The organism is Paenibacillus sp. NPDC056579 (assembly GCF_042793215.1).
Lineage (GTDB): Bacteria > Bacillota > Bacilli > Paenibacillales > NBRC-103111 > Paenibacillus_S.
Window position 1 is genome coordinate 972,190 of the sequence record NZ_JBHTVD010000002.1, and the last position, 57,671, is coordinate 1,029,860.

Below are 57,671 nucleotides of genomic sequence, written 5' to 3' on the forward strand. Positions count from 1 at the left end.
TTTTTGTCATCCTGTTGGTCATATCCTTCGGAACCATGTTCTATTTGTTGTTTCAAGAGTCCCGTTCCATTATCCGTTCTTATATCGAGTCTTCCGCATTGGAAAAAATGGACGAATACGGCTCCTTCGTGCAGATGGCACTATCGCAAATGTACGATCTGTCGTCGGTCGTGTTCAACAGCGATACGACGAAGAAATGGGATAATGCTCTGTCCGATCCCCTTCTGCCGGAAGGTGAGAAAATGCTGGCGAATCTGAATATGAGCCAGTTTTTGACGCAGACAACGAACAATTACTCGATCGCTTCGTCGGTAACGATCTATCGCAAGGATGGCTCCCGAATCGGGGACGGCAACGAAGTGTCGGTAGACCACGCCTTCCAAGACGAGGAATGGTACCAAAGCTTCGCGGAACGCGGCAACCATTGGGATTCGGCGCACGCCGACCCCATCGAGACCAGGCGTGCTAGACCCTATCAGGTCGTCAGTCTGATGCTGCCTATTGGTACGTTCGAGCCCAGCTTATCCAAAAGTGTCATGAAGGTCAATGTAAGCTCGGATTTTTTTCTTGAGCCGCTGAACCGGATCCATCTGGGAGAGAACGGCACCATCTTTTTGCTGGATCAGGATGACCGGCCGATACTGGCCCAAACGGAGGAATTCGATAGATACCCTGATTTGGCCCGGAATATGACATTAGCTCGATCCGCGGCTGAGCAGAAAGGCGTCATGTATTTGGAGAACGAGCGCGGGACAACCGATATTTTGGTCTATAAGAAGCTGCAGCTCAATAACTGGATTCTCGTCGGACTCGTGCCGGAGCAGGATTTATTCGTCAAGCTGATCAAGCTTCGCGACTTCAGTATGCTGGTCGCCACGCTGCTCTTGATCTTGGCTATTGTGGGGGCAACATGGATCTCCTACGGGATCACGAAACCGCTGTCACGCTTGGCCTCGGCCATGCGTCACGTGCAGAAGGGAGATTTCGCCGCTGCAGAAAGCCGCATACCGAAGGAGCGTAACGTTATAGGCAGCGAGGTCGAGTTCGTTACCTCCACGTTTCGAACGATGGTTCGCCAGCTCCGGCAGCATATTAAAGTGGAATTTGAGCTCAAGCTGCTGCGTCAGCAAGCGGAGTACAAGGCGCTTCTAATGCAGATTAACCCGCATTTTCTATTCAATACGCTGGAGCTGATGAGCAGTCTGGCGATACAGAGGCGCACCGAGGATACGGTGACGGTCATAACGGCTCTCGGCAGGATGCTGCGTTTCTCGCTCCGAATCAGCGACGATCTGGTTCCGCTCGCGGAGGAGCTTAAATATTTACGCCATTACGAGGCGATTCTTCGCATCCGATTCGGCGACCGGCTGCATTTGACCATAGAGGAGCAAGGGGATACCGGGCAGAGAGAGATCGTTAAGTTTATTTTGCAGCCATTGGTGGAAAATGCTGTGAAGTACAGCCTGCAGGGCTCACAAACGGCACAGGTGAAGATCCAGGTGGCTAACGAAACAGGCAGAGTCCGGCTGAGCGTGGCCGATAACGGTCCAGGTATGGCCGAGGAGCAGCTGGAGCGGCTTCAGGCCGAGACGGCGGCTATTCCGATCGATCAGATTTTGCAAAGCAAATCGCAGCAGATCGGGCTGCGCAACGTTTTGGCGAGATGTCAGCTGTACTATGGGTCCAGCTTTACGTTTGCGATTCGGTCGACAGCAGGCGAGGGAACGGTAATCGAGCTTTATTTGCCTACGACAGAGGGAGGGAAACTGGAATGAAGCGTGTATTGATTGTTGATGATGAACCGGAAATCCGCATCGGTCTTCGGCTGAAGGTCGATTGGAGTAGCTTGGACTTGGTCGTGATCGGTGAAGCGTCCAATGGGGAGGAGGCTTTGGAACGGCTGGCAGCGGAGCCTGTCGATATCGTCATAACCGACATGAATATGCCGGGGATGAACGGCGTATCGCTGCTCGATGCTTGTCATGCGGAATACCCGAGTCTCCGGCTGCTCGTCATTACCGGATATGAGGATTTTCAATACGCGAAGGCGGCCATACGCAATCAGGTCAAGGATTATTTGCTGAAGCCGGTCGCCCAGGACGAGCTGACGGAAGCGCTTCGCAAGCTATCGCAGCAAATTGACGATGAACGCCGGATGCACGACCAGCAGGCCAAAGACCAGTGGAGGCTCTCGCAATATTACAAAGAAATGAAGGAGCATTTCCTGATGCATATGGTCAAAGGGGAGCTGGAGCTCGGTATGCATGAACGGGCCAAAGTGTTCGAGCTGGAGTCATGGAACGGACTCACCGTCCGCTTCATCACGGCGGGCTTGAGAGAGCGCAGCTTTACAGGACCGGCGCAGCGTACCCCCGATAAGCTGAGGCTGCCGTTCGAGCTCATGTGCAAGGAGTTCGCAGCACAGCATCCTTCTATGCCTCAAGTATTCCGGGATCTGATGTATCCCGGTTTGATTCACTTTGTCGTACCTGTCACAGACCAGGATTCGGAAATATCGTCGTTCGTATCCGAGCTGGGCGAGTGTGTGGAACGGATGCTTTTCATCGAGCCTGCCTTGGGCGTGGGGCAGCCGGTGTTCGGCTTTCGGCAGTGGAAGGAAGGCTACTTGTCCGCCTTGCTTGCCTGGAATTTATCCGAGCCCGGAGAAAGCAGGTCTCATACGGCGGTTCCGGAGAGTTCTGCCGCCAAGTCCGTGCTCACGGAGGATAAAGCCATGCGCATGCAGCGGTACTTGCAGCGCGGCGAAATGGAGCAGTTCGAGCAGACCGTTCATCAGGAGCTGAACGATGCGTTTTATATATCGCAGGCGCGATTTGTGAAAATGATATTTCAGCTTTATTTGCTGCTGGAGTCCGAGGCGCATACGGCCGGCGTCGCCCAGGAGAGCGGCGGGCAGTTGTGGCTTCGCCCCGATTTGGTGCTTGAGCTGAACAATGTAGAGAAGGCTCACCGGTTTTTGTGCGGGCTGGCCCAGACGATTCGCAAGACCGCCAAGGATGGGGCGGAGCAGACCGAGTCGTCCGTGATTCATGCGGCGCAGCAGTACATCCGGCAAAACTACATGTGCGATCTGAACTTGACCATGCTCGCAGAGAAGTTCAACTATAATGCGTCGTATTTTTCCGAGCTGTTTAAGGCCAAGGTCGGTAAAACGTTTATTCAATATTTAACGGAGGTCCGGATGACCGAGGCGGTGACGCTTCTGGAGCAAACGACACTGGGCCTCTGGGATATCGCGGAGCTGACCGGATTTTCCAACGCGAGCTATTTCAGCTCCAAGTTCAAGCGGATGTATGGGATCGCTCCGTCGGACTTCCGGCAGCGTCCACCCGAAAAATTTATAAGCAAACACCCGAAGAAATAAAATTCATAGCGGAGCTCCTCTTTTGTATGCTTAAGCTACAGGTTGCGCATACAAAGTAAACAACCCAGTCACCTATCATTCTTGAAAGGAGGGGCTCCCATGCAACACTCGCACCAATCGCGAAAATCCTCCCTATGGCGGCAGGACCGCACGGCCTATTTATTTTTGCTGCCATGGCTCATCGGCTTCTTCTGTCTCACGCTCGGCCCGATGCTGGGCTCCTTGTATTTATCCATGACCAAGTTCAACCTGCTGACTCCGCCACGGTGGATCGGAACTGACAATTATGTGGAAATTTTCAAGGGAGACGCCTCGTTCGTTCACTCTTTGGCACTAACGTTCCAATATGTGTTCCTATCCGTGCCGATTCGTCTTGCGTTCGCCCTGCTGGTGGCGCTGGTGCTGAATAAAGGCATCCGGGCACTGGGGATTTACCGCACGGTATATTACATACCTTCCCTTCTTGGAGGAAGCGTAGCCATTGCTATCGTGTGGAGAAAGATATTCGACGGGGACGGGCTGCTGAACCACTTCTTAAGCTTACTCGGCATTCAAGGCCCGGCATGGATTGCCAATCCGAATTACGTGCTGCACACGATTGTGACGCTATCCGTTTGGCAGTTCGGGTCAGCGATGGTCATCTTCCTGGCCGGGTTGAAGCAGGTGCCCGCCGATTTGTATGAAGCGGCTCAAGTCGACGGAGCGGGGAAGGTCAAGCAATTCTTCAAAATTACGCTGCCTCTGCTGTCGCCGGTACTGTTCTTCAATCTCGTCATGAGCATCATCAACTCGTTCCAGGTGTTCACCCCGGGCTTCATGATCGGGGACGGACGCGGGGGACCGCTCGATTCTACCTTATTTTATACGCTGTACTTGTACTTGAAGGGCTTTTCATTCTTCGATATGGGCTACGCTTCGGCACTTGCCTGGATCATGCTGGTCATCATTGCGGCGTTTACCGCGATTGTCTTCGTCACCTCGAAATATTGGGTGTTTTATGGCGACGGCAAGGAAGGGAGGGGCTAACTTATGACGCAGACCGCGATGGTTAGCAAAATCGGCAAGCATACCGTGATCATCCTGCTCGGAATTGTCATGCTGTATCCGGTGCTCTGGCTGCTTGGCAGCTCGTTCAAGCCGAATGAGCTCATTTTTACCGATACGAGCCTTTGGCCGTCCGTTTTTACGCTGGATAATTACGTGAACGGCTGGAAGGGACTGCAGGGAACGACGTTCGCGACTTTTTTCGCCAACTCGCTGCAAATTTCCGTCCTCTCCGTGCTGGGGAACGTCATTACTTGCTCCTTAACCGCCTTCGCCTTCGCCAGACTCGAATTCCGCGGGAAAAAGCTGTGGTTCAGCCTGATGCTCGTTACGATCATGCTGCCCTACCATGTGACGCTCGTACCGCAGTATGTGCTGTATAACAAGTTCGAGTGGATCAATACGTTCTATCCGTTGACCGTGCCCAAGTGGCTCGCTCACGATTCGTTCTTCATCCTGCTGATGGTCCAGTTTATCCGCGGCATTCCGAAGGAGCTGGATGAAAGCGCGACGATCGACGGCTGCGGGCCAAGCCAGATCTACTGGCGAATTGTGCTGCCGCTACTGGTACCTGCACTCATTACGACGTCCATTTTCACGTTCATCTGGACGTGGGATGACTTTTTCAGCCAGATGATTTATTTGAACAACATCAAGCTGTTTACCGTGCAGCTCGGCATCCGGTCGCTATTCGACCCTTCCGGTCAATCGGATTGGGGCGCACTGCTCGCCATGTCCGTTCTGTCGCTTGTCCCGATCATGGCGATCTTTCTCGCTTTCCAGAAGCATTTTGTCGATGGAATCGCTACGACGGGCTTAAAGTAAACCGACTTTTCCAAAAGCATTTTATTAGGGGGATGGCAACGATGAAAAAGAGCCTTTTTGTACTGATGAGCGCATTGATGACTTTAACTACGGCCTGCTCCGGCGGAACGGGAACCGGAAGCGCAGGGAATGCGGCGACGGACACCAAGCCGGCTGCCGGCGGGGACAAATCAGCTCCGGTTGAGCTCAGAATCATGTGGTGGGGCGATCAGAAGCGCGCCGACCTGACCAATGCGGCACTGCGCAAATTCGAAGAGAAGTATCCGAACATTAAGGTCGTGGGCGAGTTTGCGCCCAGCTCCGGCTACTTCGATAAGCTGAACACGCAGCTGGCCTCCGGCACGGCGCCGGATGTCTTTTTCCTCGGCGGCAACATGGTCGATTATGCGAATAAAGGCGTGCTGCTGGATCTCGCTCCGTACGTCGGCAAAGAGCTGAACCTGAACGACATGGACAAGGGCATGATCGAGTACGGTACGGTAAAAGGCAAGCTGCTGCATATTTCTGCAGGGGCGAACGCAAGGGGAATCGTGGTCAATACGGATTTGTTCAACAAGGCGGGCATCCCGGTGCCGAAGGACGGCTGGACTTGGGACGATTATGCCAAGGTGAGCAAGGAGCTGGCCGACAAGCTCGGCAAAGGCTACTACGGTACCTATGATTTTACGGTGGACGGCATGGACATATCGCTCAAGCAGCGAGGGAAAATGCTCTATGATATGGACAATGCGAAGCTAGGCTTCGAGCAGAAGGATGCGGAAGAATGGTTCGCGTATTGGGAAAAAATGCGCAAGGACGGCGGTGTCGTCACGCCGGAGCAGCAGGTATCGAATCCGCCGAACGATACGAGCAAATCGCTGATCGTGACCGGCAAGGTCGCCATGAACCTGATCGCCTCCAACCAATTGGTGGCGCATCAGAACCTGACCAAGGATAAGCTGACGCTCGTACAAGTGCCTCGCGGACCGAAGGGTACCGGTGTCGTATTCGAGTCAAGCCAAGGCCTGTCCGGCTATGCCAAAACGAAGCATCCGAAGGAAGTCGCGACGCTGATGAATTACTGGATCAACGATCCGGATGCCGCCAAGATCTTAGGTAACGACCGCGGCGTGCCGGTAACGGCGCCGATGCGCGAGCTGTTGAAGAAGGACGCGAATCCGATCGACCAGCTCATCTATGATTATACGAGCCGCGTCTCCGAGGCAACGACCAAGGAGCCGGTGAAAGTAAGCTACAATCCTCCGGGCTTTACCGAATATTCGAAGCTGGCGGATACGACCGTGCAGGAGGTTTGGTTCGGCAAAAAGACGGTGCAGAAGGCGGTTGAAGATTTCTACAACGGCACGCTGAAAATTTTCAACAACAATAAATAAAGCATTGCCTGCTGCGTTTTCAAGCTCAGCCTGTCGGACGGCAGACTGGGCTTTTCTGCAGCCAGGCAGGATATGAGGGGAGTTATCGGGAATGAGCCGCGAGCTGTTGGAGCGATTAAGAGGAATCGATACGGAATCGAAGTTGGGGGCATTGGGCAAACCCTCCGATCGGCAGGCTATGGAGGAATGGGAGCGATCCGGTGTGAAATTCGCCGCTTCGTCGGAGTCGTTTGAGGCTGTTTATTACAACGCCCTGCGCAAGCTGATTGATTGTATCGTACCGCCGGATCAGGAGGGGCGAGGCAAGCCGATCCTTCACGAGGGCGGCGTGTACCTGGGCTGCTGGCTGGAGAGCACGGGCACGATCAACGCTGAGCTGCTGTCGAGATTTATTCCTTCGGTATCGGAAGCAAGCTACGAGCTGTTCGCCGATTACCAGCGGGCCGACGGGCTGATGCCTTACAAAATAACGGAGCATGGTCCGGCCTACCGGCAAATTCAGCTCGTGACTCCGCTCGCGAGAAGCGTCTGGAACCATTACCGGTTGAACGGGCGGAACAAAGCCTTTTTACGCAAAATGTACGAAGCGATGGTCCGCTACGATGCATGGCTGATGGCGAACCGCAACACGAGAGGCACGGGGTGCATCGAGGCGTTCAGCACGTTCGACACGGGGCATGACGGCTCGCCGCGCTTCTGGCATGTGGCGGATACGCCGCATCTGAGCGACGCTTCGCAGTGCAATCCCGATTCGCAGATCCTGCCGTTCTTGGCGCCGGATTTGACGGCGAACGTCTACTGCCAGCGCGTCTACTTAGCGCGCATCGCCGCGGAGCTCGGAGAAGAAGGCTCCATGTGGGAGGACAAGGCGGCAGCCAGCCTGCAGAGCCTGATGGAGCACTGCTATGATGCGGAGGACGTGTTCTTCTACGATCAAGACCGAAATGGACAGACGGTGAAGGTCCAGTCCGATGTGCTGCTCCGGGTGATGGCCTGCGAGGTGGGAGACCATGAGCTGTTCGCCGCCGTGCTGCGTAAATATTTGCTCAATACAAGGAAATTTTTCGCCAAGTATCCTTTGACCTCGATTGCGATGGACGATCCGCGGTTCGATCCGTCCTCCAACTATAACAGCTGGGCGGGACCGACGAACTTCCTGACTCTCATCCGGACGCCGCATGCCTTCGAGCATCACGGACGCTATGTGGAGCTTACCTGGATTATGCAGCCTATTTTATCGGCTTTGTCGCGGATGAGCCGGTTCGGTCAAGTGATAAGTCCTTGGACGGGGGAAGAGGGATATACCGAAACCTATTCGCCGGCGATGCTGTGCCTGCTCGACTATGTCGAGCGGCTCTGCGGCATTTTGCCGACGCGCGACGGAGAGCTGTGGTTTACAGGCTTGGTGCCGTACGCCATGGATCATGGCCATGAGGTGGCGGAAGAAACGGCCTACAGCCGGAGGGTCGACGGGACGCTGTACGAGCTCGTGAATACGCGGGCCGGCTCCGAAGTATACCGTGACGGAGAGCAGGAGCCGTATCTCCGGTTTCCGAACGGAGTCCGTGCGGTGACCGATCGCAAGGGGGAGCTGAGGGCGATTGTCGGGATGACCGTGCGCCAAGTCCAGGGGCATGTCCATTATAACGGACAGGAGCTTCCGTTCAGGATAAACGGCAACGAGATCTTGGAGCTGCGCAAGGAGGAACTCGTCCGCATCAGCGATATCGGCGTCATTCCTCCTAGTTATTCGTGAATGCAGCGGGCCCAGGATCCACATACCTGGCGCTTATAGAACCATCTACAGCTGAAGGAGTGTGACGAGCATGCTTAAACAATCAAGCGAGATACAAATCCGGGACCCTTATGTGGTTCCGGTGGAGGCCGAGCAAAAATATTATTTATTCGGCAGCACGGATGCGAATATATGGGGCAAAGGAACCGGATTTGACGTGTATGTCGGCTCCGATTTGGAGCAATGGGAAGGGCCATTTCCTGTGTTTCGTCCGGAGGAAAGCTTCTATGCCGAGGACAATTTCTGGGCGCCGGAAGTATACGCGTATCAAGGGCGCTATTATATGTTTGCTACGTTCAGACGCAAAGCGAACGGCAAGCTCGGGACGGCCGTGCTGACGTCGGACAGCCTGTTGGGGCCTTTCCGGCCGCACAGTGAAGGTCCGGTGACGCCTTATGAGTGGAATTGTCTGGATGGGACGCTGCACATTGACGAGTCGGGAAAGCCTTGGATGGTGTTCTGCCACGAGTGGAAGGATATCTCCGACGGCGAAATTTGCGCAGCGCGGCTGCAGGAAGACCTGAGCGCGCTTCAAGGCGTACCGATTACACTATTCCGTGCCTCGGAAGCGTATTGGGCAACGCCTCTGCCTCTGTCTGAGAAAATAAAGTCGCTGACCAACTATGTGACGGACGGTCCGTTTCTCCATCGTACGGCCGAAGGCGGCCTGATCATGCTGTGGGCGAGCTTTGTGCACGGAAGCTATGCCTTGGGTGTGGCGAAATCGGTAAGCGGCCATGTCGAGGGGCCGTGGATTCAAGAGGTAGAGCCGCTGTTTCAAAGTGACGGCGGACATGGAATGATCTTCCGCACCTTCGACGGAAGGCTCATGCTGACGATTCATACGCCGAACCGAACGCCGGACGAGAGGCCAATTTTTCTTGAGCTTGCGTTCGTTGACGGAAGGCTTGCATTGAAGAAGTCATAAGCTTAAAAGCAGGCGCCATCCTCTGAAGCCGAGGTATGGCGCTTTTTTTATGAGCTCGTTACCGGTTTATTGAAGGAAGGATGCGATCGTTGGCGCCCAACGAAGTGATTGAATCGACTTCGAGCTTAACGTTGGTGTAGTACTTCAACCCTCCGGAGAAGACACATTCGAATGCAGTAGGCATCCCTTTACCATTAGCTGCATCGGTAGTCAGTTCAAGCGGTACCGTTCCCATCACTTGACCCTTCTGATCCGTGAGGGTGATTCGTCCTTTCACTCGATTCGCTCCCTCCGCATCAAGCTCGTACTGCCCATTGATAACGCTGTATTCTCCGTCCTGTCTCACACTTACATTTCCAAGCCGGAATTTCGGCTGCACAGGATCGACGATATCCATGGCTGCAGCAGCATCAAGTTCAGGGTTCTTTTTATCGTTCATCCTAACGATCTGCACTGTTGCGTAAGTATACCCTTGATCCAAGCTGCCGTCCACCAACAGATCAACCGATTTCTCCTCGGTACTGTTTAGCTCAGCATGACCTGTTCTAGAGGCAGCGACTCGCTCGCCCTTTTCATTATACCAATTGAGCTTGAAATCGACAGGCATAGCTTCCTTGACTTCACGCCACTTCGGTCCAAGCTTTACATCTACAGTCATAATCGTCAGCTTAGGATCTTTCTCATCTTTGCGCCTATAACCAAAATCAATTTCCAGAATGTGATGCGCATCCACCGCATTCGCCTCGTACAGCTTAAACCAGACAGGCCCTAACCAGGAATCGGTTCGATGCCAATTGTGCCATACTTCATTGACCTTTACAGTTTGCGCAGATAGACTGGAGCCTGTTTGCAACCCGTAAGGAAATCGCATCAATGGCGTGAGATCCGACAATTCCACTTCCTCTTGAACCTCTCTGACTCCTTCTAAAAAATACATAGGACGAATCCATTTGTCCCCGGACCTCGTTTCGATCAAATAATTATCATCCCATTTTGCTTTGGTGATCACAATTTGAGGCGCCAATTGCCCGCCGGTTGGCTCTGTCATTAGAGGATCGTTATAGAGCGGTTCGATCCGACTAAGATCAAGTTTCGTTACGAACGGCTGCGGATTCCCTAGCAAAGCCAGGTTAGGAGCGATCCATCGATCACCAAGCCATGTGGAGACTAAGTAAATGGGTCTTATGTAGCCTTCGCCATGTCCCCATCGGACCTCGCGCGTCTTCAGAACTTTCAACGTCTGTGGTCCCAGTAGTCCTATCTCTCTCCGCTGATCATCATAAATGGAAGTGTCTGCTAGTAAAGTGATCGTATCCGCACCTGGATGAGAAAGCTCTAAGACATTGGATTCCGCATAAGCGCTATTCACCCACCCTATGTCACTCATACACAGAAACCAACTGATTACTAAAGCTAACGCCTCTCTTTTTCGCATCGTTGCTGCTTGCCGCCTCTCTCAATAATGATTTATTCAGTGCTTGTTTTCCTTTTTTTAACAAACTTTATTTTACCGCAAACTCAGCCGTTAAAGTAGATTTTAATTCCGTGGAACAATTGTAAAAAAGGCTCTCTTTCGCAAATACCTTGGGTATCCGGCATATTGCATTTGCTGTTTAAGATATTGAATCCATTGTCGCCAAATTGAAAATGAAAGGTATGGAAATCTTCAGTGAAATTTAAAACTATGAAGATAGCTATAAGTTATGCTACTGTCGCGGGCAGAAGGAATTATTTTAGAATGTCGGAGCGAAATAAATTGACTCGCCTTGGCTCGTTTCAATGAGTTGATATAGCTTGTCCTGTGCTTTAAGAACAACTTTATTCTCATACTACAACCATGCATACAGCAGCGGAAACTGCTCTGTTTATCTTTACATAAAAAATTACCATAAGTTTGATTGCTTTGTTCAACCTGTAACGTTATGTAGAGAACATCACTTAATTGAAATGATATTGTCTAAATGTATGTTATTCTTACTAAGGAGGGATATCGAATATTCTGTGATTTAGTTTGGGGTGAACAATTGAAAAAAAGAAGTCTAATGGGCCTGATTCGTTTATTGCTAGCAGTTGGTGTACTGCTTATGGTTTATTTCGTTTTTTGCGGTACACCTTGGGGAACAAGTGAATTTAAGAAAGATGTGATAAGATACTTGGAAGAAAAGTATGCTCAGGAAATGGTTGTTAATTCAAATCCCTATTATAGTTTTGAATTAGGGACATATTCACTAAGCGCTAGTCCAATTGATTTTAAAGAAGTTAAATATGCAGTATGGCAAACTACAGGGAATGAAAGGGAGCTAGGAGATAATTACTTTGTTACTTATTGGGCTTATCAAGCCAATAAAGAGTTGAATTCATATCTTAGTTTAGCCTTTCCAGATAATACGGTTTCAGGAAAGGTGGTCATTCAGCATGAGCCTCGTTTGAATCATTCTCCAAACGCAAAAATCATGCCGCCAAGTTATGATGAAGTCAAGGGTCAATTAAGGAATGGCACATATATTTTCATCGACTTTGGTAGAGAGTTAGACGTGGAAAAGATTGATCAGGAGTATACATATATCTACGATATTTTCCACTACATTAAACAATACGGATACACCTTTGATATCATCAAGGTAGATTTCAATAAACAAAATAAACTAAGATTAAACTATACAGACTTTATGAATATTAATGATAAGTATGATCTAAAGGACTATTTTAAGAAGTTGTAGGTATTTGAATGATTTGTGTTTATGTCCAACCACAAACGAGTAACCATCGTCTTGTGGTATTTTTTTTGACAATAGCCGTTTCAATTACGACTAATTTAAATTTGGGGTAAAGAAAGAGCATTTGGGACACACATACTGGGGAAATAACTTAGACTCCATGTGGGGGATCTTTACAGATTTTTTAGAAGCTCCACTATTAATTAAATGGGAGAATTATGAAATAGCAGTTGAAAACATAGGTTCCTATGCTGAAAAGTTATTAGACACATTTTTGGAGCTGGCAAAAGAATCCAGGATTTAAATTAGTTATCAACCAGGATAAATGGTAAACATAATCTTCCAAATTGCGACTAAACATTGTTTGGTGACTTCTACCCTCTACCAAGATGAAAAAGAATATTACCTCCGATCCAATTGACCACCATCATTAACTCTCTTCAAATCCCCAAGAACTAGATTTTGTATGGCTTTAATATCTTTCAGGAGGTAGACCAAAAAGTCTTCGGTATACCAACTGAATCGTGACGGACTTTCATAACCTACAGTCAATGCGGCCATCGTTACCCCTTTGGGACCACTCAACATAAGGCGCCTGGCTTCCTGCAAGCGAAGTTGCTTCTGGTACTGCAATAGCCCTATCATCTTAAGACGAGGCAGCCGGCAACGATTCGGCAGCTTCTTTATTTTGCAAAAAAAATTACCGGAGCTCCCCATTTTAAGGCTAAACTACATGACGATTGTATAAAAAGAGTACGGTTATCTAAATACAAATGATTAGTATAATCGCTAGAATAAAGGTGTGATTAACATATTGAAAGGGAGCGAAGTAGATGCTTGATGCCAAATATTTGTTGACGGATGAACAAATGGTCCATTTCATTACGAAAGGATATCTTGTGCTACAGAACGATCTGCCTGAAGAGCTTCATCAGAATGTCATGAGCAAAATTTATCGGGTGCTTCACGAAGAGGGGAACCCTGGAAACAATATTCTTCCGCGAGTACCGGAGATACAAGAATTTTTCGATACACCTACGGTCAAGGGGGCATTAACGAGTGTATTAGGTCCTGACTATTACATGCATCCGCACAGACATTGTCACTACAATAAGCCCAAGAGTACGACGCCAGGCGGCGGGCAATGGCATAAAGACGGCTACTGGTCATCTATGCGCTCTCATCGGCCTTGGTGGGCGATAATTTTTTATTACACGCAGGATATTACCGAAGAGCTTGGGCCAACAGCCATCATGCCGGGTACTCAGTATTACGAAAAGTTTATTGGAGATAAAGGCGAAACGCTGCTTCCCACGGGCAAGGCTGGAACGATGGTTCTGGTGCATTTCGATTTATGGCATAAAGCTTCGCTCAATGTTTCTGACCTTGACCGTTATATGTTGAAGTTCCAGTTTGTCCGGTTAAAAGCGCCGGAGTATCCGAGTTGGAACCACCTGAACAAAGAAATGGCCATACCCGATGGTCTGCCTGCTCAGCATCTGAACTTATGGCAGGATGTTTGGAATTGGTTACGCGGTGAACACGAAACTAGACAAGACAGCGGGCCAGCAGATGAAGCACGATTATTGCTTCTGCAAAACGAGCTCAGCTCAGAGGATGCGGAAGCTCGCGGCAAGGCGGCTGATGAGCTGGGAATTCTGGGTGAGGCTGCAGGCGCATACGCCTCTGCGCTCGGAAGCTTATTGAATGATCCTGTTGAAACTGCTGCATTGAACGCTGCATATGCACTTGGAAGGATGGGTGACAACGGCATCGAAGAATTGGTGAGTCAATTATCCAATGGAACGAATCTGACGGCGGAGAGGGCGGCTTACGGCCTGCAGGGAGCGGGCGCTGAAGCGATTCCCGGGCTGCTAACGACTCTGAAGCATCCGGATGAGAAACGAAGAGGACTTGCAGCGTTCGTCCTCGGCATGATTGGACCTTCTGCACAAGAAGCGGTACCGGCTCTTATTGCGAGCCTGGAGGACGACAGCGAATGGGTTCGGCGGAATGCAGTCGAAGCTCTGGGGATGATCGGGAATCCTTCCGATCAAGTCGTTCCGGCATTAACGAACGCATTGGTAGATTCATTGCTAACCGAAGCAAGAGAGGGGCAAAATTCGAGCGATGTGTACGTACAGCAGCAAAAATATATCGGCAATAAAATCGGTTACACGGCGGCATTGTCTTTGCTCCGCACAGGCAGAGAGGGAGACGCACAACAAGTTGTCAGTGCATTGGAGCAAGCTCTCAAAAGCAAAGACCGATACGTTCGTGCCTATGCTTCGGAGGCATTGACCCATCTGCGCACGAATGAAGCGATCGACGTCCTTATCAGATATTACCGTTCATCCCGCTGGTGCCCCGATACAAGCAAAGCAAGCACTTTCTAAAATCAAACTAAGCCTCCGAATATGAATTCAGTGAGATTCGGAGGCTTTAGCTGCATTGTCGTTCAAATATAACCAAGGAGAAAGTGAGCGCAAATGAAGATTACAAAAGTGGAAAGCTTTGTATTGCATGTACCTATTACACCGCCGATTACAGACGCAATTAACGTTGCTACACACTGGGGATTAGCCGGTGTACGTATTTTTACTGACGAGGGGTTTGTCGGTTATGGTTACACTGGAACCTGTGCGAACGGAGACGAGATGATCGTTGATACGATTGATAAGTACTATTCGCCTCTTTTAATAGGGAAAGATCCGTTTATGGTGAAAGAGCTCTGGGACGAAATGCGTTTTGGCAAAATGCACTGGATCGGCAGATCGGGCGTGACGCACATGGCGCTGGCAGCGGTAGATATCGCTTTGTGGGATATTATGGCCAAGGCGTCGAACAAACCGCTATGGCAATATCTAGGGGGAGCGAAGTCGAAACCGGTTAAAGCCTACAATACGAACGGCGGGTGGCTCAATTGGACGAAGGAGCGCTTGTTGAAGGACGTGACGGATATCGTTGAGCAAGGCTTCACCGGTGTCAAAATCAAGGTTGGCCATCCTGATCCTCACGAAGATTACGATCGCTGCAAAGCGGTAAGAAAAGCAATTGGAGACAAGGTGATCTTCATGATCGACGTGAATCAGCAGTGGAATATCAATACGGCAATGACGTGGGGCAAAAAGCTGGAAGAATTCGACTTGTTCTGGCTGGAGGAACCATTGAATCCGGACGACATACTTGGACATAAAAAGCTGGCGGAAGCGTTGAATGTTCCCATTGCTCTAGGTGAGCATGTATACAATAAATATGCGTTCAGGGATTACATACACCAAGGCGCAATCGAATATTGCCAGGTTGACGTCACACGTGTAGCGGGGATTACGGAATGGCTGCAGGTAGCAGGCTTAGCCGCTTCCTACGATATACCGATTTGTCCGCATGTCGGCGATATGGGACAAATTCACCAGCATCTTGTAGCGTCAACGCAAAATGCCATCCTGCTGGAATACATTCCGTGGATCCGCCACATTTTTGAAGAACCGGCAACCGTAATTGATGGACATTATGTACTGCCTGAAATGCCAGGAGCTTCGACGACAATATTGCCCAAGTTTTTTGAAGAGTACCGCGTAAGATAGCCCTGTAAGTCTTTAGTGCCATAATTCCCTAAACTCCTTGGGAGTTCTGCCCGTAAGCTGCCGGAACAATTTAGAGAAATAATGAATGGAGGAGAAATGGTGTTTTTCCGCTATCTCGGTAATACTTAGGCTGGTATACTGGAGATCTTCCTTCGTTCGGTTGATTCGGAAATGGTTGATATATTGAACGGGAGACATGCCTGTAGCTTGCTTGAATAATTCAAAAAAATAGCCGCGACTGATTTTCAGCTTCCGGTAATACGATTCGAGCGGCAGCAGGCGTCCCCGTACCAAATCTTGCTCCATCTGCTCCATCAGCTTATGTATGCGCGGATCAGGGATATATTCCTCTTTTAACGCATAGGTGAGGAAATGCTCGATAAATTGCTGAAAATGACTCTGAGCCTTCAAGCTTCGAATATACGTCTTTTCATTCGTGTATTCATTGGAGATATAGAACTTTTCAAACAGTTCTACCCATATCCAAAGCTTCTCTACTTTTATATGTTCCGGTATGGGGAAGGGAAAAGCAGGTCCCACAAGAGATGACTGGAGCTGCTTGTCGTCATAACAGATAGTGTGGGGATATTTGAAGTTCAGCCGCCGATCCATATACATCCAGTCAAAATAACAGCAAATGTGGACCATCGGTTCATTCGCGTCCGCGACCCACTCGTGAAGCTGTCCGGCAGGTATGTACACCAAAGAGCCTGGAATCGTTTCGTATGCGCTTCCTCTCGTTTTCATGACGCCTTTGCCTTCGCCAATCAAATAGAGGGAGGACGAATAGCACGTTCTCGGTTTGCTTGTCTGATTTTTGGAGAATTCATATCGGGTAGCGTAATACACATATGGATGAAATTCGGGAAAGTTCATTTATTGTTATCCTCCGGTTACACCGATTTAAGAAAACTTCATGAGGATTATACAAAGTTATTACAGTATAGTAAATAAATTATGATTAAATCGAGAATTCTTTCGGCTGCTCGAACAGACGGTAAGTTCATTCAGCTCGCGAAGCTCAGGCTTTTGAAGAGCTTGGAAGAGCTAACGTGCCGCACCACGTACCATTCCGTTTCCACGGCATGTTCACTGCCGAGCTTTTTACAGGATGAAATATTGTGAGGATAGTTTGGTTATAAGCGTACTCGCCTCCTAACTTTATGGTAAAATACACCAAAAAAAGGAGGGTTTACTGCATGAATATTGAAATAGAGCTAGCCCGGTATGAAGAAAAAACCGTACTTTCCAATCTCATTCAGCTGTATCGATACGATAGCAGTGAGTTCGACGGTCATGTCCTTAACCAGCATGGATTGTACTTATACAAATACTTCGATCATCAGTGGACAGACGAGTACCGGCGACCTTTTATCATCAAGGCGGATGGAGAGATTGCGGGATTAGCTTTCATAAGCTTGGATGTACCCAAGGAATATACGAAATGGAGCACAGCTGAGAAAACGAACGTAATTAGTGAGTTTTTTATTATGAGAAAGTACCGGTGCAAAGGAGTTGGCAGGTATGCTGCTCACTCCCTCTTCAATCGGTTCGCCGGCACATGGGAAGTAAAGCAAACGGCTGCTAACCGGCCTGCGTATGCGTTTTGGAAACAAGTAATTTCTGATTATAAACAGAACAACGTATATCAAGAGACTTTTTTGCAAAATGAGAAGTGGCATGGCCCTGTATTCGTTTTTGAGTCAGGAACAGGTTGATAGCCATTATAATGTCACTCGCCCGTGCCTTGATGGTACGGGCTTTTCTTCATTCACTTTTTGGTATACTCACCTTTCGTCTTTCAGAGTTCGGAATTGCAATACTTTCTATATTGAAGTTTACATTCACGCTTTAATGCGTTAATATGTTATAAAAAATAATGTATTTAAGGATGTGGTGGCAATCGAAATCATTCGGCTGGCAATACCAAAAGGAAATACGGAAGTTTCCGCCTTGATCCGAAACCTCGGCTGCTCTATACCTGACGATTTTGACGAATCAAGAAAGTACTTCGTACCCGTAGCCGGAACTAATTTAGAACTTATTCTCGCAAAACCAATTGATATTCCCACATTTGTCGAATACGGGATCGCGGATATTGGAATCGTAGGAAAGGAATTTTTGCTGGAAGAAAACCGAAATGTATACGAGCTGCTTGATCTAGGTCTATCATCCGGCTATCTATCAGAGTTCGGGAAGGATGATAGCAAAAGCAATAACCCTAGGGTAGCAACTAGCTTCCCCCGACTTGCGCTGAGATATTACCAAGAAAAAGGCAAACAGGTGGAGATCATAAAACTTAGCGGCAGGACGGAGCTTGCCCTGGTTACGGGGTTGGCAGATCAAATCATTGAAGTGAATACTTCTAACTCGGCTTACCTGCTTGAAAAAGAAAAGATATGCAGTGTATCTTTACGATTAGTAGCCAATCCGGCAAGTTTTCAGGTAAAGAATGAAAGGATACACCACTTTTATCTAACATTAGTTAACTGGCTTTTTCCAGACAGCACGAAGCCAGGCACAGCGTCACGAAGCGGTGCCGCCTCTACTCAGGATGATCTTCCGTTCGATGCTGAGTGAAAAAAAGACGGTCTAATAGCTGCTTACAAGCTGTCATCTTTAAATTCATAAGTAGCAGGAGGACATAGCCCAAGCGCGTGCGGGAGTGTCCTTTTTTATTGATCTCCTACGCGTGGGGATGAATGGGAACTGTGGCGTTTATGGTATAGTAAAGAAAGATTAGGAGGGATGCGATGGAAGCTTTTTCTGAGTATTTGACGCGTATTGATAACCCCGGTCACCGCGACCGGACAGAGGAGATTTTGGCGTGGATTACGAATAAATTCCCCACTCTGGAACCGCTAATCAAGTGGAATACGCCCATGTTTTCCGACCACGGCACGTTTATTATCGGTTTATCTACATCGAAGCAGCATATAAGCGTTTCACCCGAAGAAGCAGTTATGGCGCGCTTCGCCGATGACATTGCACGAGCTGGCTACAGCGCTACCAAAGGCTTGTTCAGAATTCCGTGGAATGAACCGGTACATTACGAATTACTTGAGAAAATGATCGAGTTTAATATGTTGGATAAAGCAGACTGTTCCACTTTTTGGCGGAAATAATCATAGTAAAGCAAGAAGAACCAACCGGTCTGGTTCTCTTTACATATGCAAACCCAGACATAACTATTGGTAGTTCGACCAAATGCAATATACAATAGAAAATATCTAAGGCTTACTATCCAACGAAAAGAAAGACGGTTTGCTGAAAGAATAATGGAAGAGGAGCGACCCCTTGATGACAAATCTTAGAACGAATCCCAAGGTTGACGGATTTTTAAGGAAAGCCAAGAAGTGGAAGGAAGAATTTGAGAAACTGAGAACTATCGTTCTTGATTGTGAGCTGAACGAAGATTTTAAGTGGATGCATCCTTGCTATACCCATGAGAATAAAAACATCGTATTAATCCACGGATTTAAAGATTATTGTGCGCTTCTGTTTCACAAGGGGGCTTTATTGAAGGATGCTCACGGCATTCTAATCCAACAAACGGAGAATGTGCAGGCGGCTCGTCAAATTCGGTTCACCAATGCTGAACAAATCGAAGAAATGGAACCGATCATCAAAGCTTATATTCATGAAGCCATTGAAGTTGAAAAAGCCGGTTTGGAAGTAGAGTTTAAAAAGAATACGGATTACACCGTTCCTGAAGAATTTCAACAAAAGCTCGATGAAAGCCCTGCCTTGAAAGAGGCTTTTGAAGCTTTGACGCCGGGACGTCAAAGAGCTTATCTTCTGCATTTCTCTGAACCCAAACAATCCAAAACCCGAGTCTCCAGAGTCGAAAAATACATGCCGCAAATTCTTAACGGCAAAGGATTAAATGATTAGATAACCTTGCGGATCATTCCCATAGCTAATAAGGCGGCTCTACGACGGCTGCCAAAGCAATAAGCTTCACGGCTTTCGCGATTGTTTAGCATAGGACGAAGGCGTCATTCCGTTTATCCGTTTGAATATCCGGCTAAAATAAAATTCGTCCTCGTAACCGACGAGCTTGGAAATATCGCTTAAAGGCAGACCGGAGCTTTCTAACAGATCCCTTGCTTTAGTCATACGAAGACGAATAATGTAATCCTTCGGCGCAAATCCGGTGAGCCGCTTGAACTGTCGGGAGTAATACCCGGTACTGACTCCGACCTTCTTCGCCAGCTGCTCAACGGTGAGCGGGGACTGGAAATGATCCGCAATATGCCGGCATGTGAACCGAATCGCTGAATCGACGTCACTGCTGTACTGCTGCTCATATATATTGTCGATGATAGAAAGCCATAGCTCCCGAAACGCCAAATTGCAGCGATATTGAGACAAGGGATCGTAGGCCTTATACAGTTGAAACACCTTATCGAAGTATCTGCGGACTTCAGCCGGGCGGACCGTCTTAAGCATGCCTCGCAAAGGTGCAAGCCAGCTGTCCGATGGCCGGGAAATCCATTCCTGCTTCTCTTTATAACACACCCGGTAATCGAATCGGATATGGTATATCTCCACGTCTTCACTATCCGAGATCGACCACTCGAAGGTTGTCTCGGGAACGAACACCATGACGGCTCCCGGTTCCAGAGCATACTTGACGTTGTTCATCACGTAGACACCCGCGCCTCTTACGATGTAGTGAATGGAAAAGATGTTGTGAATGTATGGCGCTTGATACGTACCGGCAGGAAGTATCGTATTTCCGGCAAAAGTGATCGAGAATACGGATTTGTGTAGATGATCGGCCAGTTGAGCTCCGTTTAACAATGCATGTTCTCTCCTTGCAGAAAGGTAATATACCTAGATGGCAGGACGCAGAACGATATGCTGCGTCCCCCGTCCGATCGGCACCGTTGCCTCCTGATACGAAACGATAAACGCCCGTCTCACTTGGTCCGTATCATTGCCTTTCGATGAATGCCAGGTCAGCGCATTAAAGAGCAAAATGGAGCCCGCTTTCATCGGCACCGGTTCCGCTTTTGACAAATCGATTTCTGCTTCATCCAGCGCCTTCCGGCAAGTGCCGTTATTTTGTACGACATAAGGCAGCAATCCTTGCTTATGACTTCCGGGAACAATCCATAAGCATCCGTTCCGCTCGTCGGTATCCTGAAGCGGTACCCAAATCGACATCCGGGTATTACTGTCCACCACTTCCGTATAATAAGCATCATCTTGATGCCAGTGGCACACTGAATCGCTGTGCGGCAGCTTGGTCAACAGCTTGGAGGAAAAGATGGCAATGCCCGGCATGACAATGTCCTCTAGCAAGTTCAGAATCCGCTCGTCATGGGCAAATTGTTTCGTCTTGTCGGTCAGCATGGCCAGTTGATACGTAAATCCTTCATGTTCCCCCGCTGTCTGGAGCGGCGATTCGCAATGATCGAGTTCTTCGTTAATTTCAGTTAATTCATCAGTCGAAAAAAAATCCGCTACCACCACATAACCAAGATCATCATAACTTCTTCTCTCATCAAGCGTCAATTTTCTCATCTGAATCACTCCATTCGTTATCGCTTACACGTATTGTAGCACCCGCTTTTACGAACCCGCCATGGAGAAATATGATAAGCAATCTGGACAAATCGGATCTTCTCGTGCGGATATATAATAAAATGAATTTATAATAAGAAGTCCAATTTTGCTTGGGAGAGGACAATCATGTCTGAGAATCATATCCGGCAGGCGCTCCGATTACATTTTCTTTATGCGGAAACGTACAGCTTTCCGAAAGAGTGGAGTTTTCAGGAGTCGATGACTCCCTATTCCATGATTCGGTATATCGTTAAGGGCGCCGCCCAATTTGTGATTGATGAAACAATATACCATTTAGAGGAAAATGACATCATCTACATTCCTCAAGGAAGCACATTATGTTGTGATGCTTTGACGGATGAATTTTCATTCATGAGTATTCGATTCACAGCTTCCTTGCCGATTCCGGGTAGCGAGGGGCGGCCGGAGATGCTGGGGATGGATTCGAAAGTGAAGTGTACGGACCCTCAGATCAAACAATATTTCCAAAGCATCATCAACGAAAAAAATGCCAATAACCGGGGAAAGCAATATACGCTCAGGGGTTATCTGGAATTAATTGTGGGTTATATCATAAGCGCATCGGATGCTTCCTTAGCAAAGCCCGATAAGCCGAAGAACATGAAGTTGGATAATAAAAATGACAACCGGGTCGAAATCGTATTGGCGCATATGCTAAACCATTACAAAGAGAATATAACCATTGAAGAAATGAGCAGGATGGTGAATCTGAGCTCGGCTTCCCTGCGCAGATTATTTAAGCGGCATACCGGCAAGTCGCCAAGCGATTTTCTAATTGAGCTAAAGATGGTAGTAGCAGCCAAACGAATCCTGGAAACGGATGAGAGAATCTCGGATATTGCCTATGAGGTCGGGATCAAGGACCCGAATTATTTTTCAAGAATATTCAAAAAGTACTATAGAGTCACACCGGTTTCTTACAGGCAGCTGGCAAGAGAGTAGCAGGAATTCTTCAGTGTGTGATCGATTTGTGCTACTAATTAGCGAATTGCATGATTCCAACGATTGGAATGTTACGATATGATTACTCGTGTAGAGTGAATCGAATAAGGACAAATCCGTTTGTACTCTGGGAAGAGCCGCTTCGTTCTGCGGTTCTTTTTTTCTTTTACTGCACAACTCATAACTCATCCTGGGGAGGATCCAATGTATAGCGTGCTGGTAGTGGACGACGAGAAGAATATCAGGGAACGATTGGTCCAGTCCTTTCCGTGGAGTGAAAACGGATTTCAAGTCATCGGCTCCGCCAGAGACGGCCGGGAGGCGCTCGACATGATGGAGCAGCACGTTCCCGATGTGGTAATGACCGATATTCTCATGCCGGAGATGAATGGGATAGAGCTGGCAAAAGAGATTCAAGCTGCTCATCCACAGATTAAAGTTCTCATTTTGTCCGCTTACGACGATTTCAAATACGCGCAGGATGCGATCCGCTACGGTGTGAAAGGATATTTATTGAAGCCGCTCATGAAGAGCGAGTTTGTCGACATGCTGCAAGGAATCGCGCTCGAGCTGAGGAAGGACGAGGAGCTGGAGAAGGGGACGATAACAGGAGACGATTCTCATGAGGAAGCCATGCTTATCGAGCTTGTTAAAGGAAATAATGTACATGCGCATGCTGCGCCGTGGCTCCATGACTACTTAAGAATTGCCGTCTGTTCGTTCGAGCGGCGGTTCGTGCAAGAATTGGGCTTGTTCATGCGGCAATTTATTACGCAAGCCGCGAGGGACTTCTGGAAGGAGAGCGATACTCCCGTATTATTTTATGGGAATCACCTGGTTCTGTTCATCCATGACAAGCGGCCGATCAGCAAATATGAGCTGAAAGGAAAGCTCGAGCGATACTCCGAGTTCGTCAAGGAATCGATCTTCTCAAGCTACGGCAAGCAATGTATTCTATCCATCGGTATTGGAAATATGATGGGGGGAGCAGAGTCCGCAGGTACTTCGTTCAATCAGGCGATTTTTTCCCTCAGCTATTCATCGTTCTATGAGCAGGGCTCGATCATTTTTTATCAGGATTTATCCGCCCCTCAATCAGAAGGCAGCTTCAAGGAACGAACGAATGAGCAAATCAGCGTCGCGATGGATGCGTTGATTCAATCCGTCTTTACCCAAAATAAGAATGAAACCGCTTCCCGTATCCGCGGCTTCTTCGATGCTTTGGAGCAGGGCAAAAGACTGAGCCTGGGTGAAATCCAAATTGTATACTCCGAGTGCATTCTATCGCTGCTTTTAAAGGCCAAAGATCGGCGGATAATTCTGCCTTCCTTGGATAAAAAGCAGGCATTGGAACAAATCTATGCAGCCGAATCGCTAGCCGATTTGAAAAAATGGTTCAAGGCGACGCTTGAGTCGATTATGGATCATCCTGGGCAGGAGCGCGATCACGACGAAAACCGGTATGTGCTGCTGGCCAAACAACATGTGCACAGCCGCTTGTCCGAGAAGATTACTCTAGAAGAGATGGCTCAACAATTGTTTATTCATCCGGCGTACTTCAGCTCCATCTTCAAGAAGGAAACGGGCCAAAACTTTATCGATTATGTAAATGAAGTCAGGGTGCGGAAAGCCGTGGAGCTGCTTAAAAGCAAGGATTGCAAAATCAAGGAGATCTCCATCACGGTCGGATTTCACAATCATTCCTACTTCAATAAGGTATTTAAGAAAGTGATAGGGGTCAATCCTCTTGAGTTCCGGTCCCATTACACGAGTTAAAATCGAGGGGGTCTGATCAAGTTGTTCAACCGATTGCGGAACATTTCATTTCGAAATTTTTTGATGCTGTTTTCGATAGGAGCCATGCTCATTTTGCTGCTGCCTTTAAGCAGCATCTTATTTTTTAAGGTGAAGCATTTTATCGAGGAGAAAAAGCAGTTTATCGTAAGCACGAGAATGAATCAGATTGCTTTCGAAATCCATTCCAGTCTTAGCAGCCTACATGATATGCTGAACGATCTGAAGTCAAATGAGAGGCTCGTCGGCTATGTGCACAGTCTGGGGAATAGCGATACGAATGCATTGGATAAATATCGGCTGTCGCTCGATTTCGAGAAATACCTTCATAACCTGCGCCAGGAAAATGCGTTCATCGATAACATTCTGGTCGTTACGCCCCAAAGTCAATTCAGCTCCGATCATGCATATTTGGATTTCGAGCTCAATGGGATCCAAGCAGGAGGTGAGCTGGAGCAGGAGTCTCATTTCGTACTTCCGGGGAAAGCGTCCGGCAGCATCGTTCCGCCTAAGGGGGCAGAGCCTTCCAAAGGCTACTCTGATGCAATGAAAGCGTTGGATAAGCGAATGTTCTTCGCTGCAAATATCGAAAGCGGTGACGGGAGCGATGCCGGAGTTATTGTGATCATGCTGGACCCCGGTTATTTCAAGGAGAAGGTTCCCTACAACGAGAGCATCATGCTGCTGGATACAAACCGCCATTTGATCTATAGCGGAGGACCGTCGCAGGCTAAAGGTACGGAAGAGCATGAAACAACCATCCCGTTTAACGATTTCCGGCTGGTCTATGTCGACCAAATGGATTTATACCACGAGCAGCTCGTTCTGATCATCCGGCTGACTGCCGTTACTTGTTTGTTGGCGATTGCGGTCGCCTTCGTCTCATCTCGAATCATTTCAAGCAAGGTTCTTTATCCCGTTTATAAACTGATCAAATTGTTTCGAACCTACGATATAGCGAAAGAAAAATTGAATTATTACCGGGAGCTGCAGGCTCACAACAGCCGCTTTAATCTAAGAGACCGGTTCCTGTTTTATTTCATAACGACCATCCTGCTGCCGCTCCTCGTATATATGGCGGTATTTTATTGGAAATCCTCGCAGATTGTCGCGGATGATTTGAATAAAAGCCATTATTCTTTGTTCGAAAAAACACACAGCCTTATGGAACACGATATCAACCAAATCGAAGTATTGATGGCGCGCATCTCGCTGGATAAGGCGGTGCAGGAGGACATCCTGGCAAACCATGCGGTCAAGCTGGAACAAGAACTGCTGAACGAGAACCATTTCTTAGGGCTCGACCGGAATAGGATCAGCATATACGATCCCTCCAACACATTGATATTTTCGAACCGGTATAAACAAGCAAAGGAAATGGAGCCTGCCTTTTTCAAGCAACTGCAATCGTCTGGCCGAGTCATCGCTTATCACCTGAGAAAGGATGATCTGGGCAGCGTCTCTATCGTTCTGGGAATGCCGATGATCCGATTGGACAAGTATCCGGAGGTTGCGGGCTACATCACGGTCGAGCTGGATAACAGATATTTTGCCGGCTTGTATTCCGAGTTCAAGCAGAACGGCAGCGAAGCGTTTATCGTCGATCGCGACCATCGTATCGTATCCCATCCTGTGGCCGGTCAAGTAGGGCTAGATGTGGAATTCGCCGCCTCAAACGGAATCTTACAGCAGGAGGCATCGAACGGAGAACATTATATGGTGTCCGTCAAGAGCATCTCCGGCGTACCATGGAAGCTCGTATCCAGATACAACTATTCGGATGTGCAGAATCAGGTCGTTACCTTGTTTCTTAACGATTCGTATCTACTGTTTCTCCTTTTCCTGCTAATGCTACTTTTTGCTTATCACATGTCTCAGCGTATGCTGAAGCCGCTCGGCGGGCTGAATCGAATGCTAAGCGAGTATGAGCTCGGGGAAAGCAGCCGTATGCTGTTCGACCAGCTGTCCGGAATCGACGAAGTGGATTTGTTGGGCCGGAATTTCAATCAAATGATCCGCAGAATCGATGACCTTGTTCATGAAACGCTAGTCGCGGGTCAGGAACGAGTCAAGCTGGAGTACGAGAAGAAGGAAATTCAAATGATCGCGCTGCAATCGCAGATCAATCCGCACTTTCTTTACAATACACTGGACAACCTCATTCATCTTGTCGAGACGAAGGAAACAGACAAAGCCGTCGACATGATCAGCTCATTAAGCCGGCTATTTCGTTATATTACGAACCGGGAGCCGATGACCCGTGTGCGCGATGAGATCCTGTATGCGAAAACCTATGCAGGCATCATGTCCCACAGATACGATAATTTCCGCTGCAGTTGGCACATTGATAATGAGGCATTGGCGTACGGGATAATGAAGCTAATCTTGCAGCCGGTAATCGAGAACGCCATCCATCATGGGGCAAGGAGAACGAGAAAGCAGGTAAGCATTGGCATTTGGTGCGTGAGGGAAGGTGACATCATTCGTCTTGTCGTGAAGGACGATGCGGCTGGCATGGAGGAGGAGCAGCTGGCCGTGGTTCGCGCTCAGCTCACGGATCCTGAAATCAAGAAAGCAGGAATCTACAATGTGAATGCGCGCATTAAGCTGAACTTTGGAGATAACTACGGCTTGTCCATCGACAGCAAGTACGGGGAAGGGACGACGGTGACCATCCAGCTTCCGGCGTACTTGTAGACATTAAGATAGTGCTACAACACCTAAAGATCGTTTCACTAATCGAACGCTGCATTTTTTATAATCGTTATGTAAGCGTTTCCTTAATGCTGCATGATGCTAACGAAAGGAGTGACGACTATCTCATGGACACCGGTCTACAGCAAGTGAGCCTGCAGCGTGTCAAACCAAAGAACGAGAACCGGATTCGTGCCAAAAGAATGAAGGCGCTGTATCTCATGATGCTTCTGCCGATGCTGCTGCTGTTCCTATTTCACTACGTGCCGATGTACGGCATCCTGATTGCCTTCAAGAAATTTTCACCGGGCCTCGGGATATGGAACAGCGAATGGAACCAATTTGAACATTTTAGAAGCCTGTTTCAAGATTTCCTGTTCATCCGGGCGCTCAAGAATACGCTGATTATCAGTCTGCTAAAGCTGATCGTTGCTTTTCCGGCCCCCATAGTGCTGGCTTTGCTTCTCAATGAAGTCAAGCACGTCCTGTTTAAAAAAGTAGCGCAGTCCATCTCGTATTTGCCCCATTTCATGTCTTGGGTCATTCTGGCCTCGATGGTAGGTGAGGTACTGTCTCCGCAAAGGGGCATCATCAATCATGTGATCCATATGCTGGGGATGCAGCCGATCAACTTTTTGTCGGACAAAGCCTTCTTCATTCCGACCTTGGTCGCGACGGATATTTGGAAAGAAGTCGGCTGGGGCGCCATTATTTATTTGGCTGCGATATCGTCGGTCAATCCGGATCTTTACGAAGCGGCGGATGTGGACGGGGCCGGGCGGTTCAAGAAAATGATCCATATTACCGTACCTTCGCTCGTGCCGATGATCGTCATCCTATTCATTCTGAGCTTGGGCAATATTTTAAACGCAGGCTTCGATCAAATTTTGAACCTGTATAACCCCATGGTATACGATGTCGCCGATATTATTGATACATACGTGTACCGTAAAGGGCTTGAGCAGTTCCAGATGGATTACGCTACGGCGGTCGGTTTATTCAAAAATGTGGTGGGCGTAACTCTCATCCTTGGTGCTAACGCGATTATCCGCAGACGAAGCGAGCACGGCATTTGGTAGAAAGGAGGGGGGAAGTTATTGAACAAAACGAGATTTACTTTATTTGACGCGTTGAACATCGCTTGGATCAGTTTGTTTTCGCTGGCGGTCTTGTATCCGTTTTGGCAAACTTTCGTTCTGTCCTTCTCGGATGCGAACGGGGCCTCAACGCTCGGATTTCATTTGTGGCCGGATCAATGGGTAACGGATGCATATCAATTCGTGTTTACGTTTCAAAACATTACGACCGCTTATCTGAATACCATTGTCCGGACCGTCGTCGGCACTTTACTCAATGTCAGCCTGACGCTGTTGGTCGCTTACCCGCTGTCCAAAAGGGATTTGCCGTACCGCAATTATTTCACGGCGTTTTTCCTGATCGCCATGTTCTTCTCCGGAGGACTCATTCCGAACTACTTGCTCATCAAAAGCTTAGGGCTGCTCGATAGTCGGCTTGCGCTTATTTTGCCGGGTGCGGTCAATGTGTTCTCGATCATTATTATGCGCAATTATTTGATGACGATAGACAAAGGGCTGGAGGAGTCGGCGTTCATGGACGGGGCCGGGTACTTCAAAATCTTGACCAGCATTATCATTCCGCTGTCCAAGCCGGTCATTGCGACTGTCGCCCTCTGGTCGGCGGTCGGACATTGGAATGCCTGGTTCGACGCGATGATATATATCCGCGATCCTTCCAAGACCGTGCTGCAAATGATCGTCAGGCAAATGATGGTCGCCCTGGATTTGTCGCAGACCCAATTTGGCGGAGGCGGCATGTCGAATACGAATTTGCTGCTCAGCAACGTACGCGCGGCGACAGTGATGATTTCCATCGGACCTATCATACTGGTGTATCCGTTTGTACAAAAATATTTCATTAAAGGCATTATGATCGGTTCATTAAAAGGATAAATTCGGAGGGGGAATTTCAGTGCAGAAGCGCTTCAACGTCATTTTGTCGGCCGTGTTGTCCGGATCGTTAGCCATGAGTCTTGCCGGCTGCAGCGGCGGAGCTAGTGAATCCGGGGCCAAAGGGAGCGAGGCGTCAGGCTTGCCCGCGCCAGGGGATTTCTCCAAGAAGCTGGAGCTGAAGCTTTCCGGCTCCTTTACGAGAGGGAAGATCGAAGATGGCAACTGGGTGCAGAAGAAGCTGGAAGAAAAATACAATATCAAGATCGCCAACATCAAGGTAGATACCTGGAACAAAGATCAGGTTCAGCTGATGGTCGCTTCCGGCGACATGCCGGATACGTTTTCTTTCACGGCAGGGACACTGTCGGCACAGGAATATTACGATAACGGCCTGACCCGAACGATCCCGAAGGACATGCTGAAGAAATACGCGCCCCGTTATTCCAAAATGCTCGATGACAATCCTCCCGGCTGGGAGATGAATTTGGCTCCGGGCAAGAAGGAGGAATACTTGACGCTGTCCGGATACCAAGGACATGCGAAATCGCTTATTTGGGCGCCGACCCTGCGACTCGACTGGTTAGAGAAGCTCGGTATTAAACCGCCTGGCGACATCAAGCCGATCGGAACCAGCGGCGGACTGGAGCGGATCTATTTTACGGACAAAGCCTATACAGTGGAAGAAACGGAGAATATTCTGAAAGCCTTCACATTCAATGATCCGGACGGCAACGGCAAAAACGATACGTACGGCATGCTGCCGTTCAACAACGCCTTTACCTCATGGGGGAGCACCTTGCTCGGAGCGTACGGTGCGGCCAGCGGCTATAACCTGGAGGAGAAAGGGGAGCTGACGGCTGCCGAAATATCCGACAAGTATAAGCGGTTTCTGAAAATGATGGCGAAATGGAATAAAGAAGGACTGATCGATCCGGAGTGGACGACGATCGATGTGAACAAGAGCTGGGAGAAATACAAGCTTGGTAAGATCGGCTATTATCCGGCTCAGCCCGCATATGTAGGCTTGGACGATTGGACGAAGGGGCGTGCGCCTGCCAACATTCTGGAGAAGGATCCGGGAGCCAAGCTGCTTGTAACCGCACCGGAGATCGGTCCGAACGGACAGCAGGGGGAAGGGGCCTTCACGCCGGTCAACCAGCTGGGAGACGCCTTCTATATTTCCAAGAAAGTAACCGACGAGCAGCTGGTGCGGATTTTGCAAATTTTCGACTACATCAACTTTGACGACGAATCCCGCTGGACCCTGTATGGCGACGTGGGCACCCACTCCACCTGGCAAGGAACCCCGGAGAAGTCCGCGCTCAAGGTCAAGCCGGAGTATCCGGAGAACGAAGGAAGCATGGGCTTCTATGCTTATAACTTCAGAACGTATGATGAGAAGAGAGCCTCTTATTTAACTTCCGAAGCTACGATGAAGCTGAAGAGAGACTTTTTCGGCAGAGAGGATGTACTGAAGAAGCTGGAGATCAAGCCATATAAGTACGACTTGTTGAACCAGACGAAAGCAGCCGACCTCAATAAAAAATACAGCGGTCAATTGAATACGATCATCAACGAGTTTCGTCTGAAGGCTATCGCCGGGCAGATCGATATCGATAAAGAATGGGACAAATATGTACAAAATTACTTGAATAACGGCGGCAAGGAAATTTTGGCCGAGCTGGAGAAAGCGCCGAAAGTCGCCGATCTGCTAAATAAAAAATAAAGATGGGGTGTCGGGAGATGAACAAAAGCGAAGCGATCGAACTGTACTACCCTGGGTATGCCAGATCGGCGACCTACCGGATTCCTTCCATGATTACTACAACCAAAGGGACCGTTATAGCCGGTATCGATGCACGTATTAGCGATATGCGTGACAATCCGAACAAAATCAATACGGCGATTCGAAGAAGCGCCGACCACGGACAAACGTGGAGCGAGGTGCAGCACCTTGTTTCGTATCCGGGAGAGGGACTGGACGGGGCGGCGGCCATCGATACCGCCTTGCTCCAGGATGAGGAGACGAGTACCATCTGGATGCTGTTCTCGCATACGCCCGGCGGCATCGGTTTATGGTCATCCGAGGAGGGGGTTGGATTTGACGCCCAAGGTAACAAACTGCTGTACGGCGGTTCCTCGAACGAGTACAGCTTGCTGCCGGATGGGCAAGTCACCGATCGGGAAGGCCGCCGCACTCCGTACACTGTCGATGATGCAGGCAACGTCGCTTATCTGGGAACCAGCAAGGGCAACATCTATTTGAAGAAGGGCGTGCATCCCGAGGAAAGCTTGCTGGAGGCACGTACGTCCTTCCTGCAAATCATCAGGAGCGACGACGACGGCTTGACATGGTCGCAACCGCTTGATCTGAATCCTTCTGTGAAGGAGCACTGGATGAGGTTTATCGGTGCCGGTCCTGGCAGAGGAATTCAATTGAAGCATGGCGTTCACCGGGGAAGGCTCGTCTTCCCGATCTATTTCTCGAACCGAAGCGGCAAAATGTCCTGCGCCGTTATCTACAGCGACGACCATGGAGCTACGTGGCGCAGAGGCGCATCTCCAAACGACGGCAGGCAGTTCAATGGAGAAACGCTGGATGCGAAGTCGCTGCAAACGGACGGCACGGACTTGACCGAATCGCAGCTGATCGAGCTTCCGAGCGGAGAGCTTCGCGTTTATATGCGCAACCATGCAGGGCGTCAGCGCACGGCGGTGGCCTTGAGCACGGACGGCGGACAGACCTGGGGCGAGACGGAATACGATAATGAGTTGATCGATCCGGTATGCCAGTCCAGCGTCATTGCCTATCCGGACCTCGGGGACGGGAAGACAAGAATCCTGTTCGCCAATCCGGCCGATCCCAAGCAGCGCTTGAACGGTACGGTCAGGCTAAGCGAGGATGGCGGCCGTACGTGGAGCTATTCCAAGCAGATTGAGGCGGGTTCTTTCTTGTATTGCTGTTTAACGGTATTGTCGAACGGGGAAATAGCCTTGCTGTATGAATGTGATTATAACGCTTCGGAGAATAAGCCGCTTACCATTAAGTTTACCAAGTTCACGCTGGATTGGCTGATGTCGGACTGAGTTTCTAAGAACAAACGATTACCATGAATATGAGAAAGCGGAAGGAGCACTCACGTTGCCAACGTGGGTGCTTTTTTCGTGCGCCTCAGGTCATCAGACGAGCTCTACCTAGCCGATGGTCTAGGTTTATTTTAGACTTTCGGCTGAACCAAGTTACATCCTTAGTGCGGTTTGTCAAATGCGATTTTCTCTTATGATGGATGTACTGAGATTGCCGAGCGGCTTGAATGAAACAAAGTGACCGTTCATAAATCATATCTGTCATAAAAGGAGGAAATCATGTGAAAGCAAACTCCCTTACATCGCATTTGCTTGCCTTAAGCTCCCTATTATCCATTCCATTGTTAGGACTCATCTATATTTATCTCAATCATGGAAACGGAATGGTTCATAGTCTGGTCACGGATTTCGACCATCAGCTTCCTTTCCTTAAAGTGTTCGTTCTCCCGTATTTATTCTGGTACCCTTTCCTGTTCATCGCTTTCGTGTACTTGGCTTTCAAAAACCGGGAGGTGTTCTACCAAACGCTGGTGCAGTTTAATATCGGGCTATTGATTTGTTACGGCTTTTATGCCGTTTATCAAACCTATGTCCCGCGGCCAGTACTGGTTGGTGATGACTGGCTGCTGCAAATGGTCCGGGGTGTTTATTCCTCCGATCAGCCGTATAACTGCTTTCCGAGCACGCATGTGCTTACAACGTATCTGATGATGAAGGCGTATCTCCGCACCGCGGGCATTCCGCGAATGTACACGGCCGCCGTTACGATCGTGTCGATACTGATCATTGCCTCGACTCAATTTGTGAAGCAGCATGTGCTTCTTGATATTGCGGGAGCGATTCTCGTTGCGGAAGGCGTGATTTATGCCGTGACGCGCATTCATAAAGGCTGGTTCAGCAAGCCTATCATTGCAAAGCCTCAGCAAAGTACATGGGAAGGGAGCTTGAGAAGATGAGCGGAAGCGAGAAATTATTGATTCTTACCGGCTCCTTGGGTGACGGTCATAATAAAGCGGCGCAGGCTATCGTCGAAGCGGCCCGATTTTATCGCCCGGAAGTAGAGGTGGTTGTGGTCGACTTCCTGGAATGGACCCATCCGTATTTGCACTCGGTCGGCAAGTTCTGCTACATGCAGTGGGTAAAAAGCCTTCCGTCGGTATACGGTTTCTTATATCGCAAAACACGCCAGGATAATCCGTTATCAAATTGGTTCAAACGAATGAAAGCGTTTAGCACTGACAGAATGCTGGAGCTGCTTGATGAAGTGAGACCGACAGAGGTGGTCAGCACGTTCCCCGGGGCGGCGGCAGCCATGTCCTACTTGAAATGCAACGGCTTGACGGATGTCGCCACGATAACGGTGATGACCGATTACACGGATCACAGCTATTGGATTCATCCTTGTACCGACCGGTATTTGGTTGGTTCCGAGCAGGTCAAGCAAAGCCTGCTGCGGTACCGCATCCCCGAGCAGCGAATCGTTGTTACCGGCATTCCGATCAGAATGACGTTTACGCAATCGTATGACCGTCTCACCCTTCGCGATAAGCATCGGCTGAGCCGCACCTTGCCGACGGTGCTTATCATGGGGGGCGGACACGGCTTGATCGGGAAGCAGCTGATGTCCGTATTGCAGTCGGAGGAGCTTACCGCTCCTGTCCAATTTATATTTGTGTGCGGTAGAAACGAGAAGCTGAAGAAGACGCTGGAGGAAGAGCTCGGAGGAAACAAGACCCGGCATCGCGTCGTCATCACCGGATTTGTAGACCATGTCCACGAGCTGATGGCCTTATCCGACCTGATTATTACGAAGCCCGGAGGCCTTACCGTAAGCGAAGCATTGGCGCTGGAGCTGCCGATGATGCTGTATAAGCCGATTCCCGGACAAGAACAGGACAATGCGGCTTATCTTGTTAGTCTTGGAGCCGCTATGGAAGCAAAGAATGAAGCGGATTTGAAGCGGCAGCTTCTTCAAGTCATTCAGAATAAGTCCCTGCTGTCGAATTTAAAAAGAAATGTGCGGTCCAGTCAAATGAAGCATGATGCGCTTCATACGCTGAATGCTATTTTAGATACGGACATAGCTTCCGCGGCGGCGCGAAACAACCGTCAACGGACGTATGCCAATGCTTGATTGGGGTCGGAAGCTGGAACGGAATATGGAGCATGGTATTTTGTCTGTGCTTTACACTGGCTCCTGTATCATCCAAAGCGGCTGAACCAGATGAGTTTGATCAGCTAAAACGAGGTTTTTGCAAGTGAACAAAATTGATATGTTATCGGCGGGCTATTGCAAGTTTTTCTCCTGCGTTCCTTTTATAATGGCATTATAAAAGAAACAGGAGGGACGTACATGACCCGCATATCCGGTTTTACGCTGACAGACGAAATGGTGGAGGAATTTTACAGGGAAGGCTATTTCTATGCGCCAGGCTTTATTTCCAGGGAGACGGTGGATGCGATCAATGAGGAGCATCGGGAGTTCGCCTATGCCAACAGCGACGGGAAATGGAGGAGCAAGCCGGTGATCAAGCTGGAGCAGTCCAGAGTGGAGTATCCGAAGACGGTCCAGTTTTTAACCTCACCCTCACTTATTCAAGTATTCGAGCGGATTGTCGGTGCGCCGGTTAAGCTCTGGATGGGGATGTATGCCGTCGTCGCTCCGCAGGGCAGCGGATTGGAGTGGCACCAGGACAACCAGTACACTCACATCCTCGGCTACATGTTAAATGGATTTATTGCGTTAGATACTATCACGCAGGACAATGCGGGGTTATGGATCGCTCCCCGTTCTCATCGGCTCGGCAGGTTGGCTAATTTGAACACGGAGCCAGGGCATAAGCGTGCCGCTGAGCCGGAGAACGGAATGCCTTGTAGGCCGATGGCACCCGGCGACGCGGTGATCTTCCACAGGGAAACGCTTCACCACAGCAAGAGCAATAACAGCGACCACCCCAGGAGGGCTTATGCATTTCAAGTGGCTTCGGCAAACTGCCGTTATGCGGAAACGGGAAAGCTGCTGGAGGATCGCGATCTGTTAGCCACTTCGGAATAACAAGAGAGGGCAGGGTGCCTATACCGTCTACAAAAGAGGGCGTGGAGGCATCCTTTTTGTATCATTGTGCATGATTTCTGAACGTTCGCGGCGTCAGCAGCCATGTATCTTTGAACAGCTTGTTGAAGTAGCTTACGGAATGAAACCCGCACTCAAACGCGATATCCGTGACGGTTTTATCGGAATGCTTTAACAGATGGATTGCATATTGCAAACGCAGCTTGTTGACGAATTCGTTCGGCGTCAATCCGGTCAGCATATGAAACTGCTTATAGAACCAAGTTTTCTTCATGCCCGACAGCTCGATGACCTGGGTCATATCGATCCATTCAGCAAAATGGCCCAACAGGTACTCGATGGAACGGACGATACCTTCGATAGACTCCGCCTGTCTTTCATGACTTTGCTGAAGCATGAAATAGCGGTAAATCTGTACGAGAATGTCGGCCATGTACAAAAACTGCTTCATCTCCCACCCGGGAAGCATCTTCTGCTGCTCCTGAAGTGCGCTGCAGGCGGCTTGCCGAATCAACCGGGCTTCCTCCGATACGGAAGGTATCAACGGATTCCATTCCATGGTATAGAAGGGAGCCAGTAACGAGCAGCCTTGGGGCAGCGCCCTGACGACGGATGGGGAGAAGAGCAGCATGATCCATACGGCGGGCGAGTCCTCCGAATCCGCCAGATTCCAATGGGCTTCGAACGGCCGGAAAATAAAGATATCGCCAGGCTCCCCCGCAGCATCGCGATCGGACAAACGGTAGCGCACTTTGTTTTCGAGCAGTATGCTCACCTCTAGCAGATCGTGCATATGAAGCTCGTGCTCGGTCAAAGCGGCGATTTTTCTTTCAAAGATGAAATCCTTCTTTAGAACAATTTGACTGTATAGCCCATTACGCATCTCTAACTCCTTCTGCCTCAACAAGTGTCGCGGTATTTGCCCGGCGTGATGCCCTCCATTTTTTTAAATACCCGTATGAGCACCAGATCGTTTGTATAGCCGACTTTTTGCGCAATCTGCGCGATCGTCATCTCCTGCTTGGAAATCAGCTGTTTGGCCTGATCAATGCGTCGTTTGGCTATGTAATCGGTCATGTTTTGTCCGCTTGTTTTCTTGAAAAAGGTCGAGATGTACTGCGGCGTGCGGCTGAACTTCTCCGAGATCATGTTAAGACCCAAGTTCGGATCGGTATAATGGGAGTCTATAAAAGCGGTTATCTCTTGCAATAGCTGCTCATTGTGATCGCTGCGTCCGGTTTGCATCATTTGCGTTTGCGAGACAAACAACTCTTTCATAAGGGTGTGCAGTTCTTCCGCCGTTGCGCAGTCCAGGATCGCAGCGACTGCGTCGAACCGGCCGTCCGCCGATTCTCCATGCTTGGAGCCGGTGGCGTTAACGAGCTTCAAGTGCGTGCTTGCCAAATTAAAGAACAGGCACTGGGCAAGTCCCGGTGTAATCGGATTGGATGTAAAATTGATCTCGTATAAGCTGTCGAGCAGCTTTCGCGTATTGTCCACATCTCCGCTGCGGACGAAATTCATCAGCTGCATTTCCGTCTCCAACGGATAATAGTAGTGCTGGTCTTTCCTGTTGATTTCACGGAAGAAGATTACCGAGCTCCGGCCCTTGATGATTTTGTACTCCATGGCGGCTAAGGTCTCCAGGTACGCGTTCCCGATTCGTTCGAGACCCTCATGCACATTGCTGAGAGCCAGCGTTATGGCGATTTGAAACCGCTCCTCCATCACTTGCTTGAGCGTATTTGCCACGTGAGTCATATGGGCGACCGCTTCTTGTTGACGCTGCTTGTTGATATTAAGAAGCACAACCAGGCGGTCGCGATCGAGATCGACGCAGTATCCGATATGATGCTCGTGTATTAGTTCGGCGCCAATATTCGAAATGATAAAGCGGATCAATGCCCATTGCCGCTCGGACTGATCCTGAGCAAAAGCTTCGGCATCGTCGACCTGGATCAAGATGACGGCGAACGAGTCGGAAACGAACCGGATGTTCATAAAATCCAGTGAGTGACGGATATCCTCCGAGTGATCGACAAGCCCCCGGATGAGCTTCGTCAAAAAGTTGGCGCGCATGATGGGAGCCTGATGCTGAAGCTGTCCCTGAAGATGCTTTTGTTCGTCGAGAACGCTTTCAAGCGATTCCTGAATGAACTCGTATTCATTGGTTCGAGCGGATGCCGGAACCGGATGGTCTTTGACTATGAATTTCAGCATTTGCTTGACAGGCCGGTAATTGCGGTAGGCCATACCGTACGAAGCTATGAGCCCTACAACCAGATATAGCGCAAATAGCCACATCGCAGTCAGCTTAACCGCGTTGACCTTCTGCATGTAGATATCCCTTGGCGTCACGGATATGTACTTCCAGCCAATCATGCTGGAGGACGTATAAGAAACCATGAGATCGGCTCCGTACTCTTGATGAGGGAAGAAGCCTGATGCTCCATTCATTCGCTGAAACACTTCACGGCCGAACGGAACCTGATCCGTAGTCCCCGTCAATACCTTCTGATCGGCGGATATAATGTAGATATGGCTTCGGTTGGCGGATTCGATCTGCCGAATCATATCTTTGACCTGTTTTTCGTCGATCAGCACAACCAGACTTCCCATGATATCGGACATGCCTCTTATGGGGATGAGAGACTGCACATAGGTCAGTACCTTGATTGGCTCCCGTTCCAGGCTTGCGGTAATAGGAAGCCCTCCGTCCCGAAGCAGCGTCTTAGCCGGCAAATAGTCCCGGTTATGATTCGCTTCCAGCAGATTGCTGCGCCATGTGTCGTAGCTCATATCCTTGTAGCTGTAATAGCTCGTATAGAACGTCCGGGAATCGGTGCGGACTCCCGGCTTGAGAATGGTGTCGGTCCCTTTAAAATAAACGTAATAATCTTCAATAAACCGCCCGCTGAATCCACGGTAACGGTTCAGGTAGTCTGCAATAAATTCAATATAGCGGTAAGAGGATTCATTAGACATGTCACTGTTCAACAATGAATCCATTTTGGGATTCAAAGTAATTTGCTGAGATAGCTGGTCGACTTCCTTGATGCTTGCGTCCATAGAAAGCCTGAGCTGCTCCAGCATGGCCAGACTGGATCGGTTGGCTTGATCCTCCATCGCTTCTTCCACATGGGAATACAAGAACAGTCCTATCGCGACAGGGAACAAGAGAATCGCAATATAAGAGATCAGCATCGTAATGAACACGCTTCCCCGGTTGCAGCGGTCGCACCGAAGCATTCGTTTGACCAATGGAATCATAAGCGTTCCTCCACGGTTGAATACCCTTACATTGTTAACATATTCGCAGATATGCCCCTCTTTTCCTGCTGCCGGCAAAAAAGGATTATTCTTTTATGGCGCCGATCATAACTCCCTTGACGAAATATTTTTGCAAGAAAGGATACAGGCACAAGATCGGCAAAGTGGATACGATAATCGTAGCGTATTTGATCGTTTCTCCAATCGGTATTTTGTCGCCTGCGGAAGCTCCCGTCATCATATTGTCCGTGCTGTTCGTAATGAGAATCTCACGCAATATCAGCTGCAGCGGATATAGCTCGCGGTCCCGCAAGTAGATCAAAGCAGAGAAGTAGGAGTTCCAATGCCCGACGGCGTACCACAAGATCATGACAGCAATGACGGGCATGGAAAGCGGGACGACGACACGGAACAAAATCGTCAGATCGTTGGCCCCGTCCATCTTGGCTGACTCTTCCAGACTTACGGGCACTCCCTGGAAAGCGGTCCGCATAATGATCAGGTTAAACGTACTGATCGCCCCTGGAATGAGCAGGGCCCATGGTGTATTCAGCATGCCCAGATTGCCGATTAGAAGGTAGGATGGGATGAGTCCACCGCTGAATACCATCGTTATGACGATCAGGAACATGATGTGATTTTTAAAATATAAATTACGGCGGGACAGAGCATAGGCGCCAAGTGATGTCATAAAAAGGTTAATGGCCGTGCCCGCTACGACGTAGAACAAGGTATTCTGATAACCTTTTGCAATCATCGGATTATCGAAGACCGCTTTGTAAGCACCCAAATTAAAGCCTATCGGTGAGTACAACAGTCCGCGGTGTTGGGCTACGTCGGCCGGATTGCTGAATGAGGCGAACAGGACATAGAGAAACGGGTACAGCGTAACAAAACAAAGCAGCAGCATCAGCAGTGTGTTAAAGAGATCGAAGCTCTTCTCGCCGAAACTCCTTTTGACCATGATATATTACCTCCCGGTTACCAGAGCTTATTTTCGCTCACACGCTTGCTTATGGTGTTGGACAACACGATTAAGGTGAAGCTGATGACGGAGTTGAAAAGGCCGACCGCTGCGGTGTAGCCGTAATTAGCTTCGAGTATCCCTTTTCGGAAGACGAACGTAGAGATAACGTCGCCGGTTTCATAAGTTTGCGGGTTGTACATGAGGAGTACCTTCTCGGATCCTACGGTCATCATCGAGCCCATGTTCAGAATGAGCAGGATGACAATCGTGGGCATGATGCCGGGAATCGTAATATGAAGCACCTGCTTCAAGCGGCCGGCTCCATCAATTTTAGCAGCCTCGTATAAGGTCGGATCGATATTGGCGATAGCCGCTAAGTAGATGATGGACCCCCAGCCTACGCCTTGCCAAATGCCTGACGATACGTACAAGAATCGAAACCATGCAGGTTCTCTGAAGAAGGCAATGGAGTCTAGTCCCAGCAGCCCGATCAGTTGGTTGATCAGACCGTCGCGCGCCAGAAAATCGACCATCATCCCGACAACGACGACAATGGAAATAAAGTGAGGCAGATAGGAGATAGTCTGGACCGAACGTTTGAATATGGTGCTTCGAATCTCATTGAGCAGAAGAGCGAGCAGGATGGCAGCCGGAAATCCGAATAACAGCTCGTAAATGTTGATCAGGACCGTATTACGGATAAGGCGCCAGAAGTAATAGCTTTCGAAAAATTCCTGAAAATGCCGAAATCCGATCCATGGACTTCCTGTTATGCCTTGTCCAGGGCTGAAATCCTTAAAGGCGATTTGCAAGCCGTACATAGGGCCATAGTGAAAGATGAGATAATAGGCGACGACGGGAAGCACCATGAGATAGACTAGTTTATTGACCTTTAGATCTCTGCGGATGGTCTGCCAGTTACTATGCTTTTTGGCGGCGGCGCTTCTTACCGCCAGCTCCGATTGGGGAATGGACATTGCGTTCACTTCCTTCTTCGTGGATTCAGGGATTAGGTGCTATAACGGAAGAGCCGGAAGAAGGAGCCTAAAGCTCCTCTTCCGACGGATCATCCGACACGACCGGTTACTTCCGGCTGTTGTACCGTTCCAAAGCGGCCTGTTGAATTTTCAAGGCTTCTTCAAGTCCCATTCCCTGAATCGTCTGAACATATTTATCGAAGCTGCTGAGCGGTTCGGCTCCCATGACGAATTTGTTGAACATTTCATCCTTGTACGTATTGATATCCGCCATAATCGAGGCAAAACGGCTGCTTTCATCTTTGGTCGGCGTCACAAGCGGCATTTTCTTCTCATTGGACGGTTCCGACCATAATTTGACGGCCGATTGCTGCTGAGGCAGCGAGGCATATTGCTCGAAATAGCGCAAGTCCTGAACGAACGGGCCGTCCCAAGAAGCGCGGTTATGGCGGGCCATTGCCTGCTGGACAGGGAGTCCGTTCGCGTTGTTCGCTATGTCGTCGGTCCATTTCGGATAGCCGCTCACCATGTTATAGCTTACGCCTTCCTTGCCGAAATTGAACAGCATATGGCCATCTTCGGAGTAGGCGTAGTCAAGCCATTTGACCGTCTCGATAGGGTTCTTGTTGCTTGTCGTGACGGCGGCTCCTCTGCCGTTGAAGGCAAAATCGAGCTGGCCGAGCTGCGGCTTCTCGCCTGCTCTCAACACCGGATAAGTGACGCCGAACAGCTTGAAATTCGGGTCCTTGTCTTTCATCAGGTTCGCGTATTTGCCGATGCCGCCGCCTACGAGAAGAACGGCGGAGCCGGCTTGGCTGCCGGTAATTTTAGCATCGAACAGCTTGTCGTCAGTTGCGGCGTAATCCCGGTCGAGCAGCCCTTCCTTATACCATCTGTTCATTAAGGTCAGGAACTCTTTAAATTCCGGCTGAACCGGACCGAACTTGACCTTGCCCTTATCCTGGAAATATCCGTTCGTTATGCCGAATGCGCCAATAAACGCGCTGGTACCGTTTATTTCCCCGACCCGCAGCAAGAGGGGGATTTCGTCCTGAGTGCCGTTGCCGTTCGGATCGCGTTCCTTAAACGCTTTCAAAACTGTGTACCATTCATCCAACGTCGTAGGAGGCTTCAATCCGAGTTTGTCCAGCCAATCTTGCCGGATGGCAGGTCCCTGATACACTTGAAGCTTCTTATCGCCTCTAATGAAAGGGAACGAGATGATGCTGCCGTCGTCCGTCGTGATTTGCTTACGCCATTCCGGATTCGAGTTCAGCACTTTCTTTAAATTAGGGGCGTACTTGTCTATATAGTCGTTCAATTTGATGATGCGTCCGTCCTTGATTGCTTTCTCCGGACCGCCCGGAAAGTTGGTCCAATGATATTCAATGACGTCAGGCAGCTGCCCGGATGTGATCATCAGGTTGAATTGCTCCGCATCCTGTCCTTGGGGAGGGTGTTGAAACTCCACTTTCACCCCTGTTTTTTGCTCCAATAATTTGTAGGCTTCCATTTCATTGTAGCTTTTCATCGTTGCGGAGGCTTGCCCGGCCATACCTGTCCAATAGGTAAGGTTGCTCAGCTTCGGCACCTTGGTCGGGTCGGTATCGGCTTTTTGTACGGGGGTAGAGGAGTTACAGCCGGCCAACACGGACGTACCCAAGCATGTGGTTAAAGCAATCGTTCCGATTGTCTTCTTTGTATTCATTCCATTGTCGCCCTCCCTTTGTAGGTCGTTCCATTGATAACCCGTTGATATGCTCAAGGAACTAATCCTTGCCATTTACTATAGTCGGAGCGGCGACAAGGGGGATATATTCTTTTTTTAATATGAGCTTCAATTATTAACGACCTTGGGCATACCTTTTTTCACGGGTACCTCTAAAATTAAAGATCGCTAAAAGGGACGGGAATATGGCATTAAACACCAAGACAGAAAAAAGACTGCCGAGTGTGCCAGGCAGCCGAGTATTTGTGTACGAGCCGATGATTTCGGAACGAAGAACTCCATTATAACCTCTGAACTATAAACTTCTCTCCAACAAAGCTCCGACTTGTTTAGCCATTACTTGAGGCGGATAGGGCATTCCGTTTCTGATCCACCATTCAATGACACCGACATAAGCGGTACCGGCGTATTGCAGCATGACATCTTCTAGTAAATCTGCATTTCTTCCGCTTTCTCGGTCAATCTCACCTTTGAATCCTTCAATAAAAGAAGCAAGAAGCCTCGTTCTAAAAGCTGACGGCACCCCTTTGCTTGCTAACATGGTCGAAAAAAATAAATAATTTTTCTCAAAATATTCAAAATAAGGTACAAGAGCCTCGTTCCAATCCATCTCACATGCCCATTCATCCATCTCTCCTAATTCATTAAGGTGTGTTTCTATGAGTTTATCCAATAAATCAAATTTGTCCTGATAATGAAGGTAAATGGTCCCGCGGTTTAGGTTGGCCCGGTCTGCGATATCCTGAATGGTTATATCGTCGAAATTTTTTTCAGTCATTAGTTCAATAACAGCTTTCTTCAAAGCTTCCTGTGTTTTCACAATTCTACGATCCACTTTAGCCATCGTACTCCCACCAAACTTTCTAAGTTACTTAACAATTTCGGTTGTTTCGTTGATATATCAACAAATCTCAGTTTTTTAACCATTGAATTTGCGTTCTAAATTATATAATAATAGACACAAGTTGATTAATCAAATGAAATTGATTAGTCATCACAAATTGATTTATGGAAAAGGAGTCAACGCTCATGTGCAAAACTCACGTTCTAAGTGTTCCGGCTGCCAAAGCGCCATTCGAAAAGACTACGATTGAAAGAAGAGAACTGCGACCGGATGACGTCTCAATCGATATAAAGTTTAGCGGCATTTGCCATTCCGATATTCATAGTGCATACGGTGATTGGGCCGGCGGAATTTTCCCTATGGTGCCTGGTCATGAAATCACCGGGATTGTAACCGCAGTTGGGGAGAAGGTTACGAAATTTGCTGTAGGTGATCGAGTTGGCGTAGGCTGTTATGTGGACTCTTGCGGAGAGTGCGAATACTGTCTTCGCGGAGAAGAACAGTATTGTGCAAAAGGCTTTGTAGCCACCTATAACTCCTTGGACTATGATGGCAATCCAACCTACGGCGGTTACAGCCAAAAAATCGTTGTTACCGAAAGATTCGTCGTGCATATCCCGGATGGTATGGAGTTAGATGCAGCCAGTCCGCTTTTGTGCGCCGGTATTACCACTTACTCCCCTTTGAAACGATGGAATGCCGGTCCAGGAAAAAAGGTAGCGATTCTGGGAATGGGTGGTCTTGGCCACGTTGCGATTCAGTTTGCGCATGCGATGGGTGCTGAGGTTACGGTCTTAAGCCGGGCGAAAGATAAGGAAAACGAAGCGTTGGGCTTTGGCGCGGATCATTATTTTTCAACTCTTGATCCTGAAGTTTTCAACACTTTAGCCGGCCGCTTCGACCTGATTCTAAACACCGTATCCGCCAATATTGACGTCGATTCGTATTTATCGCTGCTTCGAGTGGACGGAACGCTTGTTAATGTCGGGGCGCCGGCAGAACCAAGTCAATACACCGTGTTCTCTCTAATCATGAGCCGCCGCAGTATAGCAGGGTCCTTGGTTGGCGGGCTGCCGGAAACGCAAGAGATGCTTCATTTTGCTGCCGCGCATGGCATTACTCCTCAAATCGAAGTCATCGGTGCCGAGCAAGTAGACGAAGCCTATGAGCGGATTCTGCGCAGTGACGTACGCTACCGATTCGTTATCGACATCTCCACGTTATAGACTCGTATGGACGATAAACTTAAAAAGCTTTCTCTCCGATTGGCTTTGATACTGGCCGCATTTTCCGCGCTGGGACCGTTTACGGTCGATATGTATCTAGCATCGCTGCCGCAGATCATGGATTATTTCGGAACTAACGCATCCATGATTCAAGCGAGTTTAACTGCCAGCCTATTAGGATTAGGCTTAGGGCAGATGGTCATGGGGCCTTTGAGCGATAGTTATGGAAGACGCACTCCATTGCTCATCTCCATGATTTTGTATATCGTTTCATCGATTGGTTGTGCTTTTGTGCCCAATATAGAATCCTTTATTGTTTTACGTTTTATCCAGGGAGCTGCCGCATCGGCCGGACTCGTGATTTCCAGAGCGATTGCTCGCGACAGGTATAGCGGAGTCGAAATGACGAAATTTATCTCTCAGCTTACTATGATCAGCAGCATCGCACCCTTAGTTTCCCCGAATGTCGGAAGTGCAGTCACATCGTTCAGTTCATGGGATGCCGTGTTTGTTTTCTTGGGGATTTTAGGAATACTATTAACGGGGATCACAATATGGGGGTTAGAGGAGAGCTTACCTGTACAGCATCGTGTCCCAGGCAGCTTCAGGGCATTAATGAGGAACTACCATCGTCTGTTTCGTGATAGAACGTTTATCGGATATGCCCTTGTTAATGGTATTTTGTTCGCCGGTGTATTTGCTTTTGTTGCCGGCACTCCGTTTATCTATCAGAATATGTTTGATGTGTCGCCGCAGCTATTTTCGATCCTGTTTGCCATGAACGGTCTTGCTATTATGATTGGCTCGCAGGTTGTTAAACGAGCGGCCGGTCGGCTGACGGAACGCAATATAGTTCGTATTGGATTATCGCTATCCTTTCTTTCTGCTTCCGCTATCCTGATCGCAGTTCTCTCTAAAGGATCTTTATCGGCGATATTTGTTTCAACCTTCTTATTTGCTATATCCATTGGGATCATTGGGCCGGTTTCTGTAACTTTAGCGATGGAATCACATGGACGAATTGCGGGAAGTGCATCTGCCGTGATCGGCACCTTTCATTATGCGTTAGGCGCAGTTAGTGCGCCGCTTGTGGGAATCGCGGGTGAGAATTCAGCTGTCCCTTTTGGAATCGTTATTCTTACAACCAGTTTGCTGGCGATCGTTTCCTATATCGTTCTCATCAGGAAGGTGGAGACTGTGAGTAATGGCAATAGCAACACGGAAATAAATATGTAACTCTAACGGAGGGTTTAGAATATGGAAATCAGAAGAGCGGGGTCCCAACCTTCGGGCAAAGGACCGTCTGAATATTTTACCGGCACGGTTCGCATCGATCCGCTGTTTGAAGCAGCCGATCCTGCACGCGCAGTTGGAGCCAGCGTCACGTTCGAGCCGGGAGCACGGACAGCATGGCATACTCATCCGCTGGGTCAAACGCTTATCGTAACGGCAGGCAAAGGACGGGTTCAGCGCTGGGGAGGTCAGATCGAGGAAATTAGTCCCGGTGACGTGGTGTGGTTTCCTCCAGGCGAGAAACATTGGCATGGAGCTTCGCCCACCACAGCTATGACTCATATAGCCATTCAAGAACGTCTGGGCGGTCAGGCGGTAGAATGGTTGGAAAAAGTCAGTGATGATCAATACCAGACCTAAGAGCCAGGACAGTTTCAAGCCTCCATCTTTTTAGATGAGAGGCTCTTATGTTTTTATGACTCATTAGCTCTGAATATACTGCAAGCCAAATTTCTTTACTGTACCAACGAAATTAACATCTTGACTTGGAGTTAACTCCAGACGGTACACTAATTCACGAAGCGTGATCCTATCCAATGAAAGCAAAGGAGCGAATCGTATAATGGAATATGTGAAACTCGGAAATACCGGTATGGACGTGTCCCGAATTTGTCTTGGTTGCATGGGCTTTGGAGTGGCGGAACGGTGGATACATCAATGGGTGTTGAACGAAGAGAACAGCCGTCCTATTATTAAAAAAGCGTTGGAGCTCGGTATCAACTTTTTTGATACGGCAAATGTGTACTCTGACGGAACAAGCGAGGAAATTGTCGGCCGCGCGCTGAAGGATTATGCGAATCGGGATGAAATCGTTCTCGCAACAAAGGTTCATTTCCGTATGCACGAAGGTCCGAACGGTATGGGTCTATCCCGGAAGGCAATCATGAGTGAAATAGATAAGAGCCTCAAGCGCCTGGGCACTGACTATGTGGATCTGTACCAAATCCACCGCTGGGATTACCATACGCCCATCGAAGAGACGATGGAGGCCCTGCATGATGTGGTGAAGGCCGGAAAAGCACGATACATCGGGGCTTCCGCCATGTACGCTTGGCAGTTCTTGAAGGCACTTCATGTAGCGGAAAAAAACAACTGGACCCGTTTCGTATCCATGCAAAACCATTACAACCTCATCTATCGCGAAGAAGAGCGCGAGATGATGCCGCTGTGCAGAGCTGAGAAGATCGGCGTTATCCCTTACAGCCCGCTCGCTTCGGGAAGATTGACACGCGATTGGTCGGAGAAGACGCATCGTTCCGAAACCGACCAGACACAGAAATCCAAATACGATGCTACTGCAGAAGCGGATCGGGTGATTGTTGAGCGGCTCGCAGCAATTGCAGAACAACGCGGCGTTTCCCGCGTACAGGTTGCGCTTGCCTGGATTCTGCAAAGAGAACCGGTAACGGCGCCAATTGTCGGCGCGACGAAAATATCCCATCTAGAGGATGCCGCAGCCGCTTTTACGTTCGAATTGACCGCGGAAGAAAGGGCATCGCTGGAAGAACCGTATGTCCCTCACCGGGTTGTTGGCGCTCTGTAACTTGCCCTCATCAGGTAAACCATCGAAAGGGAAAGAAGGTGAATCACGGCATGGCAACGACGATCGCGGAAGTCAGCGAGAGGTTTGGGCTTTCCCAAGATACACTTCGTTATTATGAGCGCATAGGGCTAATACCTCCTGTAAACCGGAACAAAAACGGCATCAGGGAATATACAGAGGATGACATGAAGTGGGTCGATTTTATCAAATGCATGCGGCAAAGCGCGGGTCTTCCAGTCGAGATGTTGATCGAGTATGTGTCTCTTTTTCAACAAGGGGACGATACGCTCAAGACCCGAAAAGAACTGTTGATTGAGCAGCGTGACCGTCTAGCGGACAAAGTCGAAGAGATGACGGCAACGCTGCTTCGTCTAGACGATAAGATCGCAAGATATGAACAGACCATCGTGAAAAAGGAAAGAACATTAAGAATGCAGGCAGAGTAAGACCGAATCATTAGTGGATTGAAGCGACTATTCTCAGTTTGTCAATAAAAAGGAGCGCCTCGGTATGATGGTTATGTCTAAGGGTAAGAAGCCCAACACCATCAAGGAGGCGCTTTTATTATGAAGTTTAAAGCGGACGGACAAATCTAGATGTTGGATCAAGCCAGGACGGCATGAATTCCGACTGTGGGGCGTGGATATGTGATAATATAGTATGAACAAAGGAGGTTGCCCAATTGGAACCGACACAGCATTCCATTAAAAACCCTTCAGGAATAAAGCTCATTATGTCCATGATCGTTTTAAGTGCGATTTCGCTATTCAATGCCATTCGCTTATTTAAAGATCAAGAGCACGTCATCCTTCTTTGTGCAATGGCTGCCGTGTTTCTTTTTTGTCTAATGGTCTTGCTACTGTCATTTTACAGAGCCTTGAAGAAGCCGGCTCCGTTATATCTGTATGACGGAAAAATGATACTAAATGGAGCTGCAATTCAAGCAGAGGACATTAAAGTCATTATGAGAATGGGGTATTTCAAACCCACAATTGGGATTAAGCCGCATGGAGTGAGCATTGTCCCGATTCGTATGTGTTTTAGGTTTGCAAACGATGAAAAAGCCGGCATCACGGAGTTGGTTAATTGGGCAGAAAAGAACAATGTGGCGATGGTTCATAGATCATTTGTAAGATGGATATAAGGCCGGCTGTCGCACTCATTAACTCCTTTTCAAATATTTCATATAAACAAGGTAATTAAAGCCGCTCCGCTTACTATGCTTATGCTTAGTTCGCAGAAATTCCGAAAATCCAAGCTTCTCATACAGCTTAACCGCATTCGTATTTGTGTCTGCGACCTCCAGAACATATACTTCATAAGGTGTGGAATCCATTATATCCTTGATGATCGCCGTTGCCACGCCTTGCCCTCTATAGTTTGCTGAAGTAGCCACAAATTCGACCGTACCCATTCCTTTTGTAATTTCAAACGGATAGGCTTTATTCACAAATTCATGCTTTAATACGAAATAGGCAATGGTTCCCTTGAAGAACCCCAAATGTTTTTGCAATTCTTTCCTGTCGAGATGGACTGAGGATATCTTCCCATCCGTACATGCGGTAATTCCGGCAATCTCGTCATCCTTTACAGCAACATAAAACACTTGATGATTAAACATGTGGCAAAAGGCTCTTGTAAGCTTACCTTTATCCTTTGAAAAAAAGTGCAGCCATTGATAAAAGCCATCAACGAAGATTTCGCTGATTTTCATTTTTGCCTCGTAACCCAGTTCGCTCGCGCGAATAATTTCCATAGATACATCCTCCGTCTAAGTTTAGTTACCCCCAAACGAATCCGCTATTTATGCTCCACCTTTACAATATACGATGCAGCCATTTTGTATAGACATACTTTCCCCCTTATGCAATTAGCGCTTCCATAACTGGAAATTCACTGTATCCATTTTACCAAAATTAAGATAAACTAGGCTTGCAGCAGCCGTATTTACCATTTCCTTGCAAGCTGCGTTCTGTACCATTCCACAGAGAGGTATGAGTACCATCATTCGCACAATAAAAAAAGAATTCATCATCGGGTTCATGCTTCTGCTTATCCCTTTTACCGCCTCATTGATTTTTGTAATGCCCGTTTATCACCATTTTACTACGGTCGGAAATGTCGTATCGGTACGGCAGCTCGGGGTTAAAGGAAATGTATTTTTTACCTATGTAAGTTCCGGATACACCAAGAATCTGTATGAAAAGCTCGCATTATCATGGACGCAGCGAGATAATATCGAGTTCTATCCGGCCGACAAGCTGGAAGTGGAGGAAGAACAAGAGGAATTAGAATACGAAGCGGAACGAAGAGAGCAGGTCATTCAAAATGCAGTAAACGCGCTGCCTGCTAAAGATTCGGATCCGGAGAGCAGCAAAGTTGAAAGAATCCATGAAATGATCGATAAATCGGCAAATTATTACGGCGATTCTTTTGGATTGATGGTAGCTATTGGACTAGTAGAGGAATCGGAGCGTCTGGACTTATCCCGAAACGGACGTATTAAAATAGCCGGGACCGGGGCAATCAGCCGTACGATGAAGGTGGGACCTGTAGGCGGAGTACGTTACAAGGTCTTAACCGCTGAACGAGAGGGAATGCAATATTTTTTGGTTCCGGATCATGATTTGAAGTCGCCGGGCACGGGACTCAGCAACAAGGAAGAAGCATATCAAGTGGTACAAGAACGACATTTGAAGATAAAAATCGTTCCTGTAAACACGGTAGACGATGCCGTTACGTATCTAAAATCTTTGAAATAACCCGGGGGTTACGCATGCCGCAGCTGAAATCGCAATCTATTGTTCAAATATTATTAATGTTTTTATGGGTTGGCTTGAGTTTATCTGTAATTTCAGGAATGTTTACGATGCTTTATGTTTCCAATTTCGAAGTGTATGAAGAGTACATCGTTTCCATCGATTCGTTCGTGTCTATTTCCAGTTTGTTAGTTTATTATATGGAAATCATTATTTTCTTGGTCTGGCTGTTTCAATTGCATAAGGATATGAAGGCTTGCTTTTCCTTTTATCCGATTTCCCCATGGGGGGCTATGCTGCGGATGGTTCCTGTACTCAACATATGGGGGCTGGGCGATACCTTCACTACACTGGGGAGGTTGATCGAAAGATATGATACGCGGCACGGCAAATCGATAAAATATTCGATCCCGTTCCTGTACATCACCTTTTTCGGACTAAATTATATCAATAAGTGGATAGGCAGACAGGGGGAGGATGTAAGCGACGGCTCTCTTATCTGGGGGATGGCGTTTGAAATTGCCTTTGCTGTTGTGATTATTTTCATGGCGCATCATATCCGGATTGGTATGATCTCTGTGGCTGATGCCAATTCAGATAAGCTTCATCGCAAGCTTGACCTGGCACTGGTTCAGGCGGTTACCGATTTTATGAAAAGCTTTAACGATGTTAGACGTGCAAGAGCTTGGATGACCGATTCGTTTGCTCGAGATCTATATTACTCTTCACGGCCCAATCCACAGAACGAGCCTACGATAGACGAGATCATACAGACGATTGGTCAATCGAAGAATCCGAGCTTGATTCATTATAAAATCGAGGATTACCAAATGATCGATGAAGAGACCTTCGAAGTTCTTATCTATCAGGAGTTCATCGGCAAACCGAGCGAACATATCATTTATATAGCCAAGAAGCACGAAACCAAATGGATGCTGGATCGAATGGTCCGGCTTCATAGCGGAATCATTACGAATGTAGAAGAAACCGAGCATGGCAGCTATCTCATTGAACTGCAAAGCGAGAATAGTCATGTGAAAATAATAGCCGGGGAACGTCCGGATAGATGTAAACAGGGTGATGAGGTAAAGATTTGGGCGTATTTGGACGTGGAGCAAATGCCAATGGAAGTACAAGCATACATCCTGTATGAGGCTCATACGAGGTTTCTTGGTTAAAGAATCACCTGCACCTCCATATGAAAAAAAGGGACTGGAATATCGGAGCTTCCGATGGAATTCCAGTCCTTTTTTTCAATCGCCATCATTGTTACAGGAAGCTCCGGCAGCCTCGAGCCATCTCAAGATTGCTTCGCCTGAGCTTTCACGCTGTATTGAAGGCGGTACTCCATCGGCGAGATTCCCTCTACGTTTTTGAACGACCGGATAAAGGAATTGCGGTTGTTGAAGCCCACCTGCGCCCAAATATCCTGAATATACAGGTCGGTTCCGGCGAGCAGCTCCTTTGCCTTCTGGATACGAACCTCCTGCAAATATTGGTGAAACGGCCTGCCCAGCTCTTTCTTGAGCAGCCTCGACATATAGTTCGGCGTCGTATGGAACTTCTCGGCCAGCCCCTCCAGACACATATCCTCATGATAATGCGTATCGATGTACGGCTTGAAAACTAGCGATTCCAGCTGGTCTTTGGGCTGCAGCGTATCCATGATTTTGTCGTAATAGCCGGTAATGAATTCCGAAAGCCCGTCTATGGAAACGGTATGCTCCGACACGATCATCCGGATATACTCCCGATAGGTCGCTTCGGGCAGCGTGGCATCTTTATGCTTGAGCACCTGGGAGCCGATGACGAACAAGTGCATGTACAGCTCTTTAATCGTTACGTCATGGAATCCGACGGAAATATGATTTTGAATAATCGTTCGCAGCTCCTCGAACAATTCCTCTCTTTTACAGGAGGCGAGCAGGTGAAACAGCCTTTTTTCCTCCTTCGTGCCGATCAGAATCGTAACGGAGGCCTCGTCTTCCTTGTCATAATAATGAATCCGCTTATTATCCAGCGGAGATAACCGCCATAAGGACTTCATCGCTTCGAGATAAGACTGCTGCAAGCCGTCGAAACCGCGATGGACATTGCCCACACCGACGAAGATATCGTGTAAATTTTCGTCATGCCGGAGCAGACTGAACATATTCTCAAAGCAAGGGGACAACTCCTGCCGCTCCGCATCGTGAGGAAGATTCACCAGTATACAGAACACACCGGCCTCCATCTCGAGCAAGTAGCTTTGGTACGCTGCAGGAAGATGGGATTTGAGTTGATTGACCCAATGGACGTGGAGCGTATTTTGCTCGGCGGAGCTGTAATTCATGTAAAACGACTTGGCGTATTTCATTCGAATCAATGCGGCTGCGAAGCTCTCGTGCTGGAGGTTCAAACGGCATTTTTGCAAAAAAGTCTGGATGTCCGCCTCGTCTGGCACCCTATTGAACCGGAGCATCCGGACAAACCACTGCTCGATGGCAAGGGGATACATGGAAGTAAGATTGCTGTGCAGCGTGTCCATGCTGTCCCGCATCCGGTGAAATTCATGGTCGAGCAGCTTATATTCGTTGGTGGTCGGAGGAGCTGCAGGCGATATTTTGGCAAGCAAGGAACGGATGGGCGCATAGAGCCTTTTGCTGAACAGAAAGGATAGAAGTATCGAGAGCGAAAGCGCGATAACCGACATCAGCGTGGTCCAATATCTCATGTCCTTCATGCTGACGAGAATATCTGCTTCCGGCACAAGCGCGATCATGTTCAAATTTTTGAAAATAAAGCGGGTGTTCGTCTGAATGGCCAAAATGTCTTCGTTCTGAAACCGGGTGCGCAAATTCGGCGAGCCCGTATCTTGAAGCTGCTTAACGATACCTTCAATATCCGATGGGGTGGCTCCATACATCTCGGTTGATGCGATGAGCTGCCTGTTATCGTCTACAACATACAGCTTGCTGTTAGGCGTCAGCTTGGAGTCAATAAGTGCTTGGATGATCGGATCAATCTTCAGGTTAATGACATACAAGTCGTTAGACCGGTATTCGGCAATGGCCGTTTGAACAATAGGCAGCAGGTAGGTTCCGTTTTGGGAGACCGATCGGGACGGGGGAAGGATCTGAAAAGGCTTGCTATGCGGGCTGTACTGCCGCCAATAGGCTTCGGAATATTGCTCCAGCGCATTGGTTTTGCCAAAAAATTCCGTGCCGGTAAATGTGCCTTGGTTACTGATCACGAGGTTGTTTTTCTTTTTATACATAAAGACGCTGTCCACATAATCGCTCATCAGCCTGATTCGGTTCAAGGAACGGATGGTTTGCGACACATGAGCATACTTCTCAGGCGCATCGACCTGGAAATCGTCGGAGAACAGCTCCATCGCACTCGAATCGAGGGACAGCAGGAAGTTGGAATTGTACATGCCGGTGAACACGCTGTTGAGACTCGCCGCAACGTTCGATAATGATTTTTTATAGCTTTGCTCCAGCTCCGACTCGAAATAATGGAGACTGATCCGATAAGTAATCAGATTGATGCATTGAATGAGCAAAGAAACGGCGAGGAAAAAGTAAAAAAATCGATAGAGCAAGCTGCGGAAGCCGCCATTCATAAAATGATGAACATGTTTCAGCATCGTGCCACCCCACCTCCGACAGATATTCGGTTATAACTATTATGATTCCGGTATCGAATCATGTCAATGTTATGGTAGATTTTCTATTAAATAAGGCTAAAATTGATACAATACTCATTTTTGTCCTATGAAGAAGATACAATTAAGTCAAGTTTTATGACACAAACACGAAATTGTCCGTTTCGAGAGGGTGCCTTTTCATGGTTCAATCAGATTACGGGCAATCCGCTGCGAAAGGAGGCAGGCCTATGCAGGAACAAACGTCGGCAATACATCAGAACGAGATGCTCGAGAACAAGAAGAAAGAGAGGATGGCACACAAAGCTGGGACATACTTTATAAAAAATATTCATTATTACATTCTTTTAATACTTCCGTTGGCTTACTTTCTTATCTTCCGGTACGGTCCGATTGCAGGTAACATTCTTGCGTTTCGCAAATTTGTTCCCGGCGGCTCTATCTATGGAAGCAAGTGGATCGGGTTTACCTACTTCAGACTGTTTCTTCAAGATCCGAACTTTTGGACGGCGTTTCGTAATACGTGGGTGCTCAGCTTGATGCATTTGGCCGTTACATTCACGGTTACACTCGCCTTTGCGCTGCTCGTCAATGAAATCAGGTCAAGCAAGCTCCGAAACGTAGTGCAGACCGTGACATATTTCCCCAACTTCGTATCGATCGTAGTAGTGGTCGGGCTTATGAAAGAGCTGCTCAGCCCAACGAATGGCATGATTAACGGTCTGTTGGCCTGGGCGGGCATCCAGCCGATCTTCTTCATGAATGAGCCGGGGTGGTTCCGCACGCTGTACATATCCTCCGATGTTTGGCAGTACACCGGCTGGAATTCCATCATATTCATCGCTGCCATGGCTTCCATTGACACGCAATTATATGAAGCGGCGGAGATGGATGGAGCAGGGAGGTGGAAGCAGATCGTTCACGTGACGCTGCCGCAAATTATGCCCACCCTATCGGTCGTCTTCATCCTATCGGCGGGGCAGCTATTGAACGTAGGCTTCGAGAAAATACTGCTGATGTACACGCCGAGCAATTCGCAGGTGAGCGATGTTATCGAAACGTTCGTCTTTCGGATGGGGCTGGAGAATAACAACTACAGCTATGCAACGGCAGTAGGCTTGTTCAGCGGCTTAATCGGGCTCGGGATGGTGCTGTTGTCCAACGTGCTTGCCAAAAAAGTAACCGGCCATTCGCTGTATTAGTTGGCGGAGAAAGGAGGCTTTCTATTGTACTATCGAAAAACCGTCGGCTACCGCTTGTTTGCCTGCGTTAACGGGATCTTAATGACCTGCATCATGGCAACGGTTCTCGTGCCTTTCCTGCATCTGCTGTCCGTATCCTTCAGCGAATCGTCAGCCATCGTCGGCGGCAAGGTCGGGCTGCTGCCGGTCGGCTGGAGCTTAAGCTCCTATACCCGATTGTTTCACCATCCGAGCCTGCTCGGCGGATTCCGCAATGCCGCGGTGCAGACGGCCGTCGGCACGTTCCTGAGCCTGTTCATGCTGACGATATGCGCTTACCCGCTATCCAAGCCGATTAAGGGACGCAAAGTGTTCATTTGGCTCATTATGATCACGATGTTTTTCAGCGGAGGCCTTATACCTACGTATATGCTGGTCAAAAGCCTGCACTTGATCGATACGCTGTGGGCGATCGTTCTGCCCTTCTGTATCATGCCTTACTATTTGATGATCATGATCAGTTTTTTCCAGAGCTTTCCCGATAGCTTGGAGGAATCGGCACGAATGGACGGGCTGAATCCGATCCAAATCTTGTTCCGGATTGTCCTTCCTTTGTCCAAAGCGGTGTTGGCCGCCATGAGCCTGTTCCTTGCCGTCTATTATTGGAACAATTGGTTCAATTCAATGATTTACTTGAACAGCACGGATAAGTATCCGATCATGCTGCTCGTTCGCAATATTGTCGCCGGAGCCGATGTGGCCGGCGGTCCGATGGGGACGGGCACGGACAGCATGTCTGCGGCGTCGCTCAAAGCCTCGGTCATCATGATCACAACGCTGCCGATTGCTTGTATGATCCCGTTCGTGCAGAAGCATTTTGCCAAAGGAGTAATGCTCGGAGCCATCAAAGGCTAATCCCATCTTAAGGAGGCTGATTCTCATGAAACGCAGCACACCTCTTATGCAACATCCGAAGCCAAAGCCATGGAAGCACTCACTGCTCGCAGTGACCGCCTTGCTGATCGGCATCGTTCCGGTATTGTCGGCGTGTACCGGCTCCGCTGACGAGAAGGGTACTCCCTCGGGAGGCACCTCCGGCGAAGCCAAGCCTCAGACCTTCACGATGCTGTATAGCGACAATCCGGCTTATCCGTTCAATAAGGATTGGCGCGTGTTGAAGGAAATGACGGCACGTTCCGGCGTCAATCTCGATATTCAGGCGGTCCCGGAATCCGACTACCAGAGTAAAGTCCGCATCGTGCTGAGCTCGGATAAAATTCCCGACATGGTCACAACGGTAAGACAGGCGACCATTATGGAGTTCGCGCCCAATGGAACCTTACTGCCGATCAGCGATTATATGGATAAGCTGCCGAACCTGAAAAAGAAGATCGAGGAGTACAAAATTCAGGAGGAATTGGACAATTGGAAGCCTAAGGACGGCAAGCTGTATGTGCTTCCTTTTATGAACGAGGCTGCTTTATACAACCGTGCACCGCTTATCCGGTCCGACCTGCTGAAGAAATACGGCCTGGAGGCGCCGAAAACCGCAGATGAGCTGTACAACGTGCTGAAGAAGCTCAAGGAAATGAATCCAGGCAGCTACCCTCTGGCGAATACGAATGCGGAATCGCTGCTCTCGATCTTCGGGGCGGCTTGGGGGATCGACTCCAGCAATAAAGGCTTTTCGTACAATGCGAGCACCCGGAAGTTCGAATACGACTATACGAGCGATAATTACAAAAAGTACGTTACCTTCTTGAACCGGCTGGTCAAAGAAGGGCTGGCCGATCCTGAAATTTTCACCTCGAGCCTGGATCAGTGGAAGCAGAAGCTGGCCAGCGGCAAGAGCCTGTTCTCCTTTTATTGGATCAGCGAGCTGCCGCAAATTAATGCGGACGGGAAGAAGAATGTATCCCCGGACTTCGAACTGACCGCTCTGCCTCCGATTGCCGGGCCGGGCGGGACGAAGGCTTACTCCTCGAACCGGATTTATCACGGAACCGTCATTCCGGCGAGCGCAGCCAAAAAGCCGTATTTCGACGCGCTGATGAAATATGCGGACTGGTTGTACAGCGATGAAGCCAATACTCTGATGACGTGGGGCTTCAAGGGAGATACGTACGAGGAAGCCGACGGCAAGAAGGATTTCACGGATAAAGTGAAAAATGCCCCGAGCATCAACAAAGCGCTGTGGGAGCTGGGTGCGGCCAACAACAACTATACGCTGCTTTATCCGTATCAATGGTTTCTGAAGGTACTGAATACGAAAGAAGTGGGAGTGTTCACGGACGAAGCGATCAAGAACGGCTGGTTCCCGCCGGTCACCAAAATTCCTAAGCTGACGCCGGAGAAGAAGGAAGAGGAGAATTTGGCGATTACCGGGGTGAACGATTATTTTGCCAAAATGCAGGAGCAGTTCGTGTACGGTAAAGTGTCTATCGATGCGGAGTGGGACAATTACGTGAAGGAAATGAACAGCAAGGGCGTGACGAAGCTGCTGGGCATTTATAATGATTCGTTAAAATAATGCGTCGCAATGAGAGGTGAGACGATTGAAAATAGGAATCGACATGCACCACGGCTTCCTGACGGAGGAGCTTCCCGTAGAGCAGGCGCTTGAGAAGGCAAAGCAGGAGGGCTACGAGGGAGTCTATTACAAATCGGCGCTGTATGTATCCGGGACGTTGGACCAGGCGGAGCTGCAGGCGGCGTACCAGTGCGCGAGCGACCTGGGGTTATATATTGACCTGGGCATCGGCAGGGTGAATCCGTTCAATACGAACGAGACGCCCGAGGTATGGATGCTGGGCGGAGGAAATTATTTGCTTGCGATGGAGAAGCTGATCCGGGCGTCAGCTTCCATAGGAGCCACGGAGCTGATAGGTGTCACCGCCGGCTGGAAAGGCATGTTTGACGGTTATCATGTATACGACCGCTACCGCACCGATGTTACCTGGGAGGAGCAGCTGGAAGCCACCTCACGATTTTTAAGGCGGCTTGCCCCGTCGCTGCGGGAATATGGCGTCCGTATCAATCTGGAGACGCATGAGGAGATTACGACCTTCGAAATTTTGCGGCTGATTGAAGAAGTGGGAGAGGATGTGCTTGGGGTTGCTCTGGATACGGCGAACGTCGTCGCCCGGGGAGAAGACCCGGTGAATGCGGCGAAGCGGGTTTCGCCCTATGTCCATCAAATGCACGCGAAGGACTGCATCGTTACGTTCTCCGACACCGGATTAGTAAGGCAGATTCGGCCTGCGGGAGAGGGCATTGTAGATTTCGCCGCCGTCTGTAAGGAAATTGCTGTGCACTCGCCGGAGCTGCATATGCAAATTGAAGATCACAAAGGGCTGATGCATTGCGACTTCTTTGTAGATGCGTGGAGGCAGAGCCATCCCGATCTGCAAATGGCCGATGTAAC

Annotated in this window: 49 protein-coding genes and 1 pseudogene (2 of these 50 only partly in view); 37 read left to right on the top strand and 13 right to left on the bottom strand. The window is 48.7% G+C overall.

Annotation, left to right across the window (positions count from 1 at the left end; genetic code table 11):
- The 7 genes from ACFQ88_RS11775 to ACFQ88_RS11805 form a co-directional block, all read left to right on the top strand.
- Positions 1-1,775, top strand: the 3' portion of a protein-coding gene (locus ACFQ88_RS11775) for a sensor histidine kinase (RefSeq protein ID WP_379454244.1). 34 nt of this gene lie to the left of the window's left edge; 1,775 of the gene's 1,809 nt are visible here — the last part of the coding sequence; its start codon lies beyond the left edge, outside the window; the stop codon is at positions 1,773-1,775.
- Positions 1,772-3,385: a response regulator transcription factor gene (locus ACFQ88_RS11780; protein WP_379454245.1), complete on the top strand. Its 1,614-nt coding sequence runs from the start codon at positions 1,772-1,774 to the stop codon at positions 3,383-3,385. Before ACFQ88_RS11775 ends, ACFQ88_RS11780 begins: the two co-directional genes overlap by 4 nt.
- Positions 3,386-3,484: 99 nt before the next feature.
- Positions 3,485-4,411: a carbohydrate ABC transporter permease gene (locus ACFQ88_RS11785; RefSeq protein ID WP_379454246.1), complete on the top strand. Its 927-nt coding sequence runs from the start codon at positions 3,485-3,487 to the stop codon at positions 4,409-4,411.
- Between the two features lie 3 nt (positions 4,412-4,414).
- The gene (locus ACFQ88_RS11790; protein WP_379454247.1) at positions 4,415-5,254 is read left to right on the top strand and encodes a carbohydrate ABC transporter permease; all 840 of its coding nucleotides are present in this window, start codon (positions 4,415-4,417) and stop codon (positions 5,252-5,254) included.
- Between the two features lie 41 nt (positions 5,255-5,295).
- On the top strand, positions 5,296-6,627 hold the full coding sequence (locus ACFQ88_RS11795; protein WP_379454248.1) for an ABC transporter substrate-binding protein: 1,332 nt from the start codon (positions 5,296-5,298) through the stop codon (positions 6,625-6,627).
- 91 nt (positions 6,628-6,718) lie between these two features.
- On the top strand, positions 6,719-8,383 hold the full coding sequence (locus ACFQ88_RS11800) for an MGH1-like glycoside hydrolase domain-containing protein (RefSeq protein ID WP_379454249.1): 1,665 nt from the start codon (positions 6,719-6,721) through the stop codon (positions 8,381-8,383).
- A gap of 70 nt (positions 8,384-8,453) precedes the next feature.
- The gene (locus ACFQ88_RS11805; RefSeq protein WP_379454250.1) at positions 8,454-9,350 is read left to right on the top strand and encodes a glycoside hydrolase family 43 protein; all 897 of its coding nucleotides are present in this window, start codon (positions 8,454-8,456) and stop codon (positions 9,348-9,350) included.
- Between the two features lie 58 nt (positions 9,351-9,408).
- Here ACFQ88_RS11805 and ACFQ88_RS11810 read toward each other — a convergent pair whose 3' ends face one another.
- Positions 9,409-10,737 carry a hypothetical protein gene (locus ACFQ88_RS11810; RefSeq protein WP_379454251.1) on the bottom strand — a complete coding sequence of 443 codons (1,329 nt, stop codon included), beginning with the start codon at positions 10,735-10,737 and terminating at the stop codon, positions 9,409-9,411.
- Positions 10,738-11,374: 637 nt separating this feature from the next.
- On the opposite strand from ACFQ88_RS11810, the gene ACFQ88_RS11815 reads away from it, so the two are divergent.
- Both ACFQ88_RS11815 and ACFQ88_RS11820 read left to right on the top strand, forming a co-directional pair.
- Complete coding sequence (locus tag ACFQ88_RS11815) at positions 11,375-12,070, top strand: YfjL-like protein (RefSeq protein ID WP_379454252.1); 696 nt, start codon at positions 11,375-11,377, stop codon at positions 12,068-12,070.
- A 121-nt stretch (positions 12,071-12,191) separates the two neighbouring features.
- A complete protein-coding gene (locus ACFQ88_RS11820) occupies positions 12,192-12,371 on the top strand; it encodes a barstar family protein (RefSeq protein WP_379454253.1) in 180 nt (59 codons plus the stop codon).
- A 168-nt stretch (positions 12,372-12,539) separates the two neighbouring features.
- Here ACFQ88_RS11820 and ACFQ88_RS11825 read toward each other — a convergent pair.
- Positions 12,540-12,700 (bottom strand): annotated as a pseudogene (locus tag ACFQ88_RS11825) (helix-turn-helix domain-containing protein); the annotation flags it as partial.
- A gap of 200 nt (positions 12,701-12,900) precedes the next feature.
- On the opposite strand from ACFQ88_RS11825, the gene ACFQ88_RS11830 reads away from it, so the two are divergent.
- Complete coding sequence (locus ACFQ88_RS11830) at positions 12,901-14,463, top strand: HEAT repeat domain-containing protein (protein ID WP_379454254.1); 1,563 nt, start codon at positions 12,901-12,903, stop codon at positions 14,461-14,463.
- 93 nt (positions 14,464-14,556) lie between these two features.
- Entirely contained in the window at positions 14,557-15,654 is a 1,098-nt protein-coding gene (locus ACFQ88_RS11835) for a mandelate racemase/muconate lactonizing enzyme family protein (protein ID WP_379454255.1), read from the top strand.
- A gap of 12 nt (positions 15,655-15,666) precedes the next feature.
- Here ACFQ88_RS11835 and ACFQ88_RS11840 read toward each other — a convergent pair whose 3' ends face one another.
- Entirely contained in the window at positions 15,667-16,530 is an 864-nt protein-coding gene (locus tag ACFQ88_RS11840; protein WP_379454256.1) for an AraC family transcriptional regulator, read from the bottom strand.
- A gap of 323 nt (positions 16,531-16,853) precedes the next feature.
- Between ACFQ88_RS11840 and ACFQ88_RS11845 the strand changes: the two genes are divergently transcribed.
- The 4 genes from ACFQ88_RS11845 to ACFQ88_RS11860 all read left to right on the top strand — a co-directional run bounded on the left by ACFQ88_RS11845 (position 16,854) and on the right by ACFQ88_RS11860 (position 19,548).
- Positions 16,854-17,372, top strand: coding sequence for a GNAT family N-acetyltransferase (locus ACFQ88_RS11845; RefSeq protein WP_379454257.1), 519 nt, complete (start codon positions 16,854-16,856; stop codon positions 17,370-17,372).
- A gap of 178 nt (positions 17,373-17,550) precedes the next feature.
- Entirely contained in the window at positions 17,551-18,234 is a 684-nt protein-coding gene (gene hisG, locus ACFQ88_RS11850) for an ATP phosphoribosyltransferase (protein WP_379454258.1), read from the top strand.
- A gap of 173 nt (positions 18,235-18,407) precedes the next feature.
- Positions 18,408-18,779 (top strand): iron chaperone, encoded by a 372-nt coding sequence (locus ACFQ88_RS11855; protein ID WP_379454259.1) that lies wholly within the window; start codon positions 18,408-18,410, stop codon positions 18,777-18,779.
- Positions 18,780-18,954: 175 nt separating this feature from the next.
- Entirely contained in the window at positions 18,955-19,548 is a 594-nt protein-coding gene (locus ACFQ88_RS11860) for a YdeI/OmpD-associated family protein (protein ID WP_379454260.1), read from the top strand.
- Positions 19,549-19,614: 66 nt separating this feature from the next.
- Here ACFQ88_RS11860 and ACFQ88_RS11865 read toward each other — a convergent pair whose 3' ends face one another.
- Together ACFQ88_RS11865 and ACFQ88_RS11870 are read right to left on the bottom strand one after the other, a co-directional pair.
- Entirely contained in the window at positions 19,615-20,460 is an 846-nt protein-coding gene (locus ACFQ88_RS11865; protein ID WP_379454261.1) for a helix-turn-helix domain-containing protein, read from the bottom strand.
- 33 nt (positions 20,461-20,493) lie between these two features.
- A complete protein-coding gene (locus tag ACFQ88_RS11870) occupies positions 20,494-21,186 on the bottom strand; it encodes a phytanoyl-CoA dioxygenase family protein (protein WP_379454262.1) in 693 nt (230 codons plus the stop codon).
- Between the two features lie 168 nt (positions 21,187-21,354).
- Here ACFQ88_RS11870 and ACFQ88_RS11875 point away from each other — a divergent pair, with 168 nt between their 5' ends.
- From ACFQ88_RS11875 to ACFQ88_RS11920, 10 genes are all read left to right on the top strand, one after another.
- Positions 21,355-22,191 carry an AraC family transcriptional regulator gene (locus tag ACFQ88_RS11875; RefSeq protein WP_379454263.1) on the top strand — a complete coding sequence of 279 codons (837 nt, stop codon included), beginning with the start codon at positions 21,355-21,357 and terminating at the stop codon, positions 22,189-22,191.
- 204 nt (positions 22,192-22,395) lie between these two features.
- The gene (locus ACFQ88_RS11880) at positions 22,396-23,967 is read left to right on the top strand and encodes a response regulator transcription factor (protein ID WP_379454264.1); all 1,572 of its coding nucleotides are present in this window, start codon (positions 22,396-22,398) and stop codon (positions 23,965-23,967) included.
- A gap of 21 nt (positions 23,968-23,988) precedes the next feature.
- Positions 23,989-26,682 (top strand): sensor histidine kinase, encoded by a 2,694-nt coding sequence (locus tag ACFQ88_RS11885; RefSeq protein WP_379454265.1) that lies wholly within the window; start codon positions 23,989-23,991, stop codon positions 26,680-26,682.
- Between the two features lie 125 nt (positions 26,683-26,807).
- Positions 26,808-27,758 (top strand): ABC transporter permease, encoded by a 951-nt coding sequence (locus tag ACFQ88_RS11890; RefSeq protein ID WP_379454266.1) that lies wholly within the window; start codon positions 26,808-26,810, stop codon positions 27,756-27,758.
- A gap of 18 nt (positions 27,759-27,776) precedes the next feature.
- The gene (locus ACFQ88_RS11895; RefSeq protein WP_379454267.1) at positions 27,777-28,649 is read left to right on the top strand and encodes a carbohydrate ABC transporter permease; all 873 of its coding nucleotides are present in this window, start codon (positions 27,777-27,779) and stop codon (positions 28,647-28,649) included.
- A gap of 19 nt (positions 28,650-28,668) precedes the next feature.
- Entirely contained in the window at positions 28,669-30,375 is a 1,707-nt protein-coding gene (locus ACFQ88_RS11900; protein WP_379454268.1) for a type 2 periplasmic-binding domain-containing protein, read from the top strand.
- A 17-nt stretch (positions 30,376-30,392) separates the two neighbouring features.
- Positions 30,393-31,736 (top strand): sialidase family protein, encoded by a 1,344-nt coding sequence (locus ACFQ88_RS11905; protein WP_379454269.1) that lies wholly within the window; start codon positions 30,393-30,395, stop codon positions 31,734-31,736.
- Between the two features lie 281 nt (positions 31,737-32,017).
- Positions 32,018-32,692 carry a phosphatase PAP2 family protein gene (locus tag ACFQ88_RS11910; protein WP_379454270.1) on the top strand — a complete coding sequence of 225 codons (675 nt, stop codon included), beginning with the start codon at positions 32,018-32,020 and terminating at the stop codon, positions 32,690-32,692.
- Positions 32,689-33,870 (top strand): MGDG synthase family glycosyltransferase, encoded by a 1,182-nt coding sequence (locus ACFQ88_RS11915; protein WP_379454271.1) that lies wholly within the window; start codon positions 32,689-32,691, stop codon positions 33,868-33,870. Before ACFQ88_RS11910 ends, ACFQ88_RS11915 begins: the two co-directional genes overlap by 4 nt.
- Positions 33,871-34,089: 219 nt before the next feature.
- A complete protein-coding gene (locus ACFQ88_RS11920; protein ID WP_379454272.1) occupies positions 34,090-34,791 on the top strand; it encodes a phytanoyl-CoA dioxygenase family protein in 702 nt (233 codons plus the stop codon).
- Between the two features lie 61 nt (positions 34,792-34,852).
- Here ACFQ88_RS11920 and ACFQ88_RS11925 read toward each other — a convergent pair whose 3' ends face one another.
- The 6 genes from ACFQ88_RS11925 to ACFQ88_RS11950 form a co-directional block, all read right to left on the bottom strand.
- Complete coding sequence (locus tag ACFQ88_RS11925) at positions 34,853-35,692, bottom strand: helix-turn-helix transcriptional regulator (protein WP_379454273.1); 840 nt, start codon at positions 35,690-35,692, stop codon at positions 34,853-34,855.
- A 17-nt stretch (positions 35,693-35,709) separates the two neighbouring features.
- Positions 35,710-38,079, bottom strand: a complete 2,370-nt coding sequence (locus ACFQ88_RS11930; protein WP_379454274.1) for a helix-turn-helix domain-containing protein — start codon at positions 38,077-38,079, stop codon at positions 35,710-35,712.
- Between the two features lie 85 nt (positions 38,080-38,164).
- Positions 38,165-39,043 carry a carbohydrate ABC transporter permease gene (locus ACFQ88_RS11935; protein ID WP_379454275.1) on the bottom strand — a complete coding sequence of 293 codons (879 nt, stop codon included), beginning with the start codon at positions 39,041-39,043 and terminating at the stop codon, positions 38,165-38,167.
- A 17-nt stretch (positions 39,044-39,060) separates the two neighbouring features.
- Positions 39,061-40,023: an ABC transporter permease gene (locus tag ACFQ88_RS11940; RefSeq protein ID WP_379454276.1), complete on the bottom strand. Its 963-nt coding sequence runs from the start codon at positions 40,021-40,023 to the stop codon at positions 39,061-39,063.
- Between the two features lie 106 nt (positions 40,024-40,129).
- Positions 40,130-41,731, bottom strand: a complete 1,602-nt coding sequence (locus ACFQ88_RS11945) for an extracellular solute-binding protein (RefSeq protein ID WP_239633765.1) — start codon at positions 41,729-41,731, stop codon at positions 40,130-40,132.
- Positions 41,732-42,047: 316 nt separating this feature from the next.
- Positions 42,048-42,596, bottom strand: a complete 549-nt coding sequence (locus ACFQ88_RS11950) for a TetR/AcrR family transcriptional regulator (protein ID WP_379454277.1) — start codon at positions 42,594-42,596, stop codon at positions 42,048-42,050.
- 185 nt (positions 42,597-42,781) lie between these two features.
- Between ACFQ88_RS11950 and ACFQ88_RS11955 the strand changes: the two genes are divergently transcribed.
- The 6 genes from ACFQ88_RS11955 (at position 42,782) to ACFQ88_RS11980 (ending at position 47,802) form a co-directional block, all read left to right on the top strand.
- Positions 42,782-43,822, top strand: a complete 1,041-nt coding sequence (locus ACFQ88_RS11955) for an NAD(P)-dependent alcohol dehydrogenase (protein ID WP_379454278.1) — start codon at positions 42,782-42,784, stop codon at positions 43,820-43,822.
- A gap of 6 nt (positions 43,823-43,828) precedes the next feature.
- A complete protein-coding gene (locus tag ACFQ88_RS11960; RefSeq protein ID WP_379454279.1) occupies positions 43,829-45,058 on the top strand; it encodes a multidrug effflux MFS transporter in 1,230 nt (409 codons plus the stop codon).
- Positions 45,059-45,079: 21 nt separating this feature from the next.
- Positions 45,080-45,475, top strand: a complete 396-nt coding sequence (locus ACFQ88_RS11965) for a (R)-mandelonitrile lyase (RefSeq protein WP_379454280.1) — start codon at positions 45,080-45,082, stop codon at positions 45,473-45,475.
- A gap of 202 nt (positions 45,476-45,677) precedes the next feature.
- Complete coding sequence (locus ACFQ88_RS11970) at positions 45,678-46,658, top strand: aldo/keto reductase (protein ID WP_379454281.1); 981 nt, start codon at positions 45,678-45,680, stop codon at positions 46,656-46,658.
- Positions 46,659-46,708: 50 nt separating this feature from the next.
- Positions 46,709-47,104, top strand: coding sequence for a MerR family transcriptional regulator (locus tag ACFQ88_RS11975; protein WP_379454282.1), 396 nt, complete (start codon positions 46,709-46,711; stop codon positions 47,102-47,104).
- A 236-nt stretch (positions 47,105-47,340) separates the two neighbouring features.
- Positions 47,341-47,802, top strand: a complete 462-nt coding sequence (locus ACFQ88_RS11980) for a hypothetical protein (protein WP_379454283.1) — start codon at positions 47,341-47,343, stop codon at positions 47,800-47,802.
- A gap of 18 nt (positions 47,803-47,820) precedes the next feature.
- On the opposite strand, the gene ACFQ88_RS11985 is transcribed toward ACFQ88_RS11980, so the two are convergent.
- The gene (locus ACFQ88_RS11985) at positions 47,821-48,414 is read right to left on the bottom strand and encodes a GNAT family N-acetyltransferase (RefSeq protein WP_379454284.1); all 594 of its coding nucleotides are present in this window, start codon (positions 48,412-48,414) and stop codon (positions 47,821-47,823) included.
- 238 nt (positions 48,415-48,652) lie between these two features.
- Here ACFQ88_RS11985 and ACFQ88_RS11990 point away from each other — a divergent pair, with 238 nt between their 5' ends.
- Together ACFQ88_RS11990 and ACFQ88_RS11995 are read left to right on the top strand one after the other, a co-directional pair.
- Entirely contained in the window at positions 48,653-49,420 is a 768-nt protein-coding gene (locus ACFQ88_RS11990) for a S16 family serine protease (protein ID WP_239633771.1), read from the top strand.
- Positions 49,421-49,527: 107 nt separating this feature from the next.
- Positions 49,528-50,595 (top strand): hypothetical protein, encoded by a 1,068-nt coding sequence (locus tag ACFQ88_RS11995; protein ID WP_239633772.1) that lies wholly within the window; start codon positions 49,528-49,530, stop codon positions 50,593-50,595.
- Between the two features lie 122 nt (positions 50,596-50,717).
- On the opposite strand, the gene ACFQ88_RS12000 is transcribed toward ACFQ88_RS11995, so the two are convergent.
- Positions 50,718-53,048: a helix-turn-helix domain-containing protein gene (locus tag ACFQ88_RS12000; protein WP_379454285.1), complete on the bottom strand. Its 2,331-nt coding sequence runs from the start codon at positions 53,046-53,048 to the stop codon at positions 50,718-50,720.
- A 248-nt stretch (positions 53,049-53,296) separates the two neighbouring features.
- On the opposite strand from ACFQ88_RS12000, the gene ACFQ88_RS12005 reads away from it, so the two are divergent.
- The 4 genes in view from ACFQ88_RS12005 to ACFQ88_RS12020 are tightly spaced (at most 25 nt apart) and all read left to right on the top strand, a layout consistent with a single transcriptional unit that may run on beyond the window.
- The gene (locus tag ACFQ88_RS12005; RefSeq protein WP_379454286.1) at positions 53,297-54,268 is read left to right on the top strand and encodes an ABC transporter permease; all 972 of its coding nucleotides are present in this window, start codon (positions 53,297-53,299) and stop codon (positions 54,266-54,268) included.
- 24 nt (positions 54,269-54,292) lie between these two features.
- Positions 54,293-55,162, top strand: coding sequence for a carbohydrate ABC transporter permease (locus tag ACFQ88_RS12010; protein WP_379454287.1), 870 nt, complete (start codon positions 54,293-54,295; stop codon positions 55,160-55,162).
- Between the two features lie 25 nt (positions 55,163-55,187).
- Positions 55,188-56,777 (top strand): extracellular solute-binding protein, encoded by a 1,590-nt coding sequence (locus ACFQ88_RS12015; protein ID WP_379454288.1) that lies wholly within the window; start codon positions 55,188-55,190, stop codon positions 56,775-56,777.
- 25 nt (positions 56,778-56,802) lie between these two features.
- On the top strand, positions 56,803-57,671 hold the 5' portion of the coding sequence (locus ACFQ88_RS12020) for a sugar phosphate isomerase/epimerase family protein (RefSeq protein WP_379454289.1). Its footprint extends 163 nt past the window's final position; only the first 869 of its 1,032 coding nucleotides appear in the window; it begins with the start codon at positions 56,803-56,805; the stop codon falls past the right edge of the window.

What these genes read in the sequence shown, in the direction of transcription:
- ACFQ88_RS11790 (WP_379454247.1), top strand. Translation starts at nt 4,415, where the DNA reads ATGACGCAGACCGCGATGGTTAGCAAAATCGGCAAGCATACCGTGATC.
- ACFQ88_RS11965 (WP_379454280.1), top strand. Translation starts at nt 45,080, where the DNA reads ATGGAAATCAGAAGAGCGGGGTCCCAACCTTCGGGCAAAGGACCGTCT.
- ACFQ88_RS11935 (WP_379454275.1), bottom strand. Translation starts at nt 39,043, where the DNA reads ATGGTCAAAAGGAGTTTCGGCGAGAAGAGCTTCGATCTCTTTAACACA.
- ACFQ88_RS11990 (WP_239633771.1), top strand. Translation starts at nt 48,653, where the DNA reads ATGAGTACCATCATTCGCACAATAAAAAAAGAATTCATCATCGGGTTC.
- ACFQ88_RS11940 (WP_379454276.1), bottom strand. Translation starts at nt 40,023, where the DNA reads ATGTCCATTCCCCAATCGGAGCTGGCGGTAAGAAGCGCCGCCGCCAAA.
- ACFQ88_RS12000 (WP_379454285.1), bottom strand. Translation starts at nt 53,048, where the DNA reads ATGCTGAAACATGTTCATCATTTTATGAATGGCGGCTTCCGCAGCTTG.
- ACFQ88_RS11845 (WP_379454257.1), top strand. Translation starts at nt 16,854, where the DNA reads ATGAATATTGAAATAGAGCTAGCCCGGTATGAAGAAAAAACCGTACTT.
- ACFQ88_RS11785 (WP_379454246.1), top strand. Translation starts at nt 3,485, where the DNA reads ATGCAACACTCGCACCAATCGCGAAAATCCTCCCTATGGCGGCAGGAC.
- ACFQ88_RS11875 (WP_379454263.1), top strand. Translation starts at nt 21,355, where the DNA reads ATGTCTGAGAATCATATCCGGCAGGCGCTCCGATTACATTTTCTTTAT.
- ACFQ88_RS11870 (WP_379454262.1), bottom strand. Translation starts at nt 21,186, where the DNA reads ATGAGAAAATTGACGCTTGATGAGAGAAGAAGTTATGATGATCTTGGT.
- ACFQ88_RS11995 (WP_239633772.1), top strand. Translation starts at nt 49,528, where the DNA reads ATGCTTTATGTTTCCAATTTCGAAGTGTATGAAGAGTACATCGTTTCC.
- ACFQ88_RS11780 (WP_379454245.1), top strand. Translation starts at nt 1,772, where the DNA reads ATGAAGCGTGTATTGATTGTTGATGATGAACCGGAAATCCGCATCGGT.
- ACFQ88_RS11985 (WP_379454284.1), bottom strand. Translation starts at nt 48,414, where the DNA reads ATGGAAATTATTCGCGCGAGCGAACTGGGTTACGAGGCAAAAATGAAA.
- ACFQ88_RS11880 (WP_379454264.1), top strand. Translation starts at nt 22,396, where the DNA reads ATGTATAGCGTGCTGGTAGTGGACGACGAGAAGAATATCAGGGAACGA.
- ACFQ88_RS11800 (WP_379454249.1), top strand. Translation starts at nt 6,719, where the DNA reads ATGAGCCGCGAGCTGTTGGAGCGATTAAGAGGAATCGATACGGAATCG.
- ACFQ88_RS11810 (WP_379454251.1), bottom strand. Translation starts at nt 10,737, where the DNA reads ATGAGTGACATAGGGTGGGTGAATAGCGCTTATGCGGAATCCAATGTC.
- ACFQ88_RS11970 (WP_379454281.1), top strand. Translation starts at nt 45,678, where the DNA reads ATGGAATATGTGAAACTCGGAAATACCGGTATGGACGTGTCCCGAATT.
- ACFQ88_RS11920 (WP_379454272.1), top strand. Translation starts at nt 34,090, where the DNA reads ATGACCCGCATATCCGGTTTTACGCTGACAGACGAAATGGTGGAGGAA.
- ACFQ88_RS11805 (WP_379454250.1), top strand. Translation starts at nt 8,454, where the DNA reads ATGCTTAAACAATCAAGCGAGATACAAATCCGGGACCCTTATGTGGTT.
- ACFQ88_RS11830 (WP_379454254.1), top strand. Translation starts at nt 12,901, where the DNA reads ATGCTTGATGCCAAATATTTGTTGACGGATGAACAAATGGTCCATTTC.
- ACFQ88_RS11890 (WP_379454266.1), top strand. Translation starts at nt 26,808, where the DNA reads ATGGACACCGGTCTACAGCAAGTGAGCCTGCAGCGTGTCAAACCAAAG.
- ACFQ88_RS11930 (WP_379454274.1), bottom strand. Translation starts at nt 38,079, where the DNA reads ATGATTCCATTGGTCAAACGAATGCTTCGGTGCGACCGCTGCAACCGG.
- ACFQ88_RS11975 (WP_379454282.1), top strand. Translation starts at nt 46,709, where the DNA reads ATGGCAACGACGATCGCGGAAGTCAGCGAGAGGTTTGGGCTTTCCCAA.
- ACFQ88_RS11835 (WP_379454255.1), top strand. Translation starts at nt 14,557, where the DNA reads ATGAAGATTACAAAAGTGGAAAGCTTTGTATTGCATGTACCTATTACA.
- ACFQ88_RS11795 (WP_379454248.1), top strand. Translation starts at nt 5,296, where the DNA reads ATGAAAAAGAGCCTTTTTGTACTGATGAGCGCATTGATGACTTTAACT.
- ACFQ88_RS11945 (WP_239633765.1), bottom strand. Translation starts at nt 41,731, where the DNA reads ATGAATACAAAGAAGACAATCGGAACGATTGCTTTAACCACATGCTTG.
- ACFQ88_RS11860 (WP_379454260.1), top strand. Translation starts at nt 18,955, where the DNA reads ATGACAAATCTTAGAACGAATCCCAAGGTTGACGGATTTTTAAGGAAA.
- ACFQ88_RS11950 (WP_379454277.1), bottom strand. Translation starts at nt 42,596, where the DNA reads ATGGCTAAAGTGGATCGTAGAATTGTGAAAACACAGGAAGCTTTGAAG.
- ACFQ88_RS12015 (WP_379454288.1), top strand. Translation starts at nt 55,188, where the DNA reads ATGAAACGCAGCACACCTCTTATGCAACATCCGAAGCCAAAGCCATGG.
- ACFQ88_RS11960 (WP_379454279.1), top strand. Translation starts at nt 43,829, where the DNA reads ATGGACGATAAACTTAAAAAGCTTTCTCTCCGATTGGCTTTGATACTG.
- ACFQ88_RS11915 (WP_379454271.1), top strand. Translation starts at nt 32,689, where the DNA reads ATGAGCGGAAGCGAGAAATTATTGATTCTTACCGGCTCCTTGGGTGAC.
- ACFQ88_RS11840 (WP_379454256.1), bottom strand. Translation starts at nt 16,530, where the DNA reads ATGAACTTTCCCGAATTTCATCCATATGTGTATTACGCTACCCGATAT.
- ACFQ88_RS11855 (WP_379454259.1), top strand. Translation starts at nt 18,408, where the DNA reads ATGGAAGCTTTTTCTGAGTATTTGACGCGTATTGATAACCCCGGTCAC.
- ACFQ88_RS11955 (WP_379454278.1), top strand. Translation starts at nt 42,782, where the DNA reads ATGTGCAAAACTCACGTTCTAAGTGTTCCGGCTGCCAAAGCGCCATTC.
- ACFQ88_RS12005 (WP_379454286.1), top strand. Translation starts at nt 53,297, where the DNA reads ATGCAGGAACAAACGTCGGCAATACATCAGAACGAGATGCTCGAGAAC.
- ACFQ88_RS11905 (WP_379454269.1), top strand. Translation starts at nt 30,393, where the DNA reads ATGAACAAAAGCGAAGCGATCGAACTGTACTACCCTGGGTATGCCAGA.
- ACFQ88_RS11925 (WP_379454273.1), bottom strand. Translation starts at nt 35,692, where the DNA reads ATGCGTAATGGGCTATACAGTCAAATTGTTCTAAAGAAGGATTTCATC.